Here is a 57,671-nt window from a genome sequence, read left to right as displayed (position 1 = left end):
GTGGTTCACGTCGGGGGAGACCGAGACCGTCATGCAGCTGCCCTGACGCGTTCTTGGAGCCCGCGCGGGGTGTCTGACACGATCACCCGCATGGACGCGATCACCTTTCCTCCGGCTCCCACCAACGAGCCGAACCTGACGTACGCCCCCGGCAGCCCGGAGCGGGAGACCCTCGTCGCCGAGCTCGCCGAGATGGAGAAGGACCAGCGCTCGTTCCCGGCCGTGATCGGCGGCGAGCACCGTGACGGGGGCGGCGCGGAGATCGAGGTCGTCCAGCCCCACGACCACCAGCACGTGCTGGGCACGCTGAAGAACTCCACGACCACCGACGCCGAGGACGCGATCCGCGCGGCGGCCGACGCCGCGCCGGGTTGGCAGGCGATGCCGTTCGACGAGCGCTGCGCCGTGATCCTCAAGGCCGCCGACCTGCTCGCCGGCCCGTGGCGCCAGCGCCTCAACGCCGCGACGATGCTGGGCCAGTCGAAGACCGCGTTCCAGGCCGAGATCGACGCCGCGTGCGAGCTCATCGACTTCTGGCGCTTCAACGTCCACTACGCCAAGCAGATCCTCACCGACCAGCCGATCGCCAACAGCCCGGGCCTGTGGAACCGCACCGACCACCGCCCGCTCGAGGGCTTCGTCTACGCGATCACGCCGTTCAACTTCACCGCGATCGCGGGCAACCTGCCCACCGCGCCCGCGCTGATGGGCAACACGGTCATCTGGAAGCCCAGCCCCACGCAGCAGCTCGCCGCGTCGCTGACGATGGAGCTGCTCGAGGAGGCCGGGATGCCGCCCGGCGTCATCAACATGCTGCCCGGCGACGGCCTCGACGTCTCCAAGGTCGCGCTGGCGCACCGCGACCTCGCCGGGATCCACTTCACCGGCTCCACGCCGACGTTCCAGCACCTGTGGCGCACGGTCGGCGAGAACATCGAGGGCTACCGCGCCTACCCCCGCATCGTCGGTGAGACCGGCGGCAAGGACTTCATCGTCGCGCACCCCAGCGCCGACCCCGACGTGCTGCGCGTGGCGATGATCCGCGGCGCCTTCGAGTTCCAGGGCCAGAAGTGCTCGGCCGCCTCGCGGGCCTACGTCGCCCGCTCGGTGTGGGACAGGATCAAGGACCAGCTGATCGCCGACACCGAGGCGCTGTCGATGGGCGACGTCACGGACCTGTCGCACTTCATGGGCGCGGTCATCGACCGGCGCGCGTTCGACAAGCACAAGGTGGCCATCGAGCGGGCCCGCGCGACCGACGGGCTCGACATCCTCGCCGGTGGCCAGGTCGACGACTCGGAGGGCTTCTTCGTGCGCCCGACGATCGTCGAGGGCGGCGACCCGACCGACGAGATGTTCAGCACCGAGTACTTCGGCCCGATCCTCACCGTCCACGTCTACGACGACGCCGACTTCGAGTCCGTCGTGGCGCAGATGGAGTCGTTCGCGCCGTACGCCCTGACCGGCGCGATCATCGCCCAGGACCGTGCCGTGATCGCCTGGGCCCGCAAGACGCTGCGCTTCGCGGCCGGCAACTTCTACATCAACGACAAGCCGACCGGCGCCGTGGTGGGTCAGCAGCCCTTCGGTGGCGGTCGCGCGTCCGGCACCAACGACAAGGCCGGCGCGCCGGTCAACCTGTTGCGCTGGACCTCGCCGCGCTCCATCAAGGAGAACTTCGTGCCGCCGAAGGACCACCGCTACCCGCACCAGGGCTGATTCCGGCCGGGCTCCGTCGTGGGGGAGGATGGGGGCGTGCCCGTCCCCGTCCTCCCGCTCCGTGCCCTGTGGCACATGGGGGCGCTGCACCCCTACGAGCAGGCGCTGACGATCCTGCTCGCGTTCGGGCCGTTCGTGCTGCTCGGCGTGGTGGTGTGGCTGCGGCGCCGGGCCGACGCGGCGCTGCCGGAGGAGGACCCCCGGCCCGCCGACTCCTCCTCACCCACCGCCCGGCACGACTGAGCCCGGGCGCCGCCGGCCGTCAGCTGAAGACCGGGAGCCGTACGTCGGACAGCCGGGCGCGCTCCTCCGCGGTCGGGGCGGCCCGCCCGGTGCCCACCAGCGCGACCCGCTCGTCGGTCCAGCCGGGCAGCTCCTCACCGAGCAACGCCTCGACCACGCGTCGCGCCTCCGCCGTGCCAGGAGCCGGGGGAGCGGCCGCACCGTCGAGGTGGGCGATGAGGTCCAGGTGGTGCAGCGTCGCCTCCACGGCCAGCGTGCTCGCGAGGTCGGCGGCCCGGAGCGTGTGGCCCTGGGTCGCCACGACCTGCTCGGGCGGCAGCGCGCCGACCGCCCGGGCGGCCGCCGACGACGCCTCGAGGTACCGCTCGCGCAGCGCCGCGAACGGGTGCAGTCCCGCCTCGACACGGGTGAGCCGCCGGTTGCGCTCGTCGGCGTCCGGGTCGCTGCCCCACGCGCGCCAGTAGGACACGGCGTCGCGGTCGGCCGGGCTGGGCGCCGGCGTGTGGGCGGCCACCAGGCCGCGGACCGCGTCGGCGTGCAGGTGCCACATGAGATCGCGCACCGCCCAGCCCGCGCAGCCTGTCGGCGACCATGCGTCGTCCTCGCCGAGTCCGGCCACGACGGCACGGAGGGCGGCGTACGCCTCGTCGAGCGGGGTCAGGTCCGCGCGAGCCACTCCACGCCCACCTCGTGCTCGCGGTCGAAGGCAGCCCCGAGCAGGTCGGCGATCATCCCCTCCACCTTGCCGCCGACGAAGGGGACGCGCACCGACACGTCGAGGACGACCGTCTCCGTGGTCGTCGCGCCGGCCCCGGTGAGGGTCAGCGACCCCGACGCCTCGCCCGGCTTGCCGGGGATCGCCAGGTCGATCCCAGCGGCGGCGGGTGAGGTCCAGGTCTCGGTCTGCACGATGGCGATCTCGTCGCCGACGAACGAGCGGGCGAAGGACGGGACCCCGTCGGTCGAGTGCACCTGCTCGATGGTGACGACGTCGCCGTCGACGCGGGCCGAGCCACGCACGACGTGCTGCCTCTGGAGCACCGCCTCACGGAAGGCGGGGTCGCGCAGCATGGCGCCCACGGCGTCGGCGGGAGCGTCGTACGTCAGCTTCTTGGTGAGCTTCTTCATGGCGCCCATCATGGCCCCATCGACGCCCCCACCCCCGTGTTGTGAGGGTCACACGGCGGGTTCTATGGTCGGGGCGTGGCGACGCCCGAGGAGACCAAGGACCAGCAGCTCGACGCAGCGGCCCAGGACCGTCCCGAGTGGGAGGAGCTGCTCCGCGCCTACTACCGCCACGTGGCCCCCGAGGAGGTCGCGGAGCGCACCCCGGAGGACCTCTACGGCGCCCTGGCCTCGCACCGCGAGCTGGCCGCCTCGCGTCCCCAGGGCACCGCGACCGTGCGCGTGGTGACGCCCACCGTCGCCGACGGCGGCTGGTCGGCGTCGGGCCGCTCGGTGGTCGAGGTGGTCACCGACGACATGCCGTTCCTCGTCGACTCGGTGACCATGGAGCTCAACCGGCTCGGTCACAACGTGCACGCCGTGATCCACCCGCAGTTCCACGTCGAGCGCGACATCACCGGCGCGCTGCAGCACGTGCACACCCAGGAGCCGGACCGCGACTCCCCGGACGGCGCCGAGTCGTGGATGCACGTCGAGATCGACCGCACCGACGAGGACGAGGCGGCCGACATCACCGAGGGCCTCCAGCGGGTCCTCCGCGACGTCCGGGAGTCGGTGGAGGACTGGGAGAAGATGCACGCCCAGGCCCTCTCCGTGGTGACCGACCTCGACGCCACCCCGCCGCCGCTGCCGGCCGCCGAGATCCGCCAGGGTCGTGACTTCCTCACCTGGCTCGCCGACGACCACTTCACGTTCCTCGGCTACCGCGAGTACCAGCTCGAGGCCGAGGAGGGCGAGCCCGACGAGTGCGGGCTGCGCGCCGTCCCCGGCTCCGGGCTCGGCATCCTGCGCCACGACCAGCACCTGTCGAGCTCGTTCGCCAAGCTGCCGCCGCTCGTCAAGGCCAAGGCCCGCGAGCGGACCCTGCTCGTGCTGGCCAAGGCCAACTCGCGCGCCACCGTGCACCGCCCCGCCTACCTCGACTACGTCGGCGTCAAGACGTTCGGACCCGACGGCGAGGTCGTCGGCGAGCGGCGCTTCCTCGGCCTGTTCTCCAGCGCGGCCTACACCGAGTCGGTCACCCGCATCCCGGTGCTGAGGGAGAAGGTCGCCGAGGTCATGCGGCACGCCGGCTTCGACCCCCGCAGCCACGCCGGCAAGGCGCTGATGGACACGCTGGAGAACTACCCCCGCGACGAGCTCTTCCACACCTCGCCGGCCGAGCTGGCACCGGTCGCGCAGGACGTGATGTTCGCCCGCCAGCGCCGCCAGCTGCGCACGTTCGTGCGCCGCGACACCTACGGCCGCTACGTCTCGGTGCTGGTCTACCTGCCGCGCGACCGCTACAGCACCGCGGTGCGCGAGCGGTTCTCGGCGATCCTGCGCGAGGACCTCGGCGGGGAGCACGTCGAGTTCACCGCCCGCGTCAACGAGTCCACCACCGCGCGCGTGCACTTCGTGGTCCACCCGCCCCAGGGCGAGAGCATTCCCGAGATCGACGTCGCCGACCTCGAGCGTCGGCTGACGGAGGCGTCGAGGTCGTGGCGCGACGACTTCGTGGCGGCGGTCGTCAGCGAGCACGGGGAGGACCGCGGCTCGCAGCTGGCCCGGGCCTGGGCCGACGCCTTCCCCGAGGCCTACAAGGAGGACTACAGCCCCCAGCGCGGGTCCGCCGACCTCGGCCGGATCGAGGCGATCCGGGGCGAGCAGGGCATCGACCTCGCGCTCTTCGACCAGGACGAGCAGACCGGCAGCTACCGCCGCGGCGAGTCGCGGCTCAAGGTGTTCCGGGTCGGCGAGCCGCTGTCGCTGAGCACCATGCTGCCGATGCTCACCTCGATGGGCGTCGAGGTCGTCGACGAGCGGCCCTACCAGCTGAGCGGGCTGTCGCGACCGTCCTACATCTACGAGTTCGGCCTGCGCCACGGTCGTGTCCTGCCGCCCCACGAGCGGGCCCTGTTCGCCGAGGCGCTCCGCGCGGTCTGGGACGGCTACAACGAGATCGACGGCTTCAACCAGCTGGTCCTCGCGGCCGGCCTCACCTGGCGCCAGGCGACGGTGCTGCGGGCCTACGCCAAGTACCTCAAGCAGGGCGGCTCGCCCTTCGCACTGGACTACATCCAGGAGGCGCTGCGCAGCAACGTCGACATCACCCGGCTGCTGGTCGAGCTGTTCGAGTCCCGCTTCGACCCCGGCCGCGGCGACCGCGCGCTCGAGGCCGACGCGGAGGCCCGCGTCGCCAAGGTGGAGGCCCTCGAGGAGCGCCTCGCCACGGCCCTCGACGACGTGGTCAGCCTCGACCACGACCGCATCCTGCGCTCCTACCGCACGCTGGTCCGCGCGACGCTGCGCACCAACTTCTTCCAGCGCACCGAGACCGGCGAGGTGCACCCCTACATCTCGTTCAAGCTCGAGCCGTCGGCGATCCCGGACCTGCCCGAGCCGCGGCCGCGCTACGAGATCTTCGTCTACAGCCCCCGGGTCGAGGGCTCGCACCTGCGCTTCGGCGCGGTGGCCCGCGGTGGCCTGCGGTGGTCCGACCGCCGCGACGACTTCCGCACCGAGGTGCTCGGCCTGGTCAAGGCGCAGATGGTCAAGAACACCGTCATCGTGCCGGTGGGCGCGAAGGGCGCGTTCTTCTGCAAGCAGCTGCCCGACCCGTCCGACCGCGACGCGTGGCTGGCCGAGGGCGTGGCCTGCTACAAGACGTTCATCTCCGGCCTGCTCGACATCACCGACAACCTCGTCGACGGCCGCACCGTGCCGCCGAGCGAGGTGGTGCGCCACGACGGCGACGACTCCTACCTCGTCGTCGCCGCCGACAAGGGCACCGCGACGTTCTCCGACATCGCCAACGGCGTGGCGAAGGACTACGGCTTCTGGCTCGGCGACGCCTTCGCCTCCGGCGGCTCGGTGGGCTACGACCACAAGGGGATGGGCATCACGGCCCGCGGCGCCTGGGTCTCGGTGCAGCGCCACTTCCGTGAGATGGGCGTCGACTGCCAGGCCGAGGACCACACGGCCGTGGGCATCGGCGACATGTCCGGCGACGTCTTCGGCAACGGCCTGCTCTGCTCCGAGCACACCCGCCTGGTCGCCGCCTTCGACCACCGCGACATCTTCATCGACCCGGACCCCGACGCGGCGACGTCGTACGCCGAGCGGCGCCGGCTCTTCGACCTGCCGAGGTCGAGCTGGAAGGACTACGACACCTCGCTGATCTCCGCGGGCGGCGGCGTGTGGCCCCGCTCGGCCAAGTCGATCCCGGTCTCGGCGCAGGCTCGCGAGGCGCTGGGCATCAGCGCCGACGTCACCGCGCTGACCCCCGCCGAGCTGATGAAGGCGATCCTGCTCGCGCCCGTCGACCTGCTGTGGAACGGCGGCATCGGCACCTACGTGAAGTCGTCGGAGGAGACCGACGCCGACGCCGGCGACAAGGCCAACGACGCCATCCGCGTCAACGGCGAGGACCTCCGCGCGCGCTGCGTCGGCGAGGGCGGCAACCTCGGCTTCACCCAGCTCGGCCGGGTCGAGTACGCCCGGTTCGGCGTCAACGGCGACGGCGGCCGGATCAACACCGACTTCATCGACAACTCGGCCGGGGTGGACACCTCCGACCACGAGGTCAACATCAAGATCCTGCTCGACAAGATCGTCCGCTCCGGCGAGATGGACGAGCCGTCGCGCAACGCGCTGCTCGCCGAGATGACCGACGAGGTCGGCGACCTGGTGCTGCGCGACAACTACGAGCAGAACCTCGCCCTGGCCAACGCGCAGGCCCACGCGCCGTCGCTGCTGCACGTCCACGAGGACTGGATGCGAGCCCTCGAGCGGCGCGGCGTCCTCAACCGCGAGCTCGAGGGCCTGCCCAGCACGCGACAGGTCAAGCGGCGCCTCGACCGCAAGCAGGCGCTGTCCGCGCCCGAGCTGTCCGTGCTGCTCGCCTGGACCAAGATCGTGCTGGCCGACGAGCTCATCCAGTCCGACCTGCCCGACGACCCCTACCTGCGCGAGGACCTGCTGGCCTACTTCCCGAGCCGGATGAAGCCGGACCTCGAGGCGGCCATCGAGGAGCACCCGCTGCGCAGGGAGATCATCGTGACGCAGGTCGTCAACGACCTCGTCAACGGTGCCGGCATGACGTTCTGGCCGCGGCTGCAGGGCGAGACCGGCGCCAGCCCGGCCGACCTGACGCGCGCCAACTTCGTCGCGCGGGAGATCTTCGGCTCGCTCGCGATCCGCCAGGAGATCGCGGCGCTCGACAACGTGGTGCCGGCCGAGCGGCAGACCCGGATGCGCATCGAGATGCGGACGCTCGTCGAGCGCGCCTCGCGCTGGCTGGTCACCAACCGGCGCCCGCCACTCGACTCCATCGCGACCGTGGAGTTCTTCCGTGGTCGCGTGCAGGCGGTGATGGCCGAGCTGCCCAGCATCATGAGCGGTCGCGAGCTCGACGACCACCGTGCCCGCGAGAAGCGGCTGACCGACCACGGCGTGCCCGAGGACCTCGCCTCGCGGGTCGCCGTGCTGGCCCCGGCCTACGCCCTGCTCGGGATCGTCGAGACCGCGGACCGGTTCGACCTCGACCCCGTCGAGGTGGCCCGGGTCCACTTCGCGCTGGGGGAGCGGCTCGGCCTGCCGGCGCTCGTCGAGCGGATCTTCGCGCTCCCACGCGACGACCGCTGGCAGACGATGGCGCGCGCGGCGGTGCGCGACGACCTCTACGGCGTGCACCAGCAGCTCACCGCGCAGGTCCTCGAGTCCACCAGCGCCGACGACCCCGCACCCGTGCGGGTCGCGCAGTGGGAGGACGCCGACCAGGAGCGGATCACCCACTCGGCCGCGACGCTGGAGGAGATCTGTCGCGAGGAGACCGCCGAGCTGGCGCGCCTGTCGGTCGGCCTGCGCGTGGTGCGGAGCCTGCTGTCCTGATGGGCCTGTCCTGATGGGCCTGCTCCTCGTGACGCCGCGGGCCCGCCTGCGCCGGCTCGCGGCCCGCCTGGGCCGCGACGCGCCGAGCCCACTGGTGGGCCGCACGGTCCTGGTCACCGGGGCGAGCTCCGGCATCGGCGAGGCCACTGCCCGGGCCGCGGCGGCGGCAGGTGCCCGCGTCGTCCTGGTCGCCCGGCGGGAGGCGGAGCTCGACCGGGTCCGCACGGCGATCGAGGAGCGCGGCGGGCGGGCGTCGTCGTACGCCGTCGACCTGACCGACCTCGACGCGGTCGACGCGCTGGTGCAGCAGGTGCTGGAGGAGGTCGGCACCGTCGACCACCTCGTCAACAACGCCGGCCGCTCGATCCGCCGCTCGCTCGAGCTGTCCCAGGACCGGTTCCACGACGTCGAGCGCACGATGGCGATCAACTTCTTCGGCCCCGTCCGCCTGACCATGGGCCTGCTGCCCTCCATGCGGGCGCAGGGCTTCGGCCACGTCGTCAACGTGGTGACGTGGGGCGTGCAGCTCAAGGCGCCGAAGTTCTCCGCCTACATCGCCTCCAAGACCGCGCTCGACACGTGGTCGCGGATCGCGGGTCGTGAGACCTACGCCGACGGCGTCACGTTCACCAACATGCGCTTCGGGCTGGTGCGCACCCCGATGGTGGCCCCGACGGACGCGTACGACGGCCGCGCGAGCATGTCGGCCGAGGAGGCGGCGGCCCGGGTGGTGCGGGCGCTGGAGGACCGGCCGGTCACCTGGGACACCGCCGCGGGCCGGGTCGGGGCGGTGGTCAACGTCGTGGCGCCGCGGCTCAGCGACGCCCTGATGTCGCGCTTCCACCTCGCGTCGCCGGACTCGGCCGCCGCCCGCGGGACGGCCGGCCTCGGCCCCCGGGCCTCGGACCTGCAGGCCTCAGAACAGCAGTAGCGCCGCCACCACGCCGGCCGCCACCACGGCCCCGCGGAAGACCGAGTCGGGGAGCTTGCGGCCGATGCGGGCGCCGACGTAGCCGCCGACCAGCGAGCCGGCGGCGAGCAGTCCGGCGACGTCCCACCGCGGATCCGCGACCACCACGAAGATGAGGCCCGCCACGATGTTGCCGACCATGAGCGACAGGGTCTTGAGGCCGTTGACGATGCGCAGCTCGAGGTCGGTGCCGAGCCCGAGGACGGCCACCATCATCACGCCGGCGCCGGCCCCGAAGTAGCCGCCGTAGACGCCGGTGAGCGTGGCGAACGCGGTCGTGGCCGGCGACATGTGGCGCCGCTCGGCGCGCTGCTCGCCGTGCTGCTGCTCGTGGCGGGCCCGCAGCCAGGCACTGATCCGCGGCTGGATGGCGACCAGCAGGCAGGTGAAGAGGATGAGCCACGGGACGACGGCCTCGAAGACGCCCGGCGGCAGGCCGAGCAGCAGGGCGGCGCCGAGGACCGCGCCGATCGCGCAGACGACCACGATGACCACGGCGACCCGGCCGCCCTCCCTGACCTCCTGGCGGTAGCCGACGACGCCGCCGAGGCCGGCCGGGATCATCCCGAGCGTGTTGGTGACGTTGGCGACGACCGGCGGCAGCCCGAGCGCGACCAGCACGGGGAAGCTCAGCAGCGACGCGACGCCGACCGTGGAGGACAGGATGCCGGCGCCGAGCCCGGTCGCGAGGACCAGGAGCGCGTCGAGCGCCGTCACTGCTGTTCGCGCAGGAGCGCGACGTCGCTGACCATCTCGACGTGCGCGTGCATGGCGGCCGCGGCCGCGTCGGGGTCGCCGGCGCGGATCGCCTCGGCGATCGCGCGGTGGCCGGCCAGCGAGTCCTGCGGCCGGCCGGGCTGGCCCAGCGACTCGAGCCGCGTCTCGCGCACCAGGTCGCCGATCTCGTCCATCAGCCGGGCCAGCAGCAGGGAGTGGGACGCGGCGGTGACGGCGCCGTGGAAGCGCTCGTCGCCCTCCACGCCGCGACCGCCGGCCGCGATGTCGGCCTCCATGGAGGCGAGCGCGTCGTCGATGCGGGCGAGGTCGTCGGCGGTGCGTCGCAGGGCGGCCAGCGAGGCGATCTTGGTCTCGAGCGCGTCTCGGGTCTCGATGACCTCGGGCAGGCGGTCGGCGTGGCTGCGGATCGCCTCGACGATGCGCGTCGAGGTCTGGGCCCGGGCGGTGACCACGGTGCCGTCGCCGTGGCGGACCTCGACGACCCCGACCACCTCCAGCGCGACGAGCGCCTGGCTCAGGGTGGCCCGACTGACGCCGAGCCGTTGGGCCAGCTCGCGCTCGGCGGGCAGCTTGTCGCCGGCCTGGAGGCCGTTGTCGCTGATCCACGCCGAGATCTGCCCCGCCACCTGCTCGTAGAGGCGGGTGCGGAGCAACCGGGGCGGGAAGGACGGCTCGGCCATGCGGACAGCCTATTGACTCACGGTTCATTGTCCTATTGGCTAGGCCACTGAGCCAGCATCGTGACGAGGGTCACCCCCGGTCCCCGCCGTGCGGTTCGACTCGGAGGTCTGACATGGGTCCGGAATGGGTCGCGATCATCGCCCTGGTCGCGTTGTTCGTGATCGGCACGGTGCTGCCGATCAACATGGGAGCGCTGGCCTACGTCGCCGCGTGGTTCGTGGGCATGTACGCCCTCGACCTGGACGAGAAGGAGATCCTCGCCGGCGTCAGCGGTGACCTCATCCTCACCCTGATCGGCGTCACCTACCTGTTCGCCATCGCGCGCAACAACGGCACGGTCGACCTGATCGTGCGGACCGCGGTCAGGGCCGTGGGCGGCCGCGTGGCCCTCATCCCGTGGGTGATGTTCGCGGTGACCGCCGTGCTGACCGGCATCGGCGCGGTGAGCCCGGCCGCCTGCGCGATCATCGGCCCGATCGCGCTCGGCTTCGCCGGCCGCTACGGCATCAGCCCGCTGATGATGGGCATGTTCGTGGTCCACGGCGCCCAGGCCGGCGGCTTCTCGCCGATCAGCATCTACGGCGTGATCACCAACTCCGTCATGGAGGACGCGGGACTCCCGTCGAGCGAGATCACCGTCTTCCTCGCCAGCCTCGTCGTCAACACGATCATGGCCGCGATCCTCTTCGTGGCCCTCGGCGGCCGCAAGCTGATGGCGATGCGGATCGACCCCGACGAGCCCGACACGCTCGACGACGACCTGCACCGCGGCGGCGCCACCGTCCCGGCCCGGGGCTACGGCACGTCCGCGCCGACCGGCACGCAGGCCCAGGGCGTACGTCGTGACCAGGTGCTGACGCTCCTCGCCTTCGTCGGCGTCGCCGTCGTCGCGCTCGTCTTCGACAAGAACATCGGCTTCGTCGCGATCACGGCGGCCGTCATCCTCGCCATGCTGAACGCCGAGGAGCACAAGGACGCGGTCAAGCAGATCGCCTGGCCGACCGTGCTGCTCGTCGCCGGTGTCAGCACCTACGCCACCATCCTGACCACCGCCGGCTCGCCGGAGTTCGTCGGCAACTGGGCGGCCGGCCTCGGTGCGGCCGCGATCGGCGCGCTGGTCCTCTGCTACGTCGGCGGCGTGGTGTCCGCGTTCGCCTCGTCCACCGCGCTGCTGCCGGTGATCATCCCGATCGCCGTGCCCCTCATCGCCGACGGCGGCATCAACGCGGCGCTGTTCGTCGCGGCCCTCGCCGTGTCGTCGACCATCGTCGACGTCAGCCCGTTCTCCACCAACGGTGCGCTGATGCTCGCCAACCGGCCGGACTCGATCAGCGAGCCGGTCTACTACAAGCAGATCCTCGGCTACGGCGTCGTGGTGACCCTCGTCGGCCCGCTGCTCGTCTGGGCAGCCCTCGTCCTCCCAGGATGGTGACCCGCATGACTGACCCGACCACCCACCCGACCGGACCGCTCGCGGACCTCCTCGTCGTCGACCTCACCCGCGCCCTCGCGGGCCCGCACGCCACCCAGATGTTCGGCGACCTCGGCGCCCGCGTGATCAAGGTGGAGTCGCCCGGCAGCGGCGACGACACCCGCGGCTGGGGGCCGCCGTTCGTCGGCGAGCCCGACGCCCGCCAGTCGACGTACTTCCTGTGCACCAACCGCAACAAGGAGTCGATCGCGCTCGACCTCAAGGACCAGACCGACAAGGACGTGCTCATCGGGCTCGTGGAGCGCGCCGACGTGCTGGTGGAGAACTTCCGCACCGGCGTCCTCGAGCGGCTCGGGCTCGGCATCGAGGAGATGATGCGCCGCAACCCGCGGTTGGTGGTCCTCTCCATCACCGGCTTCGGCCACGACGGTCCCGAGGGCGGCCGCGCCGGCTACGACCAGATCGCCCAGGGGGAGGCCGGCCTGATGTCGCTGACCGGGTCGGGTCCCGACGACCCGCAGCGCGTCGGCGTACCCATCGCCGACCTGCTGTCGGGGATGTACGGCGCCTACGGCGTGCTCGCCGCGCTGCACGAGCGGCACGCGACCGGCAAGGGCACGGTCGTGCGGACGTCGCTGCTGGCGTCGGTCGTCGGCGTGCACGCCTTCCAGGGCACCCGGTGGACCGTCGCCGGCCAGGTCGGCCGGGCGCAGGGCAACCACCACCCGTCGATCTCTCCCTATGGCCTGTTTCACTGCCGCGACGGCGCGGTGCAGATCGCGCTGGGCAGCGAGGGGCTGTGGAAGCGGTTCTGCGAGGGCTTCGGGCTCGACCCCGAGGCCGAGGGGCTGGCCACCAACCAGGAGCGCGTCGCGCAGCGCGACCGCGTCATCGAGGTGGTGGAGCAGGCCTTCGCCGACTGGGACGCCGAGCCGCTGCTGTCCCGGCTCGCCGAGGTCGGCGTGCCCGCGGGCAAGGTGCGGACCCTCGACGAGGTCTACGAGTGGGACCAGGTCGCCAGCCAGGGCCTGCTCGTCGACGTCGAGCACCCCACCCTGGGCGGCATCACGCTGCCCGGGCCGCCGCTGCGCTTCTTCGACGCCGAGGGCACCGAGGTGACGCGCCGCGACCACGTGGCGCCGCCGCTGCTCGACCAGCACGCCGACGAGATCCGCTCGTGGGTCGGCGGGGGTGGCTCGTGAGCACACCCCACGCCGTTCTCCTCCTCCGCTGCGCTCCTCCGGACAACGCCGTGGGGACCCCATGACCCGACGCTGGACCGCCCACGAGCTCCTTGACCTCGTGCTCGACGAGGGGACGTTCGTGTCGTGGGACTCACCGGTGGACCTCACCGGCGTCGACGCGGGCTACCGCGCCGTGCTCGAGGCCGCCGCGGAGAAGGCCGGCACGGACGAGTCGGTGCTGACCGGTCGCGGCGAGGTCCACGGCCGACCGGTGGCCGTCGTGGTCAACGAGTTCCGCTTCCTCGCCGGCTCGATCGGCCGGGCCGCCGCCGACCGCATCACCGCGGCCGTGCGCCGCGCCACCGCCGAGGGACTGCCGCTCCTGGCCAGCACGGCCTCCGGTGGCACCCGGATGCAGGAGGGCACGCCCGCCTTCGTCCGGATGGTCGAGATCTCCCGCGCGCTGATGGACCACCGCGCCGCCGGCCTGCCCTACCTCGTGCACCTGCGCCACCCGACGACCGGCGGCGTCTACGCGTCGTGGGGCTCCCTCGGCCACGTGACCGTGGCCGAGCCGGGAGCGTTGGTCGGCTTCCTCGGCCCGAAGGTCTACGAGGGGCTGCACGGGAGGCCGTTCCGCCCGGGCGTGCAGGTGGCGGAGAACCTCGCGGCCGTCGGCGTCATCGATGGCGTCGTCGCCGCCGAGGACCTCCCGGCGATGGTCGAGGCCGCGCTCGCTGTGCTCGTCGACCCGCCCGGCCCCAGTCGGCTCCCCGCGCGCCCGGCGCAGACCATCGGCGACCACGCCGCCTGGGACAGCGTCGAGCGCACGCGTCGTACGGACCGGGCCGGCGTGCGCGACCTGCTGACGCACGGCGCTGCCGGGACGTTGCAGCTGCGGGGCACCGACGAGGGCGAGCGCGACTCCACCGTGATGGTCGCCCTCACCCGCCTCGACGACCAGCCGTGCGTCGTCATCGGGCAGGACCGCTCACGCCAGGCACCCGGCCACGCGATGGGCCCGGGCGCGCTGCGCGAGGCGCGCCGCGGCATGCGGCTGGCCGAGGAGCTCGGCCTGCCCCTGGTCAGCGTCATCGACACCCCGGGCGCCGAGCTGTCGCCCGACGCCGAGGAGCGCGCCATCGCCGGCGAGATCGCCCGGTGCATCGCCACGCTGACGACGATGAAGGTGCCGACCGTGTCGGTGATCCTCGGCCAGGGGTGCGGGGGAGGGGCGCTCGCGTTCCTGCCCGCCCGGACGGTGGTCGCGACCGAGCACGCGTGGCTCTCGCCCCTGCCGCCCGAGGGGGCGAGCATCATCGTCCACGGCGACGTCGACCACGCCGCCGAGATGGCGTCGGCCCAGCGGGTGCGGGCCGCCGACCTGCTGGCCGACGGGGTCGTGCAGCACGTCGTGCCCGAGGTCGAGGGCGAGACCCGCGCCGAGCTGGCCGTGGCCGTCGCCGCGGAGGTGGGGGCGCAGCTGCGGCGGATGACGCGTACGTCGGTGGCCCACGCCTCCTGAGCGTGCCACGATCCGGCATGACCTCTGCTCCCCAGTCGATCCCTCAGTCGCTGACCCTGCCCGACGGCCGGCGGCTGGAGTTCCTCGTCGGCGGCGCCACCGACGGCGTCACGCTCCTGCACCACTCCGGCACGCCGAGCGCCGCGGTCGTCGACCCGTCGCTGTGGGACGCGGCCGGACGCGCCGGCCTCCGCCTGGTGACGTACTCGCGTCCCGGCTACGGCGCCTCCACCCCGCGACCGACGCCGGACGGATGGCCGGTCCCGCTCGTCGCCGACGCCGAGGACTCCGCGACGCTGCTCGACCACCTCGGGGTGGGCGTCTTCGTCACGCTCGGGCACTCCGGCGGCGGACCCCGCGCCCTGGCCTGCGCCGCCACGATGCCGGACCGGTGCCGCGCGGTCGCCAGCCTCGCCGGCGTCGCGCCCCACGGCGCCGACGGCCTCGACTGGGACGCGGGCATGGGGCCGGAGAACGTGCGTGACTTCGAGGCCGCCGTCGCCGGTCGCGAGGCCTTCCGGGCGATCGCCGTCGGGCAGGCCGAGGAGCTCGGAGCGGTCACGGCCGACGACATCGTCGCGGCCTTCGGCGGCCTGGTCGACGAGGTGGACGCCGGTGCCCTGAACGGCGAGTTCGCGGAGGTCGTCGCCGCCTCCTTCCGCCACGCCATGGCGCAGGGACCGGTCGGGATGGTCGAGGACACGCTGCAGATCGTGCGGCCGTGGGGGTTCGACGTCGCCGACCTCACCGTGCCCGTCTCGGTGTGGCAGGGCGCCCACGACAAGATGGTGCCGTTCGACCACGGGCGCTGGCTCGCCGGCGCGATCCCCGGCGCGCGGGCGCACCTGTTAGACGACGAGGGACACATCTCGCTGGTCGCGAGGTACGACGAGATCCTCGCCGACCTCCGGGAGCTCGCGGGGCTCTGACCCGGCGCGCCCGCCGGATAGTCCCCATCAAACGGGTCGTCAGGACGCGCCGCGGACGACCCGTTTGATGGGGACTATCCCCGGGTCCGGCCGCGCGGTGACTATCCCCGGGTCCGACCGAGCGGTGAGTGAGGCAGGTTCCTCGCGCTCGAAAGTGGTCTCACGCACCGCTCCTCGCCCCACGCCGGGTAGTCCGTATCAAGATGCTGCCGGGACGGGCGTTCGGCCAGCCATTCGATACGGACTGTCCCAGCGTGGCAGGAGCGCCCAACCGCGCGCCGTACGACGACGAGGTGGCCGACGCGCCGCCCGACGAGCAGCAGACGGTCAGCTGGCCTTCTTGGCCGCCGTCTTCTTCGAGGTGGTCTTCTTCGCCGCGGTCTTCTTGGCGGCGGTCTTCTTCGCGGGGGTCTTCTTGGCCGTCGACTTCTTCGCCGTGGACTTCTTGGCGGCCGACCGCTTGGGCGCCTCGTCGTCGGAGTCGGAGTCGGAGTCGGAGTCTGAGTCCGAGTCGTCCGACTCCTCGCCGCGGGCGGTCTTGGCCGCGGCGACGGACTTCTGCAGCGCGGCGAGCAGGTCGACGACCTCGCCGGACGTCTTGGTGGAGGTCTCCGTGCGCTTGATCTCGCCTCCCTCGATCTTCGACTTCACGAGCGCCTCGACGGCACCGGCGTAGTCGTCCTCGAACTCGGTCGCGTCGAAGTCGCCGGCGAGGGTCTCGACGAGCATGTGGGCCATCTTGACCTCCTGCGGCTTGGCGTCGTCGACCTCGACCTTGAAGTCGGGGACGCGCACCTCGTCGGGCCACATCATCGTCTGCAGCACGATGACCTCGCCGGCCTCGGTCTCGCGCACGCGGAGCACGGCGATCGTCGTACGTTGGCGCAGCGCGACGGTGACGACGGCCATCCGGTCGGCGTCCTTGAGCGCCTGGCGCAGCAGCGCGTAGGGCTTGGCGCCGGCGCCCTCCGGCTCGAGGTAGTAGGACTTCTCGAAGAGCAGCGGGTCGATCTGCTCGCGGGGCACGAACTTCTCGACCGCGATCTCGCGCGACGACGTCGACGGCAGCTCGGCCATGTCGTCGTCAGTGAGGATGACCATCTCGCCGTCCTCGGTCTCGTAGCCCTTGGCGATGTCGGCGTAGGCCACCTCCTCCCCGTCGAGGGAGCAGACGCGCTGGTACTTGATCCGGCCCCCGTCCTTGGCGTGCACCTGCCGGAAGGACACGTCGTGGCTCTCGGTCGCCGCGTAGAGCTTGACCGGCACGCTGACCAGGCCGAAGGACACGGCACCCTTCCAGATCGCTCGCATGACCCGACGATAGCGGCCGGCGCGGACGCCCGTCTCCCACCGAGGGATGACCCGCGGGACCACCCGAGGGGTGACGGCGCGACGCCGACGGGATGCCAGACTGACCGCGTGCGTCCCATGCTCGCCACCAAGACCGACCGCGTGCCGAGCGGTGACCAGTGGCTGCACGAGGTGAAGTGGGACGGCGTCCGCGTCCTCGTCGACGTCCGCGACGGCGCCACGCGGATGACCAGCCGCAACGACAACAACGTCACGCCGGCCTGGCCGGACCTGAGCGCTCCGCCGCTCGGCGACCGCGACCTCCTCGTCGACGGCGAGGTCATCGCCCTCAACGAGCGTGGGGTGCCGGACTTCCGGGTCCTGCAGCACCGCATGCACGTGCGCAACGCCAAGGACGTCGCCCGCCTCGTCACCACCGTGCCCGCCACGCTCATGGTCTTCGACCTGCTGCGCCTCGACGGCCAGGACCTCGCCGCCCGCCCGCTCGAGGAGCGCCGGGCGCTGCTCGAGGAGCTGCCGCTCGCCGACTCGACGTGGCAGGTCCCGGCGGCGTACGACGACGGCGACATGCTGTTCGACGCCACCCTGCAGCAGGGGCTGGAGGGGGTGGTGAGCAAGCGCCGCGGCTCGCGCTACCGCTTCGACGCCCGCAGCGACGACTGGCGCAAGCTGGCGCACCGGCACCGCGGCTCGTTCGTCGTGGGCGGCTGGCGCCCCCAGGTCGGTACGACGAGCCGGCTGGCCGCGCTGCTCGTCGGCGAGCCGACTCCCGACGGCCTGCTCTACCGGGGCCGCGTCGGCAGCGGCATCACCGGCGCCACCAGCACCCGGCTCGCCGAGCTGCTCGCGCCGCTGGCCGCCGGTGGCTCGCCGTTCGCGGACGACGTACCGAAGGTCGACGCGTCCGGCACGGTCTGGGTGGAGCCGCGCGTCGTGGTCGACATCGACACCCACGGCCTCGGCTACGACCGCCTGCGCCAGCCCTCCTTCCAGGGCGTGCGCGACGACGTCTCTCCCGAGGACCTGGCACGAGAGGGCGATCGATGAGCCCCGCCGCCGGAGAGGTGCAGGTCGACGTCGAGGGCCGGACCCTCACCATCAGCAACCTCGACAAGGTCCTCTACCCGCGCACCGGAACGACCAAGGGCGAGGTGCTCAACTACTACGCCCAGGTGTCGCCGGTGCTGCTGCCGCACCTGGTCGACCGGGCCGTCACCCGGATCCGCTGGCCGCACGGGGTGCAGGGATCGAGCTTCTTCGAGAAGAACGCGCCGGCCGGCACGCCGTCGTGGGTGCGTACGCACGAGGTGCCCACCACCGGGTCGCGCTCCGGCAAGGGGGAGGGCACCATCCGCTTCCCGATCTGCGACGACCTCGCGACCCTCACCTGGCTGGCCAACCTCGCCGCGCTCGAGCTGCACGTCCACCAGTGGACGGTCGACGACGACGGGCGCCCGCGCGACCCGGACCGCCTCGTGATCGACCTCGACCCCGGCGAGCCCGCAGGCCTCCACGAGTGCGCCCAGGTGGCCCTGATGGTCCGCGACGCGCTCGCCGAGCGCGACCTGGGCTGCACGCCGGTCACGAGCGGCAGCAAGGGGCTGCACCTCTACGCCCCGATGCCCGGCGGGAAGGACAGCCTCGACAGCGACGGCACGACGGCGCTGGCCAAGGAGGTCGCCGAGGAGCTGCAGAAGGAGCACCCCGACCTGGTGACGAGCGTGATGACCAAGGCGAAGCGACCCGGCAAGGTCTTCCTCGACTGGTCGCAGAACTCGGGCTCCAAGACGACGATCTCGCCCTACTCGCTGCGTGGCCGCGAGCGGCCCACCGCCGCGACGCCGCTGACGTGGGACGAGGTCCAGGCCGGGGCCGAGGACGAGCTGGCCCTCGAGCAGTTCTCGATGGAGCAGGTGCTGCAGCGCGTGGCCGACCTCGGGGACGTCTTCGAGGCCTGACCCGGCCCCGACCGGCCCCGACCCGGACCCGATCACGCCCGGACCCCCTGCCTGGGGGTGGGCTACGACGTCAAGATCCGGTCAAGTCTGCTCCTGCCCGACCGTGCCCGAACACGTCCGAAACATTTCCCTCGTGTGGACCACGCGAGGATCGGGTGTGGATGTCGCGGACGCATGCTTTTCCCATGTCCCGCATCCTGCTGATCCCCGTCGCGGTGGTCCTTGCTGCCGGTGGCGTCCTGTCCGCTCCGAGCGAGGCGGCGCCGCCGTCGCCGACCTCCACGAGCATCTCGTCCTCCGTCGACATGGGCATTCAGACCACGAACCGCTGACCCTGCATCTATGCTCGACCGCATGGTGCACGACGTGTTGGTGGTTGAGGACGAGGAAGACATCGCCGTCCCCCTCATGCGCACCCTGGAGCGGGAGGGCTACGACGTCAACCGGGTCTCGGGTGGCGCGGAGGCCGTGTCCTTCGCCGTCGACAAGGGTCCGGCGGTCGTGATCCTCGACCTCGGCCTGCCCGACATGGACGGCATCGACGTGTGCCGCCAGATGCGTTCTGGTGGATATCTGGGCGGAATCATCATGGTCACCGCCCGCGCCGGTGAGCTCGACCGCGTGGTCGGCCTCGACGTCGGCGCCGACGACTACCTCGCCAAGCCGTTCGGCCTCGCCGAGCTGCTGGCCCGCGTGCGCGCCCTCCTGCGCCGCAGCGCGCAGGTCCCGCAGGAGGACGACAGCACCGTCACCACGTCCTCGGGCCTCAAGATCGACGCCGCCTCGCGCCGCGTGCACCTCGGCGAGCGCGAGATCGCGCTGACCGCCAAGGAGTTCGACGTGCTGGCGGTCCTCGCGTCCAACCACGACAAGGTCGTGCCCCGCGAGACCCTGATGAACCAGGTGTGGGACCAGAACTGGTACGGCTCCACCAAGACCCTCGACGTCACCATCGGTCGTCTGCGCAGCAAGCTCGAGGCGGCCGAGGCCGGCGAGCGCGTGGTCGCCATCCGCGGCGTCGGCTTCCGATTGGAAACCGGCACCTGACGTGCGCCGACGGCTCGCCGCCATCCTCGTAGGTCTCTCGCTGCTGATCGTCGCCACCGCCCTCCTGGTCGGTCGCTCGATGCTGGCCGACGCGGTGCGTGACGGCGAGCGGGACCACCTCGCCGACCTGGCCCGCCAGGCGGCGACCGTCGTCGAGGAGCAGCACGACCGCGGCCCGGAGGTCTCCGAGGACGACCTGGCCCGGTGGGTCTCGGCCGACTTACGGCTCACGGTCTCCCGCGACGGCGAGCCCGACCTCACCGCCGACGGCGCGATGTTCTCGGCCGCGGACCTCGACGAGCCGCTGGTCGTCGAGCGCTCCGTCGGCACCACGACGGTCACGCTGACGAGTGGCGCCACCCACGTGGGTGCCATGACGGCCGGCGTCTCCCGCGCCCTGCTCGTGCTGATGGCGGCCGCCGCGCTGGTCGCCGGCACGCTGGCCCTGCTGGTCGCGCGCGGCTTCTCCCGGCCCTTCGCCGAGCTGGCCGAGAGCGCGGAGGCGCTCGGCCGCGGCCGCTTCGACATCGAGGCGCCGGTCTCACGGGTGCCCGAGGTCGCGGCCGTGGGGGCGGCGCTGCGCTCGAGCGCGCGCAACCTCGAGGAGCAGTTCCGCCGGATCAACGACTCCGTTCAACAGACCTCCCACTCCCTGCGCACGCCGCTCACCGCCCTGCGCCTCGAGCTGGAGGAGATCCTGCTGCGCGACGACCTCGACGACGACGTACGCCGCACCGTCGTGCGCTGCCTGGCCGACGTCACGCGGCTGCAGGACACCGTCTCCGAGCTGGTCGACGCCGAGCGCAGCCGTGGCGTGGTGACCGGCCGCACCGTCACGCTGCGCGACCTGGCCGCCCTCACCGTCGAGCGGTGGGGACGGCGGCTGGCGCCCGGTCGTCAGGTGGAGGTCGTGCTGGGTGACGGCGGCGACCTGCCCGTCACCCACGGGCCGGTGGAGCAGGTGCTGGACAGCGTGGCCGCCGACCTCGCCTCCCACGGCGACGGTCCGGTGTCGCTGCACCTCGAGGCCGAGCAGGACCACGTCCGGATCCGGGTCGCCTGCGGCGCCTCGCGGGCCGGTGCCACGGAGGAGCGCACGGCCGCCCGCACCGGCGAGGCGGTCACCGAGGTGCTCGGCGGCCGATGGCAGGGCGACGCCGTCGGTGCCGGCCTGGTGATCGTCCTCCCGCGCCGCTGAGGGCCGCCCCGTACGGTCGGGAAGGACCGACCAACACCCGGAGGCGCAGTGGCGGACGCAGGGCAGCACCACGACGTGCTCGTGGTCGGCGGCGGCAACGCCGGGATCTCGCTCGCGGCCCGGCTGCTGCGCGACGGCGCACGTGACGTGGCGGTGGTCGAGTCCCGGGCGGTCCACCGCTACCGCCCGCTCCTCAACTACGTCGGTGGCGGCGAGGCCACGATGGGCTCGCTCCAGCGCCCGGCGGAGCGGGTCCTGCCGCGCGGCTGCACCGCGATCCGCGACGAGGTGGTGTCGGTCGACCCCGAGGGGCCGTCGGTGACCACCCGGTCGGGGCGCCGGATCACCTGCACGACGCTCGTGGTCTGCCCCGGCCTCGACGAGGACTGGGACGCGACGCCGGGCCTGCGCGAGGCGTACGCCGACGGGTGGGCGGCGTCGACGTTCGACGACGACACCGTCGAGCGGGTGTGGCCGACGCTGCGCGGCCTGCGCGCCGGGCGCGTGGTCTTCACCGTCCCGCCGGAGCCCGCGCCGTGCGGCGCGACGGCGCTCAAGCCCCTGTTCATGGCGAGCGACCACTGGAGGCGCACCGGCGTGCTGGCCGACCTCGACGTGCACCTGGTCCTGCCCGGCCCGTCGCCGCTCGGCCTCGCCGGCCCGGACGCCGCGCTGGAACGGGTGATCGAGTCGTACGGCGTGCGGGTGCACCGCGAGTCGGTGGTCTCCGGGCTCGCCGCCGGCCGCGTCACGCTGGCGACGCCGGCGGGGGAGGAGACCCTCGACGGCGTGGCGTTCGCCCACGTCGTGCCGCACTACCGCGCACCGCAGTGGGTGGTCGACGGCGGCCTCGCCGGCGACACGCCCGCCGGGCTCGTCGACACCGACCCGCAGACCCTGCAGCACTGCCGCTTCCCCGCGGTGTGGTCGTGCGGGGACGTGGCCGACATCCGCACCCCGTCGTCGGGCGGTGCGCTGCGCAAGCAGGTCGCGGTCCTCGCGGCCAACATCTTCGCGGCCCGGGAGGGCGGCGGGTTCCAGCACTACGACGGCTACACCGTCATGCCGATCACGACCTCGCGGCGCCGCCTGATGCTCGTCGAGGTGGACCGCGACGGCCGACCGCAGCCGTCCGTGCCGGTGCTCGACCTGGCCCGTCCGCGGGCGCTGACGTGGTGGGTGGACCGCTACGCGCTGCCGCAGGTCTACTGGCGCCGGATCCTGCGCGGCAAGGTCTGAGCGGTTGTCCACAACCTTTGCCTGACCCCTGTTTCCACGGCGTCGCTGCTGGGTAGCGTGACGGTGCACGTTCTCGGGAAGCAGGGCACTCATGGCAGTGGACCGTCTGGCAGTCGACCGTCCGACAGCGGACCGTGGGCGTCCGCCTGCGCACGCCGACCTGGTCGAGCGGCTCGACGGACAGGTCCGTGAGCGGGTCCGGCGCGAGGGTGTCGACCCGCAGCGCGAGGCGACGCTGGTGCGACGCATCGCGGAGGACGTGGTCCGCGCCCACGACGACCTCAGCCTGACCGGGGTCGTCGCACCGATCGCCGACGACGGCGCCATGGTGGGTGAGCTGGTGGCTCGCGTCTCGGGGTTCGGCCCCCTCCAGCCGTTCCTCGACGATCCCGAGGTCGAGGAGGTGTGGATCAACGACCCCAGCCGGGTCTTCATCGCCCGTCGCGGTCGCCACGAGCTGACCAATCTGCGCCTCGACGCGGCGCAGGTCAACGAGCTCGTCGAGCGGATGCTCAAGTCGAGCGGACGCCGCCTCGACATCAGCACCCCGTTCGTCGACGCGATGCTCCCCGAGGGCCACCGCCTCCACGTGGTGCTCGAGGGCATCACGCGCGGCTTCACCGCGGTCAACATCCGCAAGTTCCTGCTCCGCGCCCACCGCCTCGCCGACCTCGTGGCGCTCGGCAGCCTGACGCCCCAGGCGGCCCGGTTCCTCGAGGCCTCCGTGCGGGCGGGGATGAACGTCCTCGTCGCCGGGGGCACCCAGGCCGGAAAGACCACGATGCTCAACTGCCTGGCCGCCGCGGTGCCCGGCGGCGAGCGCGTGGTGAGCGCGGAGGAGGTCTTCGAGCTGAGGTTCAGCCACCCCGACTGGGTCGCCATGCAGACCCGGCAGGCCGGCCTCGAGCAGACCGGCGAGATCGTGCTGCGCGACCTCGTCAAGGAGGCGCTGCGCATGCGGCCGAGCCGCATCATCGTCGGCGAGGTCCGGGCGGAGGAGTGCCTCGACCTGCTGCTCGCGCTCAACTCCGGGCTGCCCGGCATGTGCACGCTCCACGCCAACAGCGCGCGCGAGGCGCTGATGAAGATGTGCACCCTGCCGCTGCTCGCGGGCGACAACATCTCGGCACGCTTCGTCGTGCCGACGGTCGCCAGCTCGGTCGACCTGGTGGTGCACCTCGGCGTCGGCGCCGACGGCGTACGCCGCGTCAACGAGATCGTCTCGGTGCCCGGCCGGGTCGAGGCCGACGTCATCGAGGTCGAGCCGATCTTCGTGCGCCACGGAGTGGAGCTGCGCCGCACCGGAGGAGTGCCCGCGCGGGTCGACCGCTACGAACGGGTCGGCATCGACGTCCACGAGGTCCTCGCCGACACCGCCGGGGTCGGCTGATGGGCGCGCTGGTCGGGCTCGGCGTCGGCGTCGGCCTGCTGCTCATCTGGTCGGCCTTCGCCCTGCCCCGCACGCCCCGGACCTCGGCGCGTTCGGCCACGGCGCTCGAGCGCCTGCTCGGGCGTGCCGGGCTGTCCGACGTGACGCCGGCCAGCGTGGTGTCCCTGTGCGTCGTCCTCTTCGCCGTGGCGTTCGCCGTCGTGCAGGCGGTGTCCCGGACGGTTCCCGTCGCCGTCGTGTTCGCCGCGATGGCCGCCTACGTCCCGATCGCCGTGCTGCGGCAGCGGGCCGTTCGACGGCTGCGCGACTTCGCCGAGGTGTGGCCCGAGGCGGTCGACAACCTCGCCAGCGCTGTCCGCGCGGGCCTGTCGCTGCCCGACGCCGTCGCCGCGCTCGGCACCAACGGCCCCGAGGCGCTGCGCGCCGACTTCGCCCAGTTCGCGCTCGACTACCAGGTCACCGGCCGGTTCGGCGAGTGCCTCGACCGGCTAAAGGAGCGACTGGCCGACCCGGTCGGCGACCGCGTCATCGAGGGGCTCCGCCTCGCGAGGGAGGTGGGCGGCGGCGACCTCGGCCGCCTGCTGCGCAACCTGTCGGGCTTCCTGCGCGACGACGCCCGCACCCGCTCTGAGCTCGAGTCGCGGCAGGCCTGGACCGTCAACGGGGCGCGCCTCGCCGTCTCGGCGCCGTGGATCGTGCTGCTGCTGATGTCGTTCCAGACGACGGCGATCCGCCACTACGCCTCGCCCGGCGGCATCCTCGTGCTGGGCATCGGCTTCGGCGTCTGCGTCCTCGCCTACGCCGCGATGATGCGGATCGGCCGGTTGCCCGTCGAGAAGCGGATCCTGTCGTGAGTGCCGCCGTGTGGGGCGGGCTGCTCGGCGGCCTGGCCGGCGCAGGACTGCTGCTCGTCGGGATGCGCATCGACGTCCTGCGGCGTCCGCAGCTGTCGGTGCGGGTGCTGCCCTACCTCCGCGACCTGCCGCTCCGCGACCAGGGCCCGGCCCTGCGGACGACGTCGACGTCCCCGACGTCCGCGGCGGCCGGGATCTTCGGCCCGGTCCTGAGGTCGGCGGCCGAGGTGGTCGAGCGCGTCCTCGGCGGCAGTGGCTCCGTACGACGCCGGCTCCAGCGCGCCGGGCTCGACCGCACCGTGCAGGACTTCCGGATCGAGCAGGTCGTGTGGGGCCTCGTCGGCTTCGCGGTGACGGCAGCCGTGACCCTCGTCCGGGCGCTCGGCGGAGTCGGCGGCGTCGGGTCGGCGGTCGTGTTCTGCGTCCTCGGCTTCGTCGGCGGCGTCTTCCTCCGCGACAACCGGCTCAGCACCCAGGTGCGCAACCGCGAGCGACAGGTCCTCACCGAGTTCCCGACCGTCGCCGAGCTGCTCGCCCTGTCCGTCGCGGCGGGGGAGAGCCCGGTCGCCGCCCTCGACCGGGTCGTGCGCCGCAGTCACGGCGCCCTCTCCGAGGACCTCGCGCAGGTGCTCGCGCGGATCCGCACCGGCGAGCCGGTCGGCGCGGCGTTCGAGTCCCTGGCTCGAGCGACCGGGCTGCCGATCGTCGCTCGCTTCGCGACCGGGATCACCGTCGCCATGGAGCGCGGCACGCCGCTCGCCGACGTCCTGCACGCGCAGGCGGCCGACGTCCGCGAGGCCGGTCGCCGGCTGCTCATCGAGACCGCGGCCCGCAAGGAGATCGCGATGATGGCGCCGGTCGTGTTCTTCGTGCTGCCGGTGACGATCCTGTTCGCCTTCTACCCCGGCGTGCTGGGCCTGCGCCTGACCACCCCTTGACCTGCGACCACCCGGGCGCACCCACCGAAAGGACACCTTCATGCACCAGTCGATCTCGGGACTGCTGTTCCACCTGGCGATGCTCGTCGAGCCCGGAGCGCGAGCGCCCCGGCAGAAGGACGAGCGCGGCGACGTGCCCGGCTGGGTGATGGTCACGCTGATGACCGCGATCGTCGTCGCCGCCCTCACCCCCTTCGTCAGCGACGAGCTGCGGTCCCTCCTGTCCCGCGCGTTCTCGATGGTGAGCGGCTAGGTCGCAGCGTGCTGCGTCCCAGCCGTCGCGGCGAGAAGGGAGCGGCGGTCGTCGACGTCGTCCTCGTCCTGCTGGTCCTGCTGCCGCTGGTGCTCGGCATCCTGCAGCTGGCCCTCGTGCTGCACGTGCGCAACACCCTCGCCTCGGCCGCGGCCGAGGGTGCCCGGCACGCCGCCGTCGCGGGGTCGTCCGCACCGGCCGGCCGGGCCAAGGTGCAGGAGCTGGTCGACGGCGCCCTCTCGCAGGACTTCGTGCGGTCGGTGACCGTACGCCCGGCGCTGGTCGGAGGTGCGCCCGGCTACGAGACCGTGGTCGGGGCCGACGTCAGCCTGCTCGGCATCGGCGGCACCACCATCCACGTCCGGGTGTCCGGCCATGCGATCGCCGAGCAGGGCGCGGTGCAGCGGTGACGACGCGGCGCCGCGACGAGTCCGGCTCTGCCCTCGTCGAGCTGACCTGGCTGGCGATCATCCTGCTGGTGCCGCTGGTGTGGGTCGTGATCTCGGTGTTCGAGGTGCAGCAGGGCGCCTTCGCGACCAGCGCCGCAGCGCGGGCGGCCGGGCGCGCGTACGCCCTGGCGCCCGACGACGCCACCGGCGAGGCCCGCGCCCAGGCCGTCGTACGCCAGGTGCTCGCCGACCAGGGCACTCCGAACCAGCGGGCACGGGTCTCGGTGACCTGCGAGTCGCCGGCCGGGAGCTGCCACACCGGGACGTCCGTCATCACCGTGCGGGTCGACTCCGGGGTCGAGCTGCCGTTCTTCCCGGCCATCATCGGCGGCGGGCGGGCGAGCTTCTCGCTCGACGCGACCCACACCGTGCCGATCGGTCAGTACGTCGAGAGTGCCGGCGAGGACAGCGACGAGGAGACCGACCCGTGAGCCGCCGACCGGCGTCACGGGAGCGCGACGACCGCGGCCAGGTCACGCTGCTCATCATCGGCTTCGCCAGCATCCTGCTGATGGCGATCGTCATGGTCATCGACGCCTCCGCCGCCTACCTCCAGCGGCAGGGGCTCGACAACCTGGCCGACGGCGCCGCGCTCTACGGTGCCGACCTCGGCTCGGCCGGGATCTACGAGCAGGGCCTCGACGACCAGCGGCTGCTCCAGCAGGAGGAAGCGGTCCGGGCCGCCGTGCGCGAGTACCTCGCGAGGGCCGGCGCCGGAGCGTCGTACCCCGGCATCGACGTGGCCGTCCGGGTGGACCCGGTCGGGCGGTCGGTCACCGTGCGGCTGCGGGCTCCGTTGGACCTGCCGCTGACCATCCCGGGCTCGCCGAGCCGGCCGATGGTCGGCGCCAGCTCGACCGCAGCGGTCACCGTCGTCGCCGGCGACTGAACCGCGGTCGGCTCCCTCAGCTCCTGTCCGCAGCGTCGTGCGAAGGCGTACGCACACGTCCCGGTTCCTATGACGCAGGGGAGGCGCAGCCCGCCTGAAGAGCGAGTGACGGTCGCCACCGCCCCACCCCGCTGGATGATCCGCGAAGAGGGCTCAGGGCCGATCGCCGGTAGCGTCAAGGCATGATCGAGACCTGGCCCGGCACCGCCTACCCCCTCGGTGCCACCTTCGACGGCACCGGCACCAACTTCGCCCTCTTCAGCGAGGCCGCCGAGCGCGTCGAGCTGTGCCTCTTCGACCCCGACCCGGAGGCCCCCGGCGGCTTCCGCGAGACCCGCCTCGAGGTCCGCGAGGTCGACGCGCACGTGTGGCACTGCTACATCCCGACCATCCAGCCCGGGCAGCGCTACGGCTACCGGGTGCACGGCCCGTGGGACCCGAGCCAGGGCCTGCGCTGCAACCCCAGCAAGCTGCTGCTCGACCCCTACGCCAAGGCGACCGCCGGCGACATCGACTGGGACCAGTCGCTCTTCGCCTACAACTTCGGCGACGAGGACTCGCGCAACGACGACGACTCCGCCGGGCACATGACCCACGGCGTGGTCATCAACCCGTTCTTCGACTGGGAGGGGGACCGCCGCCTCTCCATCCCCTACAACGAGTCGTTCATCTACGAGGCGCACGTCAAGGGCCTCACCCAGCAGCACCCCGACGTCCCCGAGGAGCAGCGCGGGACGTACGCCGGCCTGGCGCACCCCTCGATCACCGCCCACCTGCAGAAGCTCGGCGTCACCGCCATCGAGCTGATGCCGGTGCACCAGTTCGTCCAGGACTCGACGCTGCTCGAGAAGGGGCTGCGCAACTACTGGGGCTACAACACCCTCGGCTTCTTCGCGCCGCACGCCGACTACGCCTCGAGCCAGCAGGGCCAGCAGGTGCAGGAGTTCAAGGCGATGGTGAAGGCGATGCACGTCGCCGGCATCGAGGTCATCCTCGACGTCGTCTACAACCACACCGCCGAGGGCAACCACCTCGGGCCGACGCTGAGCTTCAAGGGCATCGACAACCCGGCCTACTACCGGCTCGTCGAGGACGACCAGCGCTACTACATGGACTACACCGGCACCGGCAACACCCTCAACGTGCGCCACCCGCACTCGGTGCAGCTGATCATGGACTCGCTGCGCTACTGGGTGACCGAGATGCACGTCGACGGCTTCCGCTTCGACCTGGCCGCGAGCCTGGCGCGCGAGTTCTACGACGTCGACAAGCTCTCCACCTTCTTCGAGATGGTGCAGCAGGACCCGGTGGTCAGCCAGGTGAAGCTCATCGCCGAGCCGTGGGACATCGGCCCCGGCGGCTACCAGGTCGGCGGCTTCCCGCCGCAGTGGACCGAGTGGAACGGCGCCTACCGCGACACCGTGCGCGACTTCTGGCGCGGCGAGCCGTCGCTGGGCGACTTCGCGTCGCGGCTGTCCGGCTCCTCCGACCTCTACGAGCACTCCGGGCGCCGGCCGTTCGCGAGCATCAACTTCGTCACCGCCCACGACGGCTTCACCCTGCGCGACCTCGTGTCCTACAACGAGAAGCACAACGAGGCCAACGGCGAGGACAACAACGACGGCGAGAGCCACAACCGCTCGTGGAACCACGGTGTCGAGGGGCCGACCGACGACCCCGAGATCCTCGGCGCGCGGGCCCGCGAGCAGCGCAACTTCATCGCGACGCTGCTGCTGAGCCAGGGCGTGCCCATGCTCCTGCACGGTGACGAGCTGAGCCGCACGCAGGACGGCAACAACAACACCTACGCCCAGGACAGCGAGATCAGCTGGGTCGACTGGAGCCGCGCGGACAACCCGCTCATCGAGTTCACCGCCGCGGTGGCCAAGCTGCGCGCCGATCACCCGACGTTCCGCCGCAAGCGGTTCTTCACCGGCAACACGGTGCGTACCGGCGACGGCGAGCGCCTCAACGACATCGTGTGGCTCGACCTCGACGGCGAGCCGATGGAGGACGCCGACTGGGAGGGCGGCAAGGCGATCGGGATGTACCTCAACGGCAACGGCATCGCCGGCAAGAACGCCCGCGGCGCCACGATCACCGACGACCACTTCCTCGTCTACTTCAACGCCGACGGGCCCAAGGACGTGACCCTGCCGACGGAGGAGTACGCCGCCGCGTGGGACGTCGTCATCGACACCGGCGGGGAACCCGACGCCGACCCGACCTTCGAGGCGGGCGCCACGCTCAGCCTCGAGACCCACAGCCTCGTGGTGCTGCGTGAGCACGCGGAGCCGGAGTCGGCGCCGGACCACTCGGTGGCCGCATCCCTGGCCGCCCGGTCGGGTACGGACGCCCCGTGACGCGGACCCCCCACAGCACGTACCGGTTGCAGGTCAGTCCGGACTTCACCCTCCACGACGGCGCACGGGTCCTGCCCTACCTCCGCGACCTCGGCGTCGACTGGGTCTACCTGTCGCCGCTGCTGGCCTCGGAGCCCGGCAGCACCCACGGCTACGACGTGGTCGCCTTCGACCACGTCGACCCCGAGCGCGGTGGCGAGGAGGGACTGGCGGCGCTGTCCGCCGAGGCGCGCCGCCTCGGCATGGGGGTGCTCGTCGACATCGTGCCCAACCACGTCGGCGTCGCGACGCCGTCGGAGGACCCGTGGTGGTGGGACGTGCTGCGGCTGGGCCGCGGGTCCGAGCACGCGAGCGCGTTCGACGTCGACTGGGCGGCCGGCGACGGCCGCATCGTGATCCCGGTCATCGGTGACGACGACGAGGGCTCGATCACCATCGCTGCGTCGGACACGGGGGAAGGCGAGGTCCGCTACCACGACCAGCGCTTCCCGATGGCTCCCGGCACGACCACGCTGGAGGAGCAGCACTACGAGCTGGTCAACTGGCGTGCGGCCGACGAGGACCTCAACTACCGCCGCTTCTTCGCGGTCAACACCCTCGCCGCGGTGCGGGTCGAGGACCCGGAGGTGTTCGCCGAGACCCACGTCGAGGTGAAGCGCTGGTTCGACGAGGGCCTCGTCGACGGCCTGCGCGTCGACCACCCCGACGGCCTGCGCGACCCCAAGCGCTACCTCGACGACCTCGCCGCCCTCACCGGCGGCGCCTACGTCCTGGTCGAGAAGATCCTCGAGCCGGGGGAGGAGCTCCCGCAGGACTGGGCCACCGCCGGCACCACCGGCTACGACGCCCTCGCCTTCATCGACCGGGTGCTCACCGACCCCGCCGGCGAGGCGCCGCTGACCGTGCTCGAGGACCGCCTGCGTGGCACCACGGTGGACTGGCACGCGATGGTCCACGACAACAAGCGCGCCGTCGCCGACGGGATCCTGCACTCGGAGGTCCTGCGGATCACCCGCGAGGTCGCCCGCGTGCTGGAGACCAAGGGCGAGAAGGCCGACGACGACGCGGTCGCCGACGCGATCGGCGAGCTGTTGGCCTGCTTCCCGGTCTACCGCTCCTACCTCCCCGAGGGCCGCGACCACCTCGACCAGGCCTTCGCCATGGCGCGCGAGGAGCGGCCTGAGCTCGCCGAGACGTACGACGTCCTCGAGCCGGTGCTGCACGACGAGTGGAGCCAGCCCGCGCGGCGCTTCCAGCAGACGTCCGGCATGGTGATGGCCAAGGGCGTCGAGGACTGCTCGTTCTACCGGTGGTCGCGGCTCACGTCGCTCAACGAGGTCGGCGGCGACCCGTCGATCTTCTCCGTCGGCGTCGACACGTTCCACGACGCCATGGCCGTGCGCCAGCGCGACTGGCCGCACGCCATGGTGACGCTGTCGACCCACGACACCAAGCGCGGCGAGGACGTCCGCGCCCGGATCACCGTGCTGGCCGAGGAGCCGGGCCACTGGGAGCGGGCGCTCGACGAGCTGCTGCGGCTCGTGCCCGTGCCCGACCCCGCGTTCGGCTCGCTGCTGTGGCAGGCCGTGCTCGGCGCGTGGACGCCGGACCACCTGCCCGACCTGCCCGAACGGCTGCACGGCTACGCCGAGAAGGCGATGCGCGAGGCCGGCGACCGCACCACGTGGACCGAGCCCGACGAGGCGTACGAGGCCGCGGTGCACGCCGCGGTCGACGCGGTCTTCACCTCCGACGAGGTGCGCGAGGTGCTGGTCGGCCTCGCCGCCCGCATCGACGAGCCGGCCCAGGCCAACTCGCTGGCGGCCAAGCTGCTCGCCCTGACGATCCCGGGCGTGCCCGACGTCTACCAGGGCAGCGAGCTGTGGGAGACGTCGCTGGTCGACCCCGACAACCGCCGGCCGGTCGACTTCGAGCACCGCGCCGAGGTGCTGGCCGGCACCGCCGAGGACGACGCCGCCGCCAAGCTGCACGTCACCTGCTCCGCGCTGACGCTGCGGCGCGAGCGACCCGAGCTGTTCACCGGCTACACGCCGGTGACCGCCGCGGGCGACGGGGCGGGACACGTGCTGGCCTACGACCGTGGCGGTGCGATCACCGTCGTCACCCGGCTCCCGGTCGGGCTGGCGGCCGCGGGCGGCTGGGGCGGCACGGTGCTGGACCTGCCCGAGGGCCGGTGGCACGACGTGCTGACCAGGCTCGACACCGACGGACGGCTCGACGGCCTGCTGGCCGTCCACCCCGTCGCACTGCTGGTGAGGAAGGACTGACATGAGCACGTCGATCTCCCGGGGACCCTTCGACGTGTGGGCACCGCGGCCCGAACGGGTGCGGCTGAGCCTGGCGGGCGAGGTCGTCGACATGGTGCGCGGCGACGACGGCTGGTGGACGCCGGCCGAGCCGGTGCCGTCGACCGACCGCGTCGACTACGGCTACCTCCTCGACGACGACCCGGACCCGCGGCCCGACCCGCGCTCGCGGCGCCAGCCCGACGGCGTGCACGGGCTGTCGCGGCGGGACGCGTCGACGTACGAGTGGGGCGACGGCGACTGGACCGGTCGGCAGCTCGCCGGCTCCGTGGTCTACGAGCTCCACCTCGGCACCTTCACCCCCGAGGGGACGCTCGACGCGGCCATCGGGCGGCTCGACCACCTCCTCGACATCGGCGTCGACCTCGTCGAGCTGCTGCCGGTCAACGCCTTCAACGGCACCCACAACTGGGGCTACGACGGCGTCGGCTGGTTCGCGGTCCACGAGGGCTACGGCGGGCCGGACGCCTACCGGCGCTTCGTCGACGCCTGCCACGCCGCCGGGCTCGGCGTCGTGCAGGACGTGGTCCACAACCACCTCGGCCCCTCGGGCAACTACCTCCCGCTGTTGGGGCCCTACCTCAAGGACGGCCGAAACACGTGGGGCGACCTGGTCAACCTCGACGGTGACGGGTCGGCCGAGGTCCGGCGCTACATCCTCGACAACGTGCGGATGTGGTTCGAGGAGCTCCACGTCGACGCGCTGCGCCTCGACGCGGTGCACGCGCTCAGCGACACCTCGGAGGTCCATCTGCTCGAGGAGATGGCCGTCGAGACCGCGGCCTGGTCCGCGCACGTACGCCGGCCGCTGACGCTGATCGCGGAGTCCGACCTCAACGACACCCGCCTCGTCACCCCCCGCGAGGGCGGCGGCCACGGCCTCGACGCCCAGTGGAGCGACGACTTCCACCACGCCGTGCACGTCGCCCTGAGCGGCGAGACGGCCGGCTACTACGCCGACTTCGAGCCGCTGGAGGCGCTCGCCAAGGTCTGCGAGAAGGGCTTCTTCCACGACGGCACCTGGTCGTCCTTCCGCGAGCGCGACCACGGCCGCCCCGTCGACACCGCCCACATGCCGACCTGGCGGCTCGTGGTCGCCAACCAGAACCACGACCAGATCGGCAACCGCGCGCGCGGCGACCGGCTGGCCGAGCACCTCGACGACGACCAGCTGGCCTGCGCCGCGCTGCTCACCCTCGCCGGTCCGTTCACGCCGATGCTCTTCATGGGGGAGGAGTGGGCCGCCTCGTCGCCCTTCCAGTTCTTCACCTCCCACCCCGAGCCCGAGCTGGGGCGCGCGACGGCCGCGGGCCGGATCGCCGAGTTCGAGAAGATGGGCTGGGACCCGGCCGTCGTCCCCGACCCGCAGGAGCCTGAGACGTTCACCCGCTCCAAGCTCGACTGGGACGAGCGCTCGACGGGCCGGCACGCGGTGGTGCTCGACTGCTATCGCGAGCTCGCCCGGCTGCGGCGGACGCTGCCGGACCTGACGGACCCGTCGTTCGGCTCGACCTCATGCACGGTGGAGGGCCGGCTCTTCACGATGCGCCGCGGCGAGCTCCTCGTGGTGGTCAACGCCGGCGAGGAGCCCGCCACGCTCGAGGTGGGTGAGCGTGAAGTGCTCTTCCAGACGCCGTCCGGGGTGTCCGTGGACGGCGGCACCCTCGCCGTCCCGCCCCACGGAGGGGCGCTCCTCGGATCCGCGGCAACTATTCGGTGACCGGCTGAGTCTCCTTGGTGAACAGGCCTTCAGGGCCTCACGCACACGGAGGAACTCCCATGAACCGCATCACCACCTGGGCCGCGGCTGCGGCTCTCGCCGCCGGCTCGCTGGCCCTGGCCACGCCGGCGCAGGCCGCCCCGGCCAAGGCCGCGAGCTACAAGGTCACCGCCAGCGTCAACAAGACCGAGGTCGTCGGCAAGGAGGACGTGGTCAAGGTCCGCGGCCGCGTCACGCCGAAGGCCGCCGGCCAGAAGGTCACGCTCCAGCAGCGGGTCGGCAAGAAGAAGTCGTGGAAGGCCACCGGCACCGCGAAGATCAAGCAGAACGGCACCTACGTCCTCAAGGACGACCCGTCGACGGCCGGCACCCGGCAGTACCGCGTCCTCAAGCCCGCCTCGAACGGCTTCGCCAAGGGCTTCAGCGAGACGCTGGACGTCACGGTCTACCGGTGGCAGAAGCTCGGCTTCCGCACGCCCGGCCCGTCGGTGAACATCACGCCCCGGGGCGTCACCATCGGTGCGGAGTACTTCACCGCCAGCCTGGCGACCACCACCTCCGGCGCCCCGTCGTCGGTCGAGTACACCCTCGGTCGCAAGTGCACCGAGATGCGGGCGACCTTCGCCCTGACCGACGACTCCGCCACCGGGTCGAGCGGTGCCGTCACGGTGTCCGGCGACGGTGCCGTCCTCGCCGCGCATGCGCTGTCCGTCGGCGTGGTCGTGGCCGACCAGGTGATCGACATCGAGGACGTCTTCCGGCTCAAGCTCGACCTCTCCACCAGCGTGGCCCCGGCGGCGGTGGCCGCGGTGGCGACGCCGGAGGTGCTCTGCGCGGGCTGACCGGCGCAGGCTGACCTTCGCGGTCTGACGCACACCCATGCCGACGCGGGCGTGATCCGGGATACAGGCTCCCGGATCGCGCCCGTGTTGTAGATCTACTGTTGATATCTTTACCCTTCGTGTAGATATCGACGAACGGGGACCGTGATGGACGACCAGCACGAGGCGGGCGACAGCCCTCGCCGCGAGCTCACCCGACGCACGTTCACGCGCGGCGTCGCCTGGAGCGTTCCCGTCGTCTCCGTCGCCGCGGCGGCGCCCGCCTTCGCGGCCAGCTTCACCCAGACGTTCACCACGCCTGGCACCTTCTCGGTCACCATCCCGGCGGGCTACACGAGCATCGCCTTCGAGGTCGTCGGCGGCGGTGGCGGCGGTGGGGGCGTCGCCGGAGGCTCCGGTGGTCGGGTCACCGGCACGATCACCCTCCCGTCCAATCCTGGTGGCACGACGCTCACCGTGATCGTCGGCGCGGGCGGCGGCGAGGGCAACGGCATAGCCGCGACCGCAGGCGTCGGCGGGTCGGGCTTCGGCGCCGGAGGTAACGGCGGGCGTGGCACTGCGATCGTCGCCGGAGGTGGCGGAGGAGGCAGTGCCGTGCTCCTCGGCACGGCGCCCGTCGTCGTCGCAGGCGGAGGCGGGGGCAAGGGAGCCGTCAACACGTCCGCGACGGTCGGCACCCCCGGGGTCGGCGGCACGTCGACGAACCCGGCTGGCAACGGCGGTGACGCCACCGTGACCGGAACGGCTGTCCTCACCGCGGGCGGCGGTGGAGGCGCGGTCGGCGCTACGACCGGTGTCACCACGGGTGGCGCCGCCGGATCTGTCGGGACCGGCGGTGCGACTGGCGCCGTTGGTGCGGCGGGTGGCAACCGCGGCACGGGCGCCAACGGTGGCGGCAACGGTGGCTCCGGCGCCCAGCGCGGCACCGCCGGCGCGGGCGGCGGCGGCGGCGGGTACGCCGGCGGCGGCTCCGGGGGCACACGTGCGACCGCGGGGACGCCCGTTGCCGATGCGGGCGGCGCCGGCGGCGCCGGGTCGAGCTACACCGGCGGGACGACGGGCGCTGCGGTCTCCGGGGTGACCGGTCCCGTCAGCGCCGGCAACGCTGGCTCGGGCACCGGCACGGTCGGCCGCGGCGGCAACGGCCGCATCACCCTGCAGTTCTGAGCCGCCGACACTGACGCGTTGTCCCGGGGCCCCGGGACTCCCGCCCCATGCCCCGGGCGCCGGCCCGGCACGAGCGTGGCCGCATGCCCGCCATCGACCACCGGCCCGACGTGCAGGGCCTGCGCGCGGTCGCCGTCCTGCTCGTCGTCGCCGACCACGCCGGCGCCCGTCTCCTCGCCGGTGGCTTCGTCGGCGTGGACGTCTTCTTCGTGCTCTCCGGCTTCCTGATCACCTCGCTGCTGGTGCGCGAGGTGGCGGCGCGCGACCGGATCTCGATCACCGGCTTCTACGTCCGGCGCGCGCTGCGGATCCTGCCGGCGGCCACCGTGGTGCTGCTCGTCGTGACCGCCTGGTGCGCGGTCCGGCTGGCGCCGGTGCAGGTGGCCGAGGTCGGCGAGGACGCGCGCTGGTCGGCGTTCTTCGCGGCCAACGTGCACCTCGCCGGGGCGGGGGAGGACTACTTCGACGACGACCGGGCGGTCTCGCCGTTCCAGCACTTCTGGTCGCTGGCGGTCGAGGAGCAGTTCTACCTCGTGTGGCCGCTGCTCCTCGGCCTGGTCGTCCTCGTCGACGGCCGCCTGATGCGCCACGTCGCGCCGCTGCTGACCGTCGCCTGCCTCGCGTCGCTCGCCTGGTGGGCGCACCTGGGAGCCACCGACCCGCAGCAGGCCTACTTCTCCTCGGCGGCACGGGCGTGGGAGCTCGGGCTCGGCGCACTGCTCGCGGTCCTTGCCCCGGCCCTGGTCCGCCTGTCCCGACCCCTGCGTACGGCGCTGGGCGCCGTCGGGCTGGTCGCGGTCCTCGCCGCCGCGGTGTCGGTCGGCACCGCGGCCGCGCCGGGCACCGAGTGGCGCATCCCGCTCGCCGTCGCGGGCACCGCGGCCCTGCTCGCCGCCGGGACCGGCGGATCCACCGGGGCCACCGGCGCCCTGCTCGCCTCCCGGCCGCTCACCTGGCTGGGTGACCGGTCCTACTCCCTCTACCTGTGGCACTGGCCAGTGCTCGTCCTCGGCGCTGCGTACGTCACCGCGCTCGAGGGCCCGACCGGCACGCTCGTCCTCCTCGCGGTCGCCGCGGCGCTGACGCTGGCGTCGTACCACTTCGTCGAGCAGCCGTTCCGCCGCGGCCGGCTCGTCGGCCGCGGCCCGCGTGCGCTCGTCATGTGGCCCGTGGCCCTGGCGTCCGTGCTGGTCGCCACCACGGGCGCCGTGGCGCACGCCGACGCGGAGCTCGCCGACCGGATGGGCGTCGGCTCGGCGCGACCGGCCCCGCTGGTCGCCGAGGAGGCACCCGTGGCCGCCACGAGCCGGCCACGGGGCCGGCGGGTGCCGCCGCTGCCGCAGCCGCGGTCCGTGGACGACCTCGTCGAGCGCGCGGTCGAGGAGGCCCGGCGCGGCGACGCCCTGCGCTTCCCGATGAGCAACCTGCCGGGCCTGGCCTACGACTCGTGGCACCTGGCCCACCCGTGCAACTCGCCGCTCGCCGTCGAGCGCTCGCGGATCTGCCCGGTCGGCGACCCGGACGGCCGGACGACCGTGGCCGTCTACGGCGACTCGCGCGCCGGGCAGTGGCTGCCGGCGATCGACCGCCTCGGCCGCACCGAGGGCCTCCGCGTCGTGCCGCACGTCAAGTACGGCTGCCCGCCCTACCCGATCCGCACCCTCGACGGGGGCGGCGCGGAATTCCACACCTGCCACGCGTGGCGCGACTGGTCGCGGCAACGCATCCGGGACCTCGACCCCGACGTGGTGCTGCTCAGCTCGGACGTCATGTCGTGGCGGATGCAGGCGGCGCCCGGGCTCAGCCACGCGCAGACGTGGGCCCGCGGGGTGGGCGACCTCGTCGACTCGCTGCGCCGCGACGGTGCGCTGGTCGTGGTGCTCGGCGACATCCCGGTGCACGAGGTCGACCCCGAGTCCTGCCTCACCACCCCCGGGTCGGTGGCCGGGTCGTGCGACCTGTCCGCGACCGGGTGGCCGGCCGAGCCCAACGCCTTCACCGCGGCCACCGCGACCGCGCACGGGGCGGCGTACGTCGACGTCAACCGCCTCAGCTGCGCGGACGGCCGGTGCCCGCTGGTGGTCTCGGGCACGGTGACCTACAGCGACGAGTCGCACCTCTCCGTCTCCTGGACCCGCACGCTCGCCGGGCCCCTGGGCGCCGCGCTCCGGGACGCCGTCGGCTCGCTGCGCCCCGCGGACCGGCGGAGGACCGGCGATCGGGCCCCGGCTGGCGTTTGGCCGTAGTGTTGGCTCTTGTGGCAGGCATCGACTACGACGCAGAGATCAAGCAGCTCCAGGCGACCATGAAGACCATCGGTCACGTCCTCGACGTCACCCGGATGCGCACCGAGATCGCCGACCTCGCCGAGCAGGTGGCCGCTCCCGACCTCTGGGACGACCAGGCCAACGCCACGCGGGTCACGGGCCGCCTCTCCGCGCTCCAGGGCGAGCTCGATCGCTACGACGGCCTCGAGTCCCGCATCGAGGACCTCGGCCTGATGGTCGAGATGGCCCAGGAGGAGGGCGACGCCGACTCGCTCGCCGACTCCGAGCGCGAGCTCGGCCGCATCAAGAAGGCCGTGGAGTCCCTCGAGATCCGCACCCTGCTGTCCGGCGAGTACGACGAGCGCGAGGCGATCGTGACCATCCGCGCCGGCGCCGGCGGCGTCGACGCGGCCGACTTCGCCGAGACCCTCATGCGCATGTACACGCGCTGGGCCGAGCAGCACAAGTACGGCGTCGAGGTCTACGACGTGTCCTACGCCGAGGAGGCGGGCATCAAGTCCGCCGAGTTCGCCATCCACGCGCCCTACGCCTACGGCACCCTCTCCGTCGAGGCCGGCACCCACCGCCTCGTGCGGATCAGCCCGTTCGACAACCAGGGCCGCCGCCAGACCTCCTTCGCCGCCGTCGAGGTGGTGCCGGTGCTCGAGCAGACCGACGAGATCGAGGTCGACGAGAACGACATCCGCACCGACGTCTTCCGCTCCGGCGGCCCCGGTGGCCAGTCGGTCAACACGACCGACTCCGCGGTCCGGCTGACCCACATCCCGACCGGCATCGTCGTGTCCTGCCAGAACGAGAAGTCGCAGCTGCAGAACAAGGCGTCCGCGATGGTCGTCCTCAAGGCCAAGCTGCTCGCGCAGAAGAAGGCCGAGGAGGCCGCGCTCAAGAAGGACCTCAAGGGCGACGTGCAGGCCAGCTGGGGCGACCAGATGCGCAACTACGTCCTCAACCCCTACCAGATCGTCAAGGACCTGCGGACCGGCCACGAGTCCGGCAACCCCAGCGCGGTCTTCGACGGCGACCTCGACGACTTCATGGAGGCCGGCATCCGCTGGCGCCGCGGGGCGGAGAAGGTCGACGCCTGATCCCCCGAGCAGGGGACGGCCCTAGGGTCAGGGGCATGGGACTCTTCAGCAAGCCCGAGGTCATCAGCCCCGGCAGCGGCAACGACGCGGACCGCGCCCGGATCGCCGAGCTCGAGCGACGGGTCGCGCGCCTCGAGGCGCAGTTGGCGCAGCTCGCCGCAGCCGGGTCGGCGGGGACGCCGGCGGCGGTGCCGGCCGAGCCGTGGATGGCCGAGGTCCAGGCACTACGGAGGGCCGGCAAGACGATCCACGCGATCAAGCTCTACCGCGACCACACCGGCGTCGGGCTCAAGGAGGCCAAGGACGCGGTGGATGCCATGCCGGGCTGACCCGGTTGCGGCGCGGCGCGGAGTTTCGAGAACCCGCACACCCCTCACGTAGCCTCGACGCCGTGATTCGCTTCGAGAAGGTGACCAAGAGCTATCCGGGCCACCCGCACCCCGCGCTCGACAACATCTCGGTCGACGTCGAGAAGGGGGAGTTCGTCTTCCTCGTGGGGTCCTCGGGGTCCGGCAAGTCGACCTTCCTGCGCCTCGTGCTCCGCGAGTACCGCCCGACCACCGGCCGGGTCTACGTCGCCGGCAAGGAGATCAACCGGCTCGCCAGCTGGAAGGTCCCGCGGCTGCGCCGCGACATCGGCACCGTCTTCCAGGACTTCCGCCTGCTGCCCAACAAGACCGTCACCGAGAACGTCGCCTTCGCGCTCCAGGTCATCGGCAAGTCCCGCAAGGAGATCAAGGACGTCGTGCCCGAGACGCTCGACCTGGTCGGCCTCAGCGGCAAGGGCGACCGGATGCCCGACGAGCTCTCCGGGGGCGAGCAGCAGCGCGTCGCCGTGGCGCGGGCCTTCGTCAACCGGCCGATGATCCTCATCGCCGACGAGCCGACCGGCAACCTCGACCCGACCACGTCGGTCGGCATCATGAAGCTCCTCGACCGCATCAACCGCACCGGCACGACGGTCGTGATGGCCACCCACGACGCCGGCATCGTCGACCAGATGCGCAAGCGCGTCATCGAGCTCGACAACGGCCACGTCGTGCGCGACCAGGCGCAGGGCGTCTACGGCCACCAGAACTGATCCACCCGGCCCGACCTCCCCGGTCGGGCCACCGGACCTCCGGATCTCCCCGACAGATCGAGAGCCTCTCCTCCATGCAGCTTCGCTACGTCTACTCCGAGCTCGGCCAGGGCCTGCGGCGCAACCTGTCCATGCACCTGGCGGTCGTGCTGACCCTGTTCGTCTCGCTGACGCTGGTCGGCATCGGCGTCCTGTTCAACCAGCAGGCAGCCAAGGCCGCGGACCACTGGGGCGACCAGCTCCAGATCACCGTCTACCTGTGCCGGGTCAACGACAGCAGCGCGGTGTGCCCCAACGCCGTGACCGACGCGCAGAAGACCGAGATCTCCGCCGTCGTGGAGGAGAACCCCGAGGTCGCCGACTTCCACTTCGAGACCAGCGAGCAGGCGCTCGACAAGGCCCGTGAGCTCTACGGCAACGAGCTGTTCTCCGGCGACAACCCGGCGATCACCGCGGAGGACATGCCGCAGACCATCTGGATCACGCTGCAGGACCCGGAGGAGTACGAGGGCATCACCAGCGCCGTGCAGGGGCTCGACGGCGTGTCGCGGGTCCGCGACATGCGCGAGCAGGTCGCGCCGATCCTCGAGTCGATCAACATGCTGCAGTGGGTGGCGCTCGGCACGGCGGCGTTCCTCGTCTTTGCCGCCCTCCTGCTGGTGGCCAACACCATCCGCCTCGCCGCCTTCGCCCGACGCAAGGAGATCGGCATCATGCGGCTGGTGGGCGCCTCCACGCTCTACATCGCCCTGCCGTTCCTCCTCGAGGCCCTCGTCACCGCCCTCATCGGTGTGGCACTGGCCGGCGCGGCGCTGTGGGGCTTCATGTACTTCGGCATCGACGAGATCTCGCAGAACCGGCTCAAGTTCGTCCCGTGGATCGGGTGGGACGAGTTCTGGTTGGCTGCCGGGGCGGTCGCGATCCTCGGTCCGCTGCTCACCCTGCTCCCGACACTCGTGCTGACGCGCAAATACCTCAAAGTCTGACCGCCGGGGGTTAGCGTCTAGGCGTCTTCCTCGTCGAGCCGTCGGGGCAGGCACCTTCCCCGCTTCTCCAACGCAAAGGCTTCCCCGGTGCGTCACTTCCCCCGTACCGCTCATCGACGCATGGCCGCAGCACTCGTCGCGGTCATGGCCCTGGGCGTCTCCGCTGCGCACGCCGACGACCTCAAGGACAAGAAGAACAAGGTCGAGCGCGAGCTCCGCGGTGCCCACCAGGACCTCGACGAGTCCAGCTCCGACCTGCGCCGCGCCACCGCGCGGCTCGACGCCGCGCAGACGCAGCTGGCCGACGCCAAGACCCGGCTCGCCACCGCGCGCGGCAAGGTCGAGGTCGCCCAGGAGCGCGACGCCGAGATGCAGGCCGCCCTCGCCACGGCCGAGGCCGAGCTCGCCACCGCCGAGGCCGCGCTGGTGCAGGGCCGCGACGACCGGGAGGTCCAGCGCCAGCAGGTGGCCAGCACCGTCGCCGACATGTACTCCGAGGGCGACCCTGAGCTGATCGCCTTCTCCTCGCTCATCGACGCCGAGTCGACCGAGGAGCTCACCCGCCGCGACGGCGTGCGCGACGTCATCGTCGGGCAGGAGGCGCGGGCGTACGACGAGCTCAAGGCCGCCGAGGTGCTCCTCGAGGTCCGGGAGGAGCAGGTCTCCGCGGCCCGCGACGACGTGGCGGCCAAGCGTGCGGAGGCCGCCGAGCACCTCGCGCTCATGCGGGAGCTCGAGGCCGAGCAGCAGGCGGCCAAGGACTCGGTCGTCTCGCTCGTCCTCGAGCGCCGCGACGCCCGCGTCGGCGCCCGCGAGGCGCGCGCGCAGGACCTCGCCAAGCTGCGCGAGCTCGAGCGGGAGCAGTCCCGGATCGAGGAGATGCTGCGCAAGAGGGCGCTGGCCGCGCTGCGCCGCCAGCGCGCCGCGCAGGCCCGGTCCCAGGCCGCGGCGACGCCCGGCGCGCCGTCGGGCGGCGTGCTGGCCTATCCCGTCGACGGCTACGTCACCTCGCCCTTCGGCTACCGCACCCACCCGATCTACCACTACTGGGGCCTCCACGACGGCGTGGACTTCGCCGGCGGCTGCGGCACGCCCCTGCGGGCCGCCGCGTCGGGCAAGGTCGTGTCGTCCTACATCAGCGACGTCTACGGTCACCGCCTCGTCGTCGACCACGGCGCCCTGGCCGGTCGCGGCGTGGCGAGCATCTACAACCACGCCACCAGCTACACGGTCGGGGTGGGGGACCAGGTCGAGCGCGGCCAGGTCATCGGCTACGAGGGCAGCACCGGGTGGTCCACCGGCTGCCACCTGCACTTCACCGTGATGGTCAACGGCCAGGCCGTCGACCCGATGAACTGGCTCTGAGGCGGCTCCGCACGGCCCTGGACGGCACAAACCGCTGTGCGCGCCGCTGGCCTCGCCTGAGAGAATGGCCGGATGGCGAAGGAGCAGGGCCAGAAGATGGTCGCGCAGAACAAGAAGGCCCGCCACGACTACCACATCGAGGACACCTGGGAGGCCGGGCTCGTCCTCATGGGCACCGAGGTGAAGTCGTTGCGGCAGGGCCGCGCCTCGCTCGTCGACGGCTTCGCCGAGATCCACAACGGCGAGGCGTGGCTGCTCGGCGTCCACATCCCGGAGTACACCCAGGGCACGTGGACCAACCACTCGGCCCGGCGGCGCCGCAAGCTGCTGCTCAACCGCTCCGAGATCGACAAGATCGAGCGCAAGATCACCGACAAGGGCTACACCATCGTGCCGCTCGCCCTCTACTTCAAGGACGGCCGCGCCAAGGTGGAGATCGCGCTGGCGAAGGGCAAGAAGTCCTACGACAAGCGCCACACGCTGGCCGAGCGCACGGCCAACCGCGAGAAGGTCGAGGCCGTGCAGCGCCGGCTCAAGGGGCACCGGGACTGAGGCTGGGAATGAGCCCGGGACCGAGCCGGTGACCGACCCGCGCGCCTTCGCCGAGGCCCTCGGCCTGCCCGGGCTGATGGACCTGCACACGCACTTCCTGCCGCCGCGGGTGATGGCCAAGGTGCGGGCGCAGTTCGACGCGGCCGGACCGCTGATCGGTCGGCCGTGGCCGCTGCACTACCGCGACGACGACGAGGTCCTGGTCGAGACGCTGCGCTCGTTCGGCGTGCGCCGCTTCACCGCGCTGCCCTACGCCCACAAGCCGGGGATGGCGGAGTTCCTCAACGACTGGGCCGCCGCCTTCGCCGCCCGCGTGCCCGAGGCGGCGGTCTGCGGCACCTTCTTCCCCGAGCCCGGCGTGGCGTCGTACGTCGCCGCCCGGTCCGCTCCCTCCCCGGACCGGGTCGAGGTGTGGAAGGTGCACGTGCAGGTCGGCGCCTTCACGGTCACCGACCCGCTGCTCGACGAGGCGTGGTCCGTGGTCGCCGCGAGCGGCACGCCGGTGGTCCTGCACGCCGGCAGCGGCCCGGTGCCGACCGAGCACACCGGCCCCGCGCCCGTCGCCGAGCTGTTGGTCCGCCACCCGCGGCTGCGCCTGGTCATCGCCCACGCGGGCGCGCCGGAGTACGCCGAGTTCCTCGCGCTCGCCGAGACCCACGAGCGGGTCGCCCTCGACACGACGATGGCGTTCACCCGCTTCTTCGACGAGATGGGTGGCGACTACCCGCCCGCGCTGCTGCCGCGGCTGAGGGACCTCGGGCTCGCCGGGAAGGTGCACCTCGGCAGCGACTTCCCGAACATTCCGTACGCCTACGGCGAGCAGCTGACCGCGCTCGAGGCGCTGGGGCTGGGGGAGGACTGGCTCCGCGCGGTGTGCTGGACCAGCACGGCGGAGATGCTTGACAGGGGATAAGTAAGTGCGGTGAACTAACTAATGTGACCCCGCACACTCCCGTCGGACGCCCGCTGCGGCCGCGAGGCAAGCTCCTCCAGGAGGACGCCCGCCGGCACCACCGCTCGCTTCTGCTGCAGCAGCTGTTCCGCGACGGCCCCGCGAGCCGCGCCGACCTGGCCCGCGCCAGCGGCCTCACCCGCGTCACCGTCTCGGACCTCGTCGGCGAGATGCTCGCCGAGGGGTTCGTCAGCGAGCTCGGCGCCCCCGCCGAGAGCCGGGTGGGCAAGCCCCCGACGCTGGTCGGGCTGGCCGCCGACTCCCACCACATCGTCGCCCTCGACCTGTCCGAGACCGACCGGATGTCCGGCGCCGTGGTCAACCTGGCCGGCACGCCGCAGGCACGGCACGTGGTGCACGTCGACGGCGCCGAGGGCGAGCAGGCGGTGCAGCTCGTCCTCCAGCTGGCCTCCGAGCTGATGGCGATGACCGACCGCCCGGTGCTGGGCATCGGCGTCGGCAGCCCGGGCGTGGTCGACACCGCCGGCACCGTCATCGACGCCCCCAACCTGGCCTGGACCGACACCCCGCTGGCCGCCCGGCTGGCCGAGGCGCTCGAGGTCCCCGTCTTCGTGGCCAACGACGCCAACACCGCCGTGCTGGGTGAGCACACCTTCGGCGAGTCCGGCGACGGCGGCCTGATGGTGCTGCGCGTCGGCACCGGCGTCGGCGCCGGCTTCGTGCTCGGTGGCTCGCTGCTCCACGGCCACCTCGGTGCCGCCGGCGAGATCGGGCACGTCGTGGTCGACCCCGACGGCGAGCGGTGCGCCTGCTCGCGCACCGGCTGCCTCGAGACCGTCCTCTCCGCGCCGCGCCTCCGGCGCCGCATCGGCGAGCCCGGCGTGGACGGCCCGGCGGTGCTCGCCGAGGTCGGCGGGCTCCTGGGCGAGGTGCTGGCGCCGATCGTGGCCGCCCTCAACCTCCACGAGATCGTCCTGAGCGGCCCCGCGGAGCTGCTCGACGGTCCGCTGCTCGACGCGGCGGACCGCACCATCCGCGAGCGGACCATGCCGATCAGCTCCACCGGGCTCGGCGTCCGCACCTCCAAGCTCGGCGAGGACGTCGTGGTCGTGGGAGCGGCCGTGCTCGTGCTCGCCGGGGAGCTGGGCGTCTCGTGAGCGCCTCACCCCGACCCCCCAAGCGGTACATCGATGAGAGGAACCCTGTGGTGCGCATCAAGAAGTCACTGACCGGCGCGGCGGTCGCCGCGCTCGCGCTGACCACGCTCGCCGCGTGCGGCAGCGATGACGAAGGAACGTCCAGCGAGGACGGCGGCGCCGAGTCCGCCGAGATCCGCGTCTGGCTCAACGGCACGGACACGCCCCAGGAGGCGCGGGACTGGCTGAAGACGACCTTCGAGGAGGAGAACCCCGGCTCCACGCTGACGATCGAGCAGCAGGAGTGGGACGGGCTCGTCGAGAAGCTCACGACCGCGCTGTCCAGCGAGTCCGAGACCCCCGACGTCGTCGAGATCGGCAACACCCAGGCCCCGACCTTCACCTCGGCCGGCGCCTTCGCCGACCTCACGGACGAGGTCGACGACCTCGGCGGCGACGACCTGCTGCCCGGGTTCGTCGACGGCGCCACCGTGGACGGCAAGACCTACGCCGTCCCCTACTACGCCGGCTCGAAGTACATCTTCTACCGCAAGGACCTGTTCGAGAAGTCGGGCCTCGAGGTGCCGACCACCCTCGACGAGTTCATGCAGGCCGCCGTCCAGCTCAAGAAGGACAACCCCAAGCCGGCGAACTTCTCCGGCTTCTGGTTCCCCGGCCAGGACTGGCGCAACGGTGCCGCGTTCATCTGGTCGGCCGGTGGTGACCTCGCCGTCGAGGAGGGCGGCGAGTGGACGCCGGCCCTCAGCTCCGAGGAGTCGGTCGCCGGGCTCGAGATGGCCCAGCAGCTCTTCACCGAGGCCTCCGGGGCGCCCAAGGACGGCAACGAGGCCGACCCGTGGACGCCGTGGTGTGCCGGTGAGGTCGGCATGATGTCGACGCCGGGCTGGGTCAAGGGCCTCATCGAGGCCGAGGACACCGGGTGCCCCGACACCTTCGCCAAGGAGATGGGCGTCTTCGCCCTGCCCGGCCCCGACGGGTCCCCGGCGCCGGTCCTGCTCGGTGGCTCCGACCTCGCCATCGCGGCGAAGTCCGCCAACCAGGACCTCGCGCAGGAGGCGGTCGAGCTCATGCTGAGCGACGACTACCAGACGATCATGGCCGAGGCCGGCCTCACGCCGGCCAAGGAGTCGCTTGCCTCGCTGCTCGGTGACGACGAGTACGCCGAGGCGACCGTGGCCGCGGCGTCCAACGCCAAGCTCACCCCGGCGGCGCCGGGATGGGCCACCGTCGAGGGATCCCGCGTGCTCGAGGACCTCTTCAGCGCCATCGCCCAGGGCGGCGACGTCGCCGAGCTCGCCGGCAAGGCCGACGAGCAGATGGCCGGCCAGCTCAACGGCTGACACGACCCGGCTCTCGTCCGGCGGGTGGACACCGTCCCCCGCCGGACGAGGACACTGGACCGTGGGCACCCGTGCCCCGACCCGCCCTGACCCGCCCTGACCCGCCCCGGCCAGAGCACGTACGCCCCTGCGCCCCTCACGGGTGCCCGCCCCGCGGGGGAGGAGGAACGATGAGCAGCGCCCCGACCAGCCCGCCGGCCGTCCGGCCGACGAGCCCGCCCGCCGTCCCGGTCGATCCGCGGCCCCGGCCGCGCCGCCCGCGGCGCACGCCGTTGCCCTACGTCCTCGTGGTGCCGTCGGTGCTCGCGCTCGCGCTGGCCCTCGGCTACCCGCTGGTCCGCCAGGTGGTGCTGTCCTTCCAGGACTTCGGCCTCGCCCAGCAGTTCGGCCAGCCGCCGGAGTGGCTCGGCCTGGAGAACTACCGCACGCTGCTGACCGACCCCTACCTGTGGCGGGTGACGCTGCGCTCGATCGCGTTCTGCCTGGTCAACGCCGCGCTCACCATGCTCATCGGCGTCGGGCTGGCTCTCGCCATGCGGCACATGTCGCGCAGCGTCCGACTGCTCCTGCAGACCGGTCTCCTGCTGGCCTGGGCCATGCCGGTGGTGGCGGCCCTCACCGTGTGGCAGTGGCTCTTCGACACCCAGTACGGCGTCGTCAACTACCTCCTCACGCAGCTCGGCGCCGACTACACCGGCCACTCCTGGCTGCTGCGCCCGCTGTCGTTCTTCTTCGTCGCCACCGTCATCGTGGTCTGGATGAGCGTGCCGTTCGTCGCCTTCACCGTCTACGCCGCGCTCACCCAGCTCCCCGCCGAGCTGCTCGAGGCCGCGGAGATCGACGGGGCCGGTCCGGTCGGCCGGCTGCGCCACGTCATGCTGCCGACGATCCTGCCGGTGCTGCTCGTCGTCGGGCTGCTGCAGGTCATCTGGGACCTGCGGGTCTTCACCCAGATCTACGTCCTGCAGAAGGCCGGCGGCAGCGCCCAGGACACCAACCTCCTCGGCACCTACATCTACCGGCTCGGCATCGGCGGAGGTGAGTTCGGCATGTCGGCGGCCGTCGCCATCTTCATGCTCGTGCTCACCGTCCTGCTCACCGCGCCCTACGTCCGCGCCATGCTGCGCCAGGAGGGGTGACCCCGATGTCCCGCCCAGCTCCCCGCCCGACCCGCGTCGCGGCCAACACCCTCGGGATCCTGGCGTTCCTCGTCTCGGTGTTCCCGGTCTACTGGATGGTCAACAGCTCGTTCCTGGCCCGCAACGAGATCCGCAGCCCGACGCCGACGTGGGTGCCGTTCGGCGGCAGCCTCGACAACTACCGCACGGTCTTCTCCACCGACCAGTTCTCCGACGCGCTGCGCACCAGCCTCATGGTCACCGGCCTCACGATCGTCGTCGCGCTGCTGTTCGCCTTCGTCGCGGCGGTGGCGGTCTCGAGGTTCCGCTTCCGCGGCCGGATGTCGTTCATCGTGACGCTCCTCGTGATCCAGATGATCCCGGTGGAGGGGCTGTTCATCTCCCAGTACAAGATGCTGGAGGCGTTCGACCTGCTCAACACGGTCATCGGGCTCACCCTCGTCTACGTCGCGGGCGTGCTGCCCTTCACGATCTGGACCCTGCGCGGCTTCGTCGCAGGGGTCCCCTACGAGCTGGAGGAGGCGGCGATGATGGACGGCTGCTCCCGCACCCAGGCGTTCTTCCGCATCACCCTGCCGCTGCTGGCGCCCGGGCTCGTCGCGACCGGCGTCTTCGGCTTCCTGCAGGCGTGGAACGAGTTCACCCTCGCCCTGGTCGTGATGACCCGCGAGGACCAGCGCACCCTGCCGCTGTGGCTGTCCACCTTCGCCGACGTCAACCGCGGCACCGACTGGGGCGGCATCATGGCCGGCTCCTCGCTCATCGCGATCCCGGTCATCATCTTCTTCCTCGTCGTCCAGAGCCGGATGACCAGCGGCCTCACCGCCGGGGCCGTCAAGGGATGAGCGCCGCACCGGAGACCTCCGTGGACCGCCTGGCGCTGCAGGTGCTGCTGCCCGGGTTCGAGGGCACCACGCTGCCCGACGACTACCGCGAGCTGCTCGAGCAGGGGCTCGGCGGCGTCTGCTACTTCGGCAGCAACACCGCCGACGGCCCCGACAGCATCGCCGCGCTCAGCGCCGCCGTCACCGCCGCCAACCCCCGCGCCGTCATCGCGGTGGACGAGGAGGGCGGCGACGTCAGCCGGCTCCACACGCGAACCCCCAGCCCGGTCCTGGGCGCCGCGGCGCTCGGCGCCGCTGACGACCTCGACCTGACCGAGGCGGTCGGGCGGTGGGTGGGCGCCGAGCTGGCCGCCGTCGGGATCACCCTCGACCTGGCCCCCGACGCCGACGTCAACTGCGACCCCGACAACCCCGTCATCGGCACCCGCAGCTTCGGCGCGGACGCCCGGCAGGTCGCCGCCCACACGGCCGCCTGGACCCGGGGACTCCAGTCCACCGGGGTCGCCGCGTGCGCCAAGCACTTCCCCGGCCACGGCGACACCGCCACCGACAGCCACCTCGCGCTGCCGCGCATCGACGTGGACGCCACCACGCTCGCCGAGCGTGAGCTCGTGCCGTTCGCCGCAGCGGTGGACAGCGGGATCGCCGCCGTGATGACGAGCCACATCGTGGTGCCGGCGATCGACCCGGACCGTCCGGCGACCCTCAGCCCGGCGGTGCTCGCCCTGCTGCGCGAGCGCCTCGGCTTCGACGGCGTGATCGTCAGCGACGCCCTCGACATGGCGGGCGCCTCGGCGGAGCTCGGCGTCCCGGAGGCGTCCGTACGCGCCCTCGCCGCCGGCTGCGACCTGCTGTGCATCGGTCCCGACAAGCCCGCCTCGCTGGTCGAGGAGGTCCGCGACGCGGTCGTCCGCGCCGTCGCGGAGGGTCGGCTCCCGCTCGCCCGGCTGCAGGACGCGGCATCACGCGTCCACGCGATGCAGCCGGCCCCGGCCGCGTCGTCCGTCGGCGCCACCGATGGTCCCGACGCCGACCGGCAGGTCGGGGCGGCGATCCGCGCGACGACGGTCGACGGGCGGCTGCCCGGCCTCCCGGGCGCGATCGTCCTCAGCGTCGAGACCGTCGCCAACATCGCCGTCGGCGAGGTGGCGTGGGGACTGGCACCCGACCATCGCCTCGACCCGGCCGCGCTGCCAGGCGGTGTCCCGGACGACGTGCCGGACGACGTACCGCTCGTGGTGCAGGTCCGCGACGCCCACCGGCGCCCCGAGGTGCTGGCCTTCCTCCGCTCGGTGGCCTCGTCGGGGCGCACCGCGGTCGTGGTCGAGTGGGGCTGGCCGGGCGGCCACGACGTCGGGCTGGCCACCATCAGCACCCGCGGCTCGTCCGGACCGGGCGTGGCCGCTGTGACCGAGCTGCTGCGAGAGGCAGGGTGGACGCGGTGAGCACCGCACAGGCAGGCGCACCGACGAGGGCGACGGACGCCGGCACCGCCACCGGGGCCGTGGCGACGACGCCGGCCGGGGGGATGCGCGCGGTCGGCCTCGACATCGGCGGCACCAAGACCCACGGCGTGGTCGTCGGCGACGACGGCACGGTCCTGGCCCAGGTCCGCCGCTCCACCGAGCCGGGCGCCGAGGGCGTCGTGGCCACGGCCGCACGGGTCTTCGAGGACCTCGGCCGAGCGACGGGCAGCCCCCTCACCTGCAGCGTCGGCGTGGGGGTGCCGGGCCTCGTCGACGTCGAGCGCGGCATGCTGCGCCACGCGGTCAACCTCGGCGTCAACGGCGACGACCTCCCGCTGCGCGACCTGCTCGCGGCGCGGCTGGGCGTGCCGGTGGTGGTCGAGAACGACGTCAACGCGGCCGCGCTGGCGGCGCGGGCCCTCGTCGCCGCCGACGACGTCGTCTACCTCAGCGTCGGCACCGGCCTCGCGGCCGGGCTGGTGATCGACGGCCGGCTGCGGCGCGGTGAGCACGGTGCGGCGGGCGAGATCGGGCACCTGCCCATCGATCCGGCCGGGGCGGCCTGCGGCTGCGGTCAGTTCGGCTGCCTGGAGACGGTCGCCTCCGGGCGCGCGCTCGCCAAGGCGTGGCCGACGGTCGACGGCCCGCCGGCCGCGGCGCTGTTCGCGGCGGCCGCCGACGGCGACCCCGGCGCCGTCGCCGTGCGGGACCGGTTCTGCTGGGGCGTGGCGTGCGCCGTCCGGGCGCTCGGCCTCACCATCGACCCGGAGTGCATCGTGCTCGGTGGCGGCGTCGCCGAGGTCGGCGAGCCGCTGCGCGTCGAGGTCGTGCGGCAGCTGCGGGCGCTGGGGGAGGGATCGGCGTTCCTCGCCTCCCTCGGCCTGGCCGACCGGCTCAGCATGGTGCCGCAGCACTACCCCGTCGCGGCCGTGGGAGCAGCGCTGGTCGCCGCCGGCTGAGCAGCCCCGGCTAGGTTGTCGGCGTGGATTCCGGCACGTGGGTGGACGTCCTGCTGGTCCTTGCCTTCATCCTCGTGGGCGGGGTCTTCGCGGCGACCGAGATCGCGCTCGTCTCGCTGCGGGCGGGCCAGGTCGACCGAATGGAGTCCCAGGGCGGTCGCGGGCACGCGGTCGCCTCGCTCGCGCGCGATCCCAACCGCTTCCTGTCGGCGGTGCAGATCGGCGTCACCGTCGCGGGCTTCTTCTCCGCCGCGTTCGGTGCCTCCACGCTGGCGCCGTCCTTCGCCCCGGCCTTCGAGAGCCTGGGCCTGCCGGCCCCGGAGACGGTCTCGCTGGTCGTGACCACCCTCGTCGTGTCCTACCTGTCGCTGGTGCTCGGCGAGCTGGTGCCCAAGCGGTTGGCGCTGCAGCGCTCGGTCGGCGTGGCCAAGATGTTCGCCCCGCCGCTGGGCCGCTTCGCCACCGTGATGACCCCGGTGATCTGGCTGCTGTCGCTCTCCACCAACCTGCTGGTCCGCCTCCTCGGCGGCAACCCCGACGCCGCCGGCGACGAGGTCGACGAGGAGGAGCTGCGGATGATGATCTCCGGCCACGAGGACATCCCGGCCGGCGAGCGCAAGATCGTCGACGACGTCTTCGAGGCGGGCGACCGCTCCCTGAGCGAGGTGATGCGCCCCCGCGGCGACGTGGTGTTCCTCGCCGGCGACCTGAGCCTCGCCGAGGCGGTGCAGGTCATCGTCGGCGAGGCCTACACGCGCTACCCGGTCACCGGCGAGTCGTTCGACGAGGTGCTCGGCTACCTCCACCTGCGCGACGTGCTGGGCCGGTCCGACGACCACGCCACGACCGTCGCCGACATCGTGCGCGAGCTGCCGGTGCTGCCGCGCACCAACCGGGTGCTGCCCTCGATCGACCAGCTGCGCAGCCTCGGCGCGCACATCGCGCTGGTCGTCGACGAGTACGGCGGCACCGACGGCATCGTGACGCTCGAGGACCTCATGGAGGAGCTGGTCGGGGAGATCCACGACGAGTACGACCGCGACGCCGAGATCGCCGCGTCCGCCGATCCCACCACCGTGGATGCCGGCATCACCATCGAGGAGTTCCGCGAGAGGACCGGCGTGGAGCTCGACGACGGGCCCTACGAGACCGTGGCCGGCTACGTCCTGCACCGCCTCGCGCGGATGGCCGAGAGGGGCGACCGGGTGGTGGTCGAGGGCCGCGTGCTGGAGGTCGTCGAGGTCGACGGGCACCGCATCACGCGCGTACGAATGCACGCACCCACGACGGCTGCCGAGGGGCACGAGGGGCACCCGGGGGAATAGCGTTCGCGGGTTCGCGGTTGTGGCACCTAGACTGGGTCGTGCAGGCCGCGAACGACGTGTGCGGTCCGGTCTGCTTGACAACACAAGAGGGGCTGATCGGTTTCGACTTGGGACGTTAGTTCCAGGGGAAGCGGGTCGAGAAGCCAGCGTCATCTCGTAAACGATCGCTGGAAACCACAGTTGCCGACTCCAATCGCAACGACTTCGCTCTCGCTGCCTGAGCAGTGATCGAAGGGTCTGACCGGGCACCCGTCTCCGTCCCGGATCCAGGCCTCATCTAGGAGACTTGCTGGTCGCTCTCTGTCAGGAGGGGCGGCCGGGACTCAATCTTGACTGGGCCTGTCGGCGACGTGTCTGTGCGAGCGCCGGGGCCGAGAAAACGACATCACGGACTGCACCCGGAGAAGACCTGGTTCGGCGCTCGAGGACCGGGGTTCGATTCCCCGCAGCTCCACTCGTCACGAGGCGAGGTGTCCCGCACTCCGTGCGGGACGCCTCGCCTCGTGGTCGTTCACGGCGGTCCCAGCTGGTGATGCTCGCCCGCCGGGCTTCGACTGGGCGGCTGAGCCGCCGCTCGGTGCGGGGTCGCTCAGACCCGCCGGGCCGTCGGGGCTCGTCGCCGTCGGGGTGGAGGATGCCGGCAAGCGCCTCGACCCCGTCGACGAGCCGCGGGCCGGGGCGGGCGAAGTGCCCGTCGGCGTCGACGGCCCAGACCGGGACGTCGGGGAAGCGGTGGCGCACGTCCGCCGCGAGGGCGGCGCTGCCGTCGAGGCCGAAGCCGCACGGGGCGCACACCACCACGTCGGGCCGCGAGCCGACGGCGTCGTCCCACGTGATCCGGCTCGACCGGGTGCCGGCGACGCCCAGCGTCGGCTCCCCGCCGGCGCGGACGACCATCTCGGGGATCCAGTGCCCGGGCGCGAACGGCGGATCGGTCCACTCCAGCACCAGCACGCGGGGCCGCGCCCGCCCGGCGACGCGGTCGGCGACCGCCTGCAGCCGGGCCTCGAGGGACGCGACGAGCGTCGTAGCGGCCTCCTCCCGGCCGGTGAGGCGGCCGACCTCGCGGACCGAGGCCAGCACGTCGTCGAGCGTGTGCGGGTCGATCGTCGCGACGTCGGCGCGGCAGCCGAGGTAGGACAGGGCGTCGTCGACGGTCCCCACGTCCACCGCGCACACGGCACACAGGTCCTGCGTCACGACGAGGTCGGCGTCGAGCTCGGCCAGCGCGCCGCTGTCGAGGCGGTAGAGGTCCTCCCCGGCGGCCAGGGCCGCGCCGACGAAGTCGTCGATCCCCCTCGGCGTGAGCCCCTCCGGCATCGCGGACGTCGACACGACGCGGCGCTCCCGCGCCTCGGCCGGGTGGTCGCACTCGAAGGTCACCCCGACCACGTCGTCGCCCGCGCCGAGCGCGAACAGGATCTCCGTCGCGGAGGGGATGAGGGAGACGATGCGCATCCCGCGAGCCTAGAAGACGTTCCAGCAGATGCTGTTGCGCCGCTGCTGGTCCGCCAGCACCAGGTCGCGGACCGCGTCCGGGAGCCGGTCGCGCTGCCAGCGGTTCTCCGCCTGCCTGGCCTGCTCCGCCCCGTCCGCGGCTGCTGCCGCCACCGCGGCCTTGACGGCGTACGCCGCCGCACCGAGGTCGTGCTCGGCGACGTGCGCGACCACCGCGGCCTGCCCTGCGGCGTACGCCGCGAAGCGCGGTGCGCCGCGCAGGTCGCGGGCGGCTCCCATGGCGTGCCCGCCCGCCGCGCGGGTCTCCATCATCCGGCGCTCCCCGCGGGACCAGGCGCGAACGGCCTCGATCGCCTCGCGGGGCCGGACGTCCTGCGGACGCACCGCCTCGAACAGCGCCAGGACGTGCTCGGCGCAGTCGGCGGCCCAGCGCGCGAGCAGCCGGTGGTCCTCGTCGGTGAGCGTGCCGCCGCGCCGGACGGTCACCATCCGCGGGTCGCGGACCTCCGGCAGGATCATGCGGCGACGCTACTGCGCCGCGGGCGCCGGAGCCGCTGTGGCAGCATCCGGTCCGTGACCGCGTGCGTCTTCTGCCAGATCATCGCCGGCGAGCTGCCCGGCCACACCGTGCTCGAGACGGACGACCTCGTGGCCTTCCTCGACACGCGCCCGGTCTTCAGGGGGCACGTGCTCCTCGTGCCCCGCGAGCACGTCGAGACGCTGCCCGACCTGCCGGCCGGGCTGCGCGACGCGTTCCTGGCGGCGGCGCAGCGGCTCGCGACCGCCGTGAAGGACGGGCTCGGCGCGCAGGGCTCCTTCGTCGCGATCAACAACACGGTGAGCCAGTCGGTGCCCCACCTGCACCTCCACGTCGTCCCGCGCACCAAGGGCGACGGGCTCCGCGGCTTCTTCTGGCCACGCACGAAGTACGCCGACGGCGAGGCGGCGTCGTACGCCGAGCGGCTGCGCGACGCGCTCGCCGACCAGACCGGTGCCTGACGTGCCCGACCGCCCCGAGATCGTCTGCCTCTGCGGCTCCGCCCGGTTCGCGGACGAGATGGCCGCCGCGAACCGCGACCTGACCCTCGCGGGTGCCATCGTCGTCGCGCCCGGGGTCTTCGCGCGCTCCGAGCACGACGCAGCAGGTGTGCCCACCGACGCGCAGAGGGCAGCGCTGGGCGTCCTGCACCTGCGCAAGATCGACCTGGCCGACCGCGTCCTGGTCGTCAACCCCGGCGGCTACGTCGGCGAGTCCACCACCCGGGAGATCGCCCACGCGCGGGCCACGGGGAAGCCGGTCTCGTTCAGCCACCCGGTCGCGGAGTCGGACCCGTCGTGACGGGGGCGGGCGGGGACCGCTAGTCCGCCGCCTGCTGCGCGTCCTCGCGGACCAGCGCCGGACGTGACCACGGCTGGTCACGCCGCCGCAGCGGGTGACCGGTCACGCGGGCGCCGAGGACGACCGCCACGACCCCGACGGCCGCGCCGGCGACCACGTCGACGAAGAAGTGCCAGCCGAGGTAGACCGTCGACAGCGACGTCAGCACCGCGAAGGTCCACGCGGTGACGCGGATCCAGCGGGGGAGCCGGATCAGCTCGGCGACCAGGCACGTGGTCACCGTGATGGCGACGTGCAGCGACGCGAACGCGGCGATGGTCTGGACGGCGCGGGTGTCCCAGGCGCCGGCCAGGACGGTGACGCGGTCGTCGAGGAGCAGGTCCTGGACCCCGGTGTTGAACGTGTCGGGCAGCCCCGCGAAGTCGCGCGGCGCGGAGTAGATCGGCCCGAGCGACGGGACGAGGTAGTAGACCGCCACGCCGATCAGCCAGTTGAACGAGACCGCGGTGACGTAGAGCTCGCCGGTGCGCGAGCGCCTGGTCCACACGAGCGCGATCGCCAGCATCGCCGGCACCAGGCCGATCCACAGCACGTAGACCCCCGACATCAGCCACGCCGCCCAGCCGGTGCCGAGCACCTGGTGCAGCACGTCGGCCGGGTCGTGGCCCAGCCACAGCAGCCGGTCGGCGCTGGCGAGCTCGGTGTCCCAGAGCCGCTCGGTGACGAAGGGGAGGTAGCCCTTGAGGTTGCGGAACGCGACGTAGGAGACGTACCAGGCGGCGAGGCCGATGACGGTGAACCGGACCTGGTCGCGGTTCCAGCGCTCGCGCACCACCCCGCGCAGCGCCTGCCAGGCTCCGTCCTGGTCACGCCGGGTGGCGGCCACCCAGCGCGGCACGACGTCCAGCGCGACCGCGAGCAGCACGATCGCCGGCAGCCGCACCCAGGTCGGGATCGACACCCCGTCCGGGTCGCGCACCGGCAAGTCATAGGCCGCGGCGACGAGCACGGTGGCGACGGCCATCACCGCCGCCACGGCGACGGCGCCGCGGAAGTCCCCCCGTCCCATCCGCTCACCGTAGCGAGGAAGGACCGGCCGGCGCGACGCCTGCACCGAACCTTCACGACTTCTGGCGATGCGCGCCCACTACGCTCCGACGACAAGCAGCCACCGAGATCGAGGAGTCAACGAGATGGGTCGTTACGACGGGCGGGTCGCCGTCATCACCGGAGCAGCACGAGGCATCGGCTTCGGGATCGCTCAGCGGTTCGCCTCCGAGGGCGCCTCGATCGCCGTCCTCGACCTCGACGAGGCGGCGGCCCAGGACGCTGCCGCGCGCCTGGAGACGGCGGGCGGCGCCGGAGCCGTCGGCATCGGCTGCGACGTCGTGGACTCCGCCGCCGCAGAGGCAGCGGTGCAGCGCGTCGTGGACGAGCTCGGTGGCATCCACGTCCTCGTCAACAACGCCGGGGTCACCCGCGACAACCTGCTGTTCAAGATGACCGAGGAGGACTGGGACCTGGTGATGAACGTCCACCTCAAGGGCGTGTTCAACATGACCAAGTCCGCGCAGGCCCGCTTCGTGGAGCAGAGGTACGGCAAGATCCTCAACCTCTCCAGCGTCTCCGCGCTCGGCAACCGCGGCCAGGCCAACTACAGCGCCGCCAAGATGGGCATCCAGGGCCTCACCCGCACGCTGGGGATCGAGCTCGGCCCCTACGGCATCACCGCCAACGCGATCGCCCCGGGCTTCATCGTCACCGAGATGACCGACGCCACCGCGCGCCGCCTCAAGATGGAGCCCGAGGAGCTGCAGCGGCTCAACGCCGAGGCCACGCCCGTGCGGCGCGTCGGCCAGCCCGAGGACATCGCCGCCGCTGCCGCGTTCCTCTGCAGCGACGAGGCGGCCTTCATCACCGGCCAGACCCTCTACGTCGACGGTGGTCGCAAGCTCGGCTGAGCGTGACGCTGGCCACGTGCCACGCGTGGAGGCCGGGGAGCGTTTTGCGTGCGCCCCCGGCCTCTGTCACGTTGGACGGCGGTCGGAAGACCGCCCGTCCCGGACAACGCCGAGTCCCGCCCGACCGGGACGGACCCCCGAGATCATCGAGGGCGGGAGTGGGGGACCCACAGGTTCCACTGCCGGTACGTGCGCTGCACGCGTCGGCTCGGGGTGAAGCCACCACACGGTGGCGGGGCACTTTCCAGCCCCAACCCGACAGCTCACCTCACAGGCGTGGGAAAGGAACGACCATGCCTGCGACCTCTCGCACGGCGCGAGCCTGCGCGCTCGCCCTCGCCGGACTGGGCCTCACCGCATCGACGCTGACGACCAGCCCGGCCGCCGCCTCCGACGGTGGGACCGGCACCGCCGACCGCACCACCCAGCAGACCGCCACCACCGCGACCAGGACCGCCCAGCGGTCACCGGCGGCTCGCGTGGCCGGGCGGGTGCTCGCCGCGCGCAACACCGCACTGCGGCAGCGCGGCAACCCGTACGCCTACGGAGCCGCGGGTCCCGACCGCTTCGACTGCTCCGGCCTCGTCTACTACAGCTTCCGCCGCGCCGGGTTCCCGGTGCCGCGCACGTCGTCGGCCCAGGCCGGCTTCACGCGCCGGGTGGCGAAGAAGGACATGCGTGCCGGCGACCTGATGTTCTTCACGGGCAGCGGCGGGGTCTACCACGCGGCGATCTTCCTGCGCTGGACCCGCGGGCACGCGCTGATGGTGCACTCGCCGGGCTCCGGCCAGCGGGTCCGCGTGGCCGTGCCGTGGACCTCGCAGTGGTTCGGCGGGACCCTCCGCCGGTGACCTGACGACCGGCGCGCGAGCGCCGTCGGTCACAGTGATCGGCTCCGCCTGAAAAGCAAAGCCTGCTGATCTACCCTGTGGCGGGGCCCCTCCCATCCGGGCGCGCCCGCCCCCCCCCATACCACCACAGCCCCCCGG

At 72.7% G+C, this 57,671-nt stretch carries 53 protein-coding genes, 1 other RNA gene, 1 pseudogene and 1 riboswitch (1 of these 56 running past the window's edge); of the genes and pseudogenes, 47 read left to right on the top strand and 8 right to left on the bottom strand.

What is annotated here, in order from left to right:
* The 3 genes in view from HN031_RS01965 to HN031_RS01955 are tightly spaced (at most 44 nt apart) and all read left to right on the top strand, a layout consistent with a single transcriptional unit that may run on beyond the window.
* Positions 1-46: the final stretch of a hypothetical protein gene (locus tag HN031_RS01965; RefSeq protein ID WP_172265644.1), read on the top strand. The gene continues 485 nt to the left of window position 1, outside the view; only the last 46 of its 531 coding nucleotides appear in the window; its start codon lies beyond the left edge, outside the window; it ends in the stop codon at positions 44-46.
* 44 nt (positions 47-90) lie between these two features.
* Entirely contained in the window at positions 91-1,719 is a 1,629-nt protein-coding gene (gene pruA, locus HN031_RS01960; protein WP_172265641.1) for an L-glutamate gamma-semialdehyde dehydrogenase, read from the top strand.
* 36 nt (positions 1,720-1,755) lie between these two features.
* Positions 1,756-1,962, top strand: a complete 207-nt coding sequence (locus HN031_RS01955; RefSeq protein WP_172265638.1) for a hypothetical protein — start codon at positions 1,756-1,758, stop codon at positions 1,960-1,962.
* A gap of 19 nt (positions 1,963-1,981) precedes the next feature.
* Here the strand turns inward: HN031_RS01955 and HN031_RS01950 are convergent, their stop codons facing one another.
* Both HN031_RS01950 and HN031_RS01945 read right to left on the bottom strand, forming a co-directional pair.
* Entirely contained in the window at positions 1,982-2,638 is a 657-nt protein-coding gene (locus tag HN031_RS01950; RefSeq protein WP_172265635.1) for a maleylpyruvate isomerase N-terminal domain-containing protein, read from the bottom strand.
* Positions 2,620-3,090 carry a DUF2505 domain-containing protein gene (locus HN031_RS01945; RefSeq protein ID WP_172265632.1) on the bottom strand — a complete coding sequence of 157 codons (471 nt, stop codon included), beginning with the start codon at positions 3,088-3,090 and terminating at the stop codon, positions 2,620-2,622. Before HN031_RS01945 ends, HN031_RS01950 begins: the two co-directional genes overlap by 19 nt.
* A 75-nt stretch (positions 3,091-3,165) precedes the next feature.
* Here HN031_RS01945 and HN031_RS01940 point away from each other — a divergent pair, with 75 nt between their 5' ends.
* The gene (locus HN031_RS01940) at positions 3,166-8,019 is read left to right on the top strand and encodes an NAD-glutamate dehydrogenase (RefSeq protein ID WP_172265629.1); all 4,854 of its coding nucleotides are present in this window, start codon (positions 3,166-3,168) and stop codon (positions 8,017-8,019) included.
* Positions 8,020-8,032: 13 nt separating this feature from the next.
* Positions 8,033-8,950, top strand: coding sequence for an SDR family NAD(P)-dependent oxidoreductase (locus HN031_RS01935; RefSeq protein WP_172265626.1), 918 nt, complete (start codon positions 8,033-8,035; stop codon positions 8,948-8,950).
* On the opposite strand, the gene HN031_RS01930 is transcribed toward HN031_RS01935, so the two are convergent.
* Positions 8,936-9,706 (bottom strand): sulfite exporter TauE/SafE family protein, encoded by a 771-nt coding sequence (locus tag HN031_RS01930; protein WP_172265623.1) that lies wholly within the window; start codon positions 9,704-9,706, stop codon positions 8,936-8,938. The two genes, HN031_RS01935 and HN031_RS01930, sit on opposite strands and share 15 nt — an antisense overlap.
* Positions 9,703-10,407, bottom strand: a complete 705-nt coding sequence (locus HN031_RS01925) for a FadR/GntR family transcriptional regulator (RefSeq protein ID WP_172265620.1) — start codon at positions 10,405-10,407, stop codon at positions 9,703-9,705. The genes HN031_RS01930 and HN031_RS01925 overlap by 4 nt, the downstream gene beginning before the upstream one ends.
* Before the next feature lie 113 nt (positions 10,408-10,520).
* Between HN031_RS01925 and HN031_RS01920 the strand changes: the two genes are divergently transcribed.
* The 4 genes from HN031_RS01920 to HN031_RS01905 all read left to right on the top strand — a co-directional run bounded on the left by HN031_RS01920 (position 10,521) and on the right by HN031_RS01905 (position 15,478).
* The gene (locus HN031_RS01920; RefSeq protein WP_172265617.1) at positions 10,521-11,840 is read left to right on the top strand and encodes an SLC13 family permease; all 1,320 of its coding nucleotides are present in this window, start codon (positions 10,521-10,523) and stop codon (positions 11,838-11,840) included.
* A gap of 5 nt (positions 11,841-11,845) precedes the next feature.
* Positions 11,846-13,042 carry a CaiB/BaiF CoA-transferase family protein gene (locus tag HN031_RS01915; protein ID WP_172265614.1) on the top strand — a complete coding sequence of 399 codons (1,197 nt, stop codon included), beginning with the start codon at positions 11,846-11,848 and terminating at the stop codon, positions 13,040-13,042.
* A 61-nt stretch (positions 13,043-13,103) separates the two neighbouring features.
* Positions 13,104-14,549: a carboxyl transferase domain-containing protein gene (locus HN031_RS01910; RefSeq protein ID WP_172265611.1), complete on the top strand. Its 1,446-nt coding sequence runs from the start codon at positions 13,104-13,106 to the stop codon at positions 14,547-14,549.
* A 17-nt stretch (positions 14,550-14,566) separates the two neighbouring features.
* Positions 14,567-15,478, top strand: coding sequence for an alpha/beta fold hydrolase (locus tag HN031_RS01905; protein ID WP_172265608.1), 912 nt, complete (start codon positions 14,567-14,569; stop codon positions 15,476-15,478).
* Positions 15,479-15,805: 327 nt separating this feature from the next.
* Here HN031_RS01905 and HN031_RS01900 read toward each other — a convergent pair whose 3' ends face one another.
* A complete protein-coding gene (locus HN031_RS01900) occupies positions 15,806-16,789 on the bottom strand; it encodes a Ku protein (protein ID WP_172265604.1) in 984 nt (327 codons plus the stop codon).
* A gap of 117 nt (positions 16,790-16,906) precedes the next feature.
* On the opposite strand from HN031_RS01900, the gene ligD (HN031_RS01895) reads away from it, so the two are divergent.
* The 34 genes from ligD (HN031_RS01895) (at position 16,907) to ssrA (ending at position 52,381) form a co-directional block, all read left to right on the top strand.
* On the top strand, positions 16,907-17,836 hold the full coding sequence (gene ligD, locus HN031_RS01895; RefSeq protein WP_172271123.1) for a non-homologous end-joining DNA ligase: 930 nt from the start codon (positions 16,907-16,909) through the stop codon (positions 17,834-17,836).
* Complete coding sequence (gene ligD / locus HN031_RS01890) at positions 17,833-18,747, top strand: non-homologous end-joining DNA ligase (RefSeq protein ID WP_172265601.1); 915 nt, start codon at positions 17,833-17,835, stop codon at positions 18,745-18,747. Before ligD (HN031_RS01895) ends, ligD (HN031_RS01890) begins: the two co-directional genes overlap by 4 nt.
* Before the next feature lie 185 nt (positions 18,748-18,932).
* Positions 18,933-19,079: a hypothetical protein gene (locus HN031_RS01885; protein WP_172265598.1), complete on the top strand. Its 147-nt coding sequence runs from the start codon at positions 18,933-18,935 to the stop codon at positions 19,077-19,079.
* 25 nt (positions 19,080-19,104) lie between these two features.
* A complete protein-coding gene (locus HN031_RS01880; protein WP_172271121.1) occupies positions 19,105-19,794 on the top strand; it encodes a response regulator transcription factor in 690 nt (229 codons plus the stop codon).
* Position 19,795: 1 nt separating this feature from the next.
* A complete protein-coding gene (locus tag HN031_RS01875) occupies positions 19,796-20,992 on the top strand; it encodes a HAMP domain-containing protein (RefSeq protein WP_172265596.1) in 1,197 nt (398 codons plus the stop codon).
* Positions 20,993-21,040: 48 nt separating this feature from the next.
* Positions 21,041-22,231, top strand: coding sequence for an FAD/NAD(P)-binding oxidoreductase (locus HN031_RS01870; RefSeq protein WP_172265594.1), 1,191 nt, complete (start codon positions 21,041-21,043; stop codon positions 22,229-22,231).
* Between the two features lie 91 nt (positions 22,232-22,322).
* On the top strand, positions 22,323-23,621 hold the full coding sequence (locus HN031_RS01865; RefSeq protein ID WP_172265592.1) for a CpaF family protein: 1,299 nt from the start codon (positions 22,323-22,325) through the stop codon (positions 23,619-23,621).
* Positions 23,621-24,475, top strand: a complete 855-nt coding sequence (locus tag HN031_RS01860) for a type II secretion system F family protein (protein ID WP_172265590.1) — start codon at positions 23,621-23,623, stop codon at positions 24,473-24,475. The genes HN031_RS01865 and HN031_RS01860 overlap by 1 nt, the downstream gene beginning before the upstream one ends.
* Positions 24,472-25,413, top strand: a complete 942-nt coding sequence (locus tag HN031_RS01855) for a type II secretion system F family protein (protein WP_172265587.1) — start codon at positions 24,472-24,474, stop codon at positions 25,411-25,413. Before HN031_RS01860 ends, HN031_RS01855 begins: the two co-directional genes overlap by 4 nt.
* A gap of 40 nt (positions 25,414-25,453) precedes the next feature.
* Positions 25,454-25,666, top strand: a complete 213-nt coding sequence (locus tag HN031_RS01850) for a hypothetical protein (RefSeq protein WP_172265497.1) — start codon at positions 25,454-25,456, stop codon at positions 25,664-25,666.
* Between the two features lie 8 nt (positions 25,667-25,674).
* Positions 25,675-26,076 carry a TadE/TadG family type IV pilus assembly protein gene (locus HN031_RS01845; RefSeq protein ID WP_367650621.1) on the top strand — a complete coding sequence of 134 codons (402 nt, stop codon included), beginning with the start codon at positions 25,675-25,677 and terminating at the stop codon, positions 26,074-26,076.
* Entirely contained in the window at positions 26,073-26,546 is a 474-nt protein-coding gene (locus tag HN031_RS01840) for a hypothetical protein (protein ID WP_172265585.1), read from the top strand. The genes HN031_RS01845 and HN031_RS01840 overlap by 4 nt, the downstream gene beginning before the upstream one ends.
* A complete protein-coding gene (locus HN031_RS01835; protein WP_322422879.1) occupies positions 26,543-27,004 on the top strand; it encodes a Tad domain-containing protein in 462 nt (153 codons plus the stop codon). The genes HN031_RS01840 and HN031_RS01835 overlap by 4 nt, the downstream gene beginning before the upstream one ends.
* 185 nt (positions 27,005-27,189) lie before the next feature.
* On the top strand, positions 27,190-29,367 hold the full coding sequence (gene glgX, locus HN031_RS01830; protein ID WP_172271115.1) for a glycogen debranching protein GlgX: 2,178 nt from the start codon (positions 27,190-27,192) through the stop codon (positions 29,365-29,367).
* Positions 29,364-31,655 carry a malto-oligosyltrehalose synthase gene (gene treY / locus HN031_RS01825; protein WP_172265583.1) on the top strand — a complete coding sequence of 764 codons (2,292 nt, stop codon included), beginning with the start codon at positions 29,364-29,366 and terminating at the stop codon, positions 31,653-31,655. Before glgX ends, treY begins: the two co-directional genes overlap by 4 nt.
* Before the next feature lies 1 nt (position 31,656).
* Positions 31,657-33,414: a malto-oligosyltrehalose trehalohydrolase gene (gene treZ / locus HN031_RS01820; RefSeq protein ID WP_172265581.1), complete on the top strand. Its 1,758-nt coding sequence runs from the start codon at positions 31,657-31,659 to the stop codon at positions 33,412-33,414.
* Positions 33,415-33,473: 59 nt separating this feature from the next.
* The gene (locus tag HN031_RS01815) at positions 33,474-34,256 is read left to right on the top strand and encodes a hypothetical protein (protein WP_172265578.1); all 783 of its coding nucleotides are present in this window, start codon (positions 33,474-33,476) and stop codon (positions 34,254-34,256) included.
* 147 nt (positions 34,257-34,403) lie between these two features.
* Positions 34,404-35,423 carry a hypothetical protein gene (locus HN031_RS01810; protein ID WP_172265575.1) on the top strand — a complete coding sequence of 340 codons (1,020 nt, stop codon included), beginning with the start codon at positions 34,404-34,406 and terminating at the stop codon, positions 35,421-35,423.
* A gap of 83 nt (positions 35,424-35,506) precedes the next feature.
* Positions 35,507-37,669: an acyltransferase family protein gene (locus HN031_RS01805; protein ID WP_172265572.1), complete on the top strand. Its 2,163-nt coding sequence runs from the start codon at positions 35,507-35,509 to the stop codon at positions 37,667-37,669.
* A gap of 11 nt (positions 37,670-37,680) precedes the next feature.
* On the top strand, positions 37,681-38,796 hold the full coding sequence (gene prfB / locus HN031_RS01800; RefSeq protein ID WP_172265569.1) for a peptide chain release factor 2: 1,116 nt from the start codon (positions 37,681-37,683) through the stop codon (positions 38,794-38,796).
* Between the two features lie 35 nt (positions 38,797-38,831).
* Positions 38,832-39,125, top strand: a complete 294-nt coding sequence (locus HN031_RS01795) for a ribosomal protein L7/L12 (RefSeq protein WP_172265566.1) — start codon at positions 38,832-38,834, stop codon at positions 39,123-39,125.
* A 62-nt stretch (positions 39,126-39,187) separates the two neighbouring features.
* Positions 39,188-39,877 carry a cell division ATP-binding protein FtsE gene (gene ftsE, locus HN031_RS01790; RefSeq protein ID WP_172265563.1) on the top strand — a complete coding sequence of 230 codons (690 nt, stop codon included), beginning with the start codon at positions 39,188-39,190 and terminating at the stop codon, positions 39,875-39,877.
* A gap of 74 nt (positions 39,878-39,951) precedes the next feature.
* Positions 39,952-40,863 (top strand): permease-like cell division protein FtsX, encoded by a 912-nt coding sequence (gene ftsX, locus HN031_RS01785; RefSeq protein WP_172265560.1) that lies wholly within the window; start codon positions 39,952-39,954, stop codon positions 40,861-40,863.
* A gap of 120 nt (positions 40,864-40,983) precedes the next feature.
* Positions 40,984-42,228, top strand: a complete 1,245-nt coding sequence (locus HN031_RS01780) for a M23 family metallopeptidase (RefSeq protein ID WP_172265557.1) — start codon at positions 40,984-40,986, stop codon at positions 42,226-42,228.
* A 72-nt stretch (positions 42,229-42,300) separates the two neighbouring features.
* Complete coding sequence (gene smpB, locus HN031_RS01775) at positions 42,301-42,780, top strand: SsrA-binding protein SmpB (RefSeq protein ID WP_172265554.1); 480 nt, start codon at positions 42,301-42,303, stop codon at positions 42,778-42,780.
* Positions 42,781-42,808: 28 nt separating this feature from the next.
* Entirely contained in the window at positions 42,809-43,693 is an 885-nt protein-coding gene (locus HN031_RS01770; protein WP_367650620.1) for an amidohydrolase family protein, read from the top strand.
* A gap of 23 nt (positions 43,694-43,716) precedes the next feature.
* The gene (locus HN031_RS01765) at positions 43,717-44,850 is read left to right on the top strand and encodes an ROK family transcriptional regulator (protein ID WP_172265551.1); all 1,134 of its coding nucleotides are present in this window, start codon (positions 43,717-43,719) and stop codon (positions 44,848-44,850) included.
* 50 nt (positions 44,851-44,900) lie between these two features.
* Positions 44,901-46,190: an extracellular solute-binding protein gene (locus tag HN031_RS01760; RefSeq protein WP_216652012.1), complete on the top strand. Its 1,290-nt coding sequence runs from the start codon at positions 44,901-44,903 to the stop codon at positions 46,188-46,190.
* Between the two features lie 170 nt (positions 46,191-46,360).
* A complete protein-coding gene (locus HN031_RS01755) occupies positions 46,361-47,329 on the top strand; it encodes a carbohydrate ABC transporter permease (RefSeq protein WP_172265548.1) in 969 nt (322 codons plus the stop codon).
* A gap of 5 nt (positions 47,330-47,334) precedes the next feature.
* The gene (locus HN031_RS01750) at positions 47,335-48,174 is read left to right on the top strand and encodes a carbohydrate ABC transporter permease (protein ID WP_172265544.1); all 840 of its coding nucleotides are present in this window, start codon (positions 47,335-47,337) and stop codon (positions 48,172-48,174) included.
* Positions 48,171-49,619 carry a glycoside hydrolase family 3 protein gene (locus HN031_RS01745; RefSeq protein WP_172265541.1) on the top strand — a complete coding sequence of 483 codons (1,449 nt, stop codon included), beginning with the start codon at positions 48,171-48,173 and terminating at the stop codon, positions 49,617-49,619. Before HN031_RS01750 ends, HN031_RS01745 begins: the two co-directional genes overlap by 4 nt.
* Positions 49,616-50,599, top strand: coding sequence for an ROK family protein (locus HN031_RS01740; protein ID WP_322422869.1), 984 nt, complete (start codon positions 49,616-49,618; stop codon positions 50,597-50,599). Before HN031_RS01745 ends, HN031_RS01740 begins: the two co-directional genes overlap by 4 nt.
* Positions 50,600-50,622: 23 nt before the next feature.
* Entirely contained in the window at positions 50,623-51,924 is a 1,302-nt protein-coding gene (locus HN031_RS01735; protein ID WP_172265538.1) for a hemolysin family protein, read from the top strand.
* Between the two features lie 88 nt (positions 51,925-52,012).
* Positions 52,013-52,381: a transfer-messenger RNA gene (gene ssrA / locus HN031_RS01730) on the top strand.
* Positions 52,382-52,716: 335 nt separating this feature from the next.
* Here the strand turns inward: ssrA and HN031_RS01725 are convergent.
* Both HN031_RS01725 and HN031_RS01720 read right to left on the bottom strand, forming a co-directional pair.
* Positions 52,717-53,382 (bottom strand): annotated as a pseudogene (locus tag HN031_RS01725) (ABC transporter substrate-binding protein); the annotation flags it as partial.
* A gap of 9 nt (positions 53,383-53,391) precedes the next feature.
* Positions 53,392-53,901, bottom strand: a complete 510-nt coding sequence (locus HN031_RS01720) for a putative immunity protein (RefSeq protein ID WP_172265535.1) — start codon at positions 53,899-53,901, stop codon at positions 53,392-53,394.
* A gap of 54 nt (positions 53,902-53,955) precedes the next feature.
* Between HN031_RS01720 and HN031_RS01715 the strand changes: the two genes are divergently transcribed.
* Complete coding sequence (locus HN031_RS01715) at positions 53,956-54,381, top strand: HIT family protein (RefSeq protein WP_172265532.1); 426 nt, start codon at positions 53,956-53,958, stop codon at positions 54,379-54,381.
* The gene (locus HN031_RS01710) at positions 54,374-54,721 is read left to right on the top strand and encodes a hypothetical protein (protein WP_322422867.1); all 348 of its coding nucleotides are present in this window, start codon (positions 54,374-54,376) and stop codon (positions 54,719-54,721) included. The genes HN031_RS01715 and HN031_RS01710 overlap by 8 nt, the downstream gene beginning before the upstream one ends.
* A gap of 19 nt (positions 54,722-54,740) precedes the next feature.
* Here HN031_RS01710 and HN031_RS01705 read toward each other — a convergent pair whose 3' ends face one another.
* Positions 54,741-55,790 (bottom strand): phosphatase PAP2 family protein, encoded by a 1,050-nt coding sequence (locus HN031_RS01705; protein WP_172265528.1) that lies wholly within the window; start codon positions 55,788-55,790, stop codon positions 54,741-54,743.
* Between the two features lie 124 nt (positions 55,791-55,914).
* Between HN031_RS01705 and HN031_RS01700 the strand changes: the two genes are divergently transcribed.
* Together HN031_RS01700 and HN031_RS01695 are read left to right on the top strand one after the other, a co-directional pair.
* The gene (locus tag HN031_RS01700) at positions 55,915-56,682 is read left to right on the top strand and encodes an SDR family NAD(P)-dependent oxidoreductase (protein WP_172265525.1); all 768 of its coding nucleotides are present in this window, start codon (positions 55,915-55,917) and stop codon (positions 56,680-56,682) included.
* Positions 56,683-56,779: 97 nt separating this feature from the next.
* Positions 56,780-56,972: riboswitch (cyclic di-AMP (ydaO/yuaA leader) on the top strand.
* A 3-nt stretch (positions 56,973-56,975) separates the two neighbouring features.
* On the top strand, positions 56,976-57,533 hold the full coding sequence (locus HN031_RS01695; RefSeq protein WP_172265522.1) for a C40 family peptidase: 558 nt from the start codon (positions 56,976-56,978) through the stop codon (positions 57,531-57,533).
* The last annotated feature ends 138 nt before the right edge of the window (positions 57,534-57,671 follow it).

It is taken from the genome of Nocardioides sp. zg-1308, from assembly GCF_013155375.1.
Lineage (GTDB): Bacteria > Actinomycetota > Actinomycetes > Propionibacteriales > Nocardioidaceae > Nocardioides > Nocardioides renjunii.
This window is presented reverse-complemented; position numbering and strand designations above follow the sequence as displayed.

Coding starts and splice junctions, on each gene's coding strand:
- HN031_RS01720 (WP_172265535.1), bottom strand. CDS start 53,901: ATGATCCTGCCGGAGGTCCGCGACCCGCGGATGGTGACCGTCCGGCGC.
- HN031_RS01780 (WP_172265557.1), top strand. CDS start 40,984: ATGGCCGCAGCACTCGTCGCGGTCATGGCCCTGGGCGTCTCCGCTGCG.
- HN031_RS01885 (WP_172265598.1), top strand. CDS start 18,933: ATGTCCCGCATCCTGCTGATCCCCGTCGCGGTGGTCCTTGCTGCCGGT.
- HN031_RS01705 (WP_172265528.1), bottom strand. CDS start 55,790: ATGGGACGGGGGGACTTCCGCGGCGCCGTCGCCGTGGCGGCGGTGATG.
- ftsX (WP_172265560.1), top strand. CDS start 39,952: ATGCAGCTTCGCTACGTCTACTCCGAGCTCGGCCAGGGCCTGCGGCGC.
- HN031_RS01860 (WP_172265590.1), top strand. CDS start 23,621: ATGGGCGCGCTGGTCGGGCTCGGCGTCGGCGTCGGCCTGCTGCTCATC.
- HN031_RS01805 (WP_172265572.1), top strand. CDS start 35,507: ATGCCCGCCATCGACCACCGGCCCGACGTGCAGGGCCTGCGCGCGGTC.
- pruA (WP_172265641.1), top strand. CDS start 91: ATGGACGCGATCACCTTTCCTCCGGCTCCCACCAACGAGCCGAACCTG.
- HN031_RS01815 (WP_172265578.1), top strand. CDS start 33,474: ATGAACCGCATCACCACCTGGGCCGCGGCTGCGGCTCTCGCCGCCGGC.
- HN031_RS01935 (WP_172265626.1), top strand. CDS start 8,033: ATGGGCCTGCTCCTCGTGACGCCGCGGGCCCGCCTGCGCCGGCTCGCG.
- HN031_RS01745 (WP_172265541.1), top strand. CDS start 48,171: ATGAGCGCCGCACCGGAGACCTCCGTGGACCGCCTGGCGCTGCAGGTG.
- smpB (WP_172265554.1), top strand. CDS start 42,301: ATGGCGAAGGAGCAGGGCCAGAAGATGGTCGCGCAGAACAAGAAGGCC.
- HN031_RS01750 (WP_172265544.1), top strand. CDS start 47,335: ATGTCCCGCCCAGCTCCCCGCCCGACCCGCGTCGCGGCCAACACCCTC.
- HN031_RS01925 (WP_172265620.1), bottom strand. CDS start 10,407: ATGGCCGAGCCGTCCTTCCCGCCCCGGTTGCTCCGCACCCGCCTCTAC.
- ligD (WP_172265601.1), top strand. CDS start 17,833: ATGAGCCCCGCCGCCGGAGAGGTGCAGGTCGACGTCGAGGGCCGGACC.
- HN031_RS01810 (WP_172265575.1), top strand. CDS start 34,404: ATGGACGACCAGCACGAGGCGGGCGACAGCCCTCGCCGCGAGCTCACC.
- HN031_RS01945 (WP_172265632.1), bottom strand. CDS start 3,090: ATGAAGAAGCTCACCAAGAAGCTGACGTACGACGCTCCCGCCGACGCC.
- HN031_RS01755 (WP_172265548.1), top strand. CDS start 46,361: ATGAGCAGCGCCCCGACCAGCCCGCCGGCCGTCCGGCCGACGAGCCCG.
- HN031_RS01865 (WP_172265592.1), top strand. CDS start 22,323: ATGGCAGTGGACCGTCTGGCAGTCGACCGTCCGACAGCGGACCGTGGG.
- HN031_RS01795 (WP_172265566.1), top strand. CDS start 38,832: ATGGGACTCTTCAGCAAGCCCGAGGTCATCAGCCCCGGCAGCGGCAAC.
- HN031_RS01920 (WP_172265617.1), top strand. CDS start 10,521: ATGGGTCCGGAATGGGTCGCGATCATCGCCCTGGTCGCGTTGTTCGTG.
- HN031_RS01850 (WP_172265497.1), top strand. CDS start 25,454: ATGCACCAGTCGATCTCGGGACTGCTGTTCCACCTGGCGATGCTCGTC.
- HN031_RS01905 (WP_172265608.1), top strand. CDS start 14,567: ATGACCTCTGCTCCCCAGTCGATCCCTCAGTCGCTGACCCTGCCCGAC.
- HN031_RS01695 (WP_172265522.1), top strand. CDS start 56,976: ATGCCTGCGACCTCTCGCACGGCGCGAGCCTGCGCGCTCGCCCTCGCC.
- HN031_RS01915 (WP_172265614.1), top strand. CDS start 11,846: ATGACTGACCCGACCACCCACCCGACCGGACCGCTCGCGGACCTCCTC.
- HN031_RS01700 (WP_172265525.1), top strand. CDS start 55,915: ATGGGTCGTTACGACGGGCGGGTCGCCGTCATCACCGGAGCAGCACGA.
- HN031_RS01900 (WP_172265604.1), bottom strand. CDS start 16,789: ATGCGAGCGATCTGGAAGGGTGCCGTGTCCTTCGGCCTGGTCAGCGTG.
- ligD (WP_172271123.1), top strand. CDS start 16,907: ATGCTCGCCACCAAGACCGACCGCGTGCCGAGCGGTGACCAGTGGCTG.
- HN031_RS01910 (WP_172265611.1), top strand. CDS start 13,104: ATGACCCGACGCTGGACCGCCCACGAGCTCCTTGACCTCGTGCTCGAC.
- treZ (WP_172265581.1), top strand. CDS start 31,657: ATGAGCACGTCGATCTCCCGGGGACCCTTCGACGTGTGGGCACCGCGG.